Raw genomic sequence first — 56,539 nt, 5'->3', positions numbered from 1 at the left:
GCCGTATCTGCGCGTGAATTATATGCAGGGTTGGGGCGGCACCGCGAAAGCGAAAATCGGCGCGGCGAATGCTGGCGATGGTGAAACCTTCGATAGCGGCAAGTTCGGCAAAATGTGGGATATCGGCGTGGGCGGCACCGCCACGGTGAACAAGGATGTGGCGCTCTACGCCGAAGCGGATTACCGCAAAGAGATCGACGGCAACGGCGCGAAAGGCTGGCGTTACAACGCTGGCGTGCGCTGGTCATTTTAATTGAACCGGTCGCGGTTATGGCGACCGAAAATATTTCAGGTTTAAAAACCCGCGCGTTAAAAATAGAACTTTTAGGGGAGTCGCCGTGGTTTTACTGATTTTTACGATGGTCTCTGAAATGTTTTTCAAGAGAATAAATATTTGACCGCAATCCAGAGGACACCTACACCAGCAGCAAATTGCAGGATTTTGACAAACCACTTAACGTATTTCCACGATTGCCGCTCTCTTTCATCAGCGGCAGCGATGGCCGGATTCTCGTTCTTTTTATTGGTTTTTGTTTTTGAATTAAAGTTCAACCAGATTGAGATTACAATTGCTGTTGCGGTAATGAGCTTAATTATCAATTGTTTATCCATTAACGTGCATCCTTTTAATTAGCTTAACTTAATTTTTTGATTGATAATTTCATTCTTAAATTATTGAAATTTTCTTGCTTATACGACCCACTCCAAGCGTCTTCACATAGATTGTTGTTATCTACTTACGTTCCTGGCACGAGGCGGCCATTAGCTTCCTCCAATAAGATGCTGACAAATCTTATGTGCATCCCAGTTAGGTTGGGGATCTTGTTTAAATTCGCTGAACACCTGCGCTGGGGTGGTATCCGCGTTAATAGGATAATCCGCTGGGACTTCACGGACACCATAGTTCACGGCAAAGTAATAACGTTTACCTGGCTGGGAGAGGATAGGGATCCACTGCACACCTGTATAGGTTGTATAACTGGTCATCGTCAGAACGGGGTCTTTGGCATTGTAGAGCTGCTGTATAGCAATCAGTTTGCCCGGCGGTACTTTTTGCACTATGAGCTTTTTACTCATATTCCACATATTAGGGCTTAGTTGAAAGCGCTCGATGCGATCATAACATTCGCCTTTTTTCTCGTAGAACAAGATATAAAGCATCCCTCTTTGCTCTTCCCTCTGTTGTATCACCAGTGTAGCGGCATCTTTACCGCTATATGGTTTATAGTTCAGCGGCAGCAATGCTGAACAGCCTGAGAGCAAGAAGCTTGATGCCAAGACTGCTAAAGTCAGTTTGATATTCAAAGATCACACCCTGTTGATTTAATTCTTTTAAGCCCGAGTGTATTAACGGCAGCCTCCCTGAATACTTGATTTTTTAGAATGAAAGTACAGCCAGCCGATGGAACGCAGTTACGCGCGGCAGTCGTCGCGTAATTAACCATCTGATATTAAGACTTTTGGCACTTAGCGGCTCTCAGGACGTGAACGGTCTGCTTAGAACGAACAGGGGGAGTGCAATGCGCAAAAGCGCGCTCATACTTAAAGCACTTCCCTTATCGTAATGTGGTAGCCTTCAAGCAACAAACTATTTTTAGCAGGAGGAAGTATGCACGGACCAGATCCATCCAATACACATCCAATGGAGGGATTCCCACAGGTTTGCTTCATCAAAAATACGATAAAAAACCCTAACATCATCGTTGGTGATTTTACTTATTACGATGATCCAGAGGACTCGGAAAACTTCGAGCGTAACGTTCTCTATCATTTTCCTTTTATAGGAGACAAGCTGATCATCGGTAAGTTTTGCGCCATCGCTAAAGGCGTTCAATTCATAATGAATGGGGCAAATCATAAACTTTCTGGCTTCTCTACTTTCCCGTTTTATATTTTCGGGAACGGATGGGAAAACGCCATGCCACAAGCCGGTGATTTACCCTACAAAGGCGACACTGTGATTGGCAACGATGTATGGATCGGCTTTGACGCTCTGATTATGCCAGGTGTGAAAATCGGTAATGGCGCGATCATTTCATCACGTTCGGTCGTCACCTCCGATGTGCCTGCCTATACGATTGTGGGTGGCAACCCTGCAAAAATTATTAAGAAACGCTTCCCAGATGAAACTATATCGACACTGGAAAAGCTGGCGTGGTGGAACTGGCCTGTTGAAAAGATCACCAAAAATATCATGGCAATAATGTCGAATGATATTGAAAAATTGCGTAATTAACGGTCCGTCTCTGCGGGACTACTGAAGAGTCACAGTCTGACAACCTGATTGACAAGGACTCAACGTTAATGGTTGTATGATACAACTAAATTTGAGAGTGATAGCTGATGAGTCCAGAATCCATGCTTGTTGAAAATATTCGTGTAGCTTCGCGTCAGATGGTGCGGGAGTTGGGTTTCATGAACCACACTCTGGCTGGCACTCAGTATTCTCCCTCCGTTGTGCATACTTTGCTTGAAATCGAATCCCGTGGATTAATGTCAGCGGCTCAACTGGTTCAGATTTTGGAGCTTGAGAAATCCAGTGTCAGCCGCATGTTGTCCAAACTCGTGAATATTGGTGAACTTGAAGAAAAACCTTCACCTGAGGATGCCAGAACCAAGCTGCTGGGGCTGACTGAGCTGGGGCGGGAAACGGTGCGAAAAATCAATGAATTCAGCAATGAACGGGTATTGGGTGCGTTAAAGAAACTGGACCCTATTCGGCAACAAGCCGTTTCTACTGGGCTCATTTCCTATGCTGGTGCACTCAAAGCCTGCCGCGAAAACAGTAACGTTCAATCTTCGGACGGCTGCGAAATCGTTACGGGTTATCTGCCCGGAATGATTGGCCGTATCACAGAAATGCACGGCACTTATTATGCCAGAGAGCATCAGTTTACCTCTGTGTTTGAAAGTAAGGTTGCAGCTGGACTGGCCGACTTTTCAACGCGTTTGGAATTCCCATCTAACCAGATTTGGTTGGCGGTGATGAATGAACGCATTGTGGGATCGGTGGCCATCGACGGGCAAGATCTCGGGGATAATCAGGCACATCTGCGCTGGTTTATTCTGGACGAGGGTTGCCGTAGCACTGGAGTGGGCAAAAAATTAATTTCCGAAGCAATGCAGTTTTGTCATGAAAGAAAATTTTCCGCTGTTCAGCTGTGGACGTTCAACAAACTGACCGCTGCGCGACGTCTTTATGAATCATTCGGATTTGAACTAACCAAAGAGTGGCAGGGTGATCAGTGGGGCAGTCTGGTCACAGAGCAACAGTTCACATGCATGTTGTGATACTAAATTTAAAAAGTCACTCATGCTGTTCGCTTCTGCCACAACGCATATCACGCTGGCGTCCTGAAGAGATTACGACTCATCTACCGCAACTGGCTATCCTTGCTGCCACGGCGGTTATACCCGCTGTGGCTGGCTTCTTGTTTATCTAACGCACTTTGGCACTTCACGCAGTAACGCACCCCAGGCAACGCGCTGCGACGCGCTTCGGGAATCGGTTCCCCGCACTCGTCGCAATACTCTGCACTTTCGCCGTGGTTGAGGTGACTCCTGGCGCGCGCAATCGCATCATCCACGGTCGCATCAATCTGCTTTTGCACTGCACCATCTTCAGACCAGCCGCCTGCCATAACCCCTCCTGATATTCATCGACTGGTCAAAGTATAGTTCAGTAGCTATCAGGCACGATCATGCTCTCAGGCACCGGATGACGGGCATAATTTTCATGATGAATGCGGGAAGGTAATGAAATCTGCTCGCCTTCTGCGGCTTCATACGGCACCTGTTGCAGTAGGTGAGAAATGCAGTTCAGACGCGCTTTCTTCTTATCAACGCCTTGTACCACCCACCATGGCGCCTCAGAAATGTTGGTGCGCTCCAGCATCATCTCTTTGGCGGCGGTGTAATCCTCCCAGCGGCGGCGGCTTTCCAAATCCATCGGACTCAGCTTCCACTGCTTCAGCGGGTCATGGATGCGGCTAAGGAAGCGCATTTCCTGCTCTTCATCGGTGATGGAGATCCAGTATTTCACGATCTGAATGCCGCTGCGCACCAGCATGCGTTCAAACTCTGGCGTACTGTGGAAGAATTCCTCGTACTCCGCATCGCTGCAAAATCCCATCACCTTTTCGACGCCCGCGCGGTTGTACCAGCTACGGTCGAACAAGACGATCTCGCCCGCTGACGGCAGATGAGAGACGTAACGTTGAAAATACCACTGCGTGCGCTCACGTTCATTTGGCGCGGGCAGTGCCGCCACGCGGCAATAGCGCGGATTGAGTCGCTGCATGATACGTTTAATCACGCCGCCTTTGCCTGCCGCGTCGCGGCCTTCAAAAATCACCACCAGTCGATGGCCGGTGCGAATCACCCAGTTTTGCAGCTTCACCAATTCGCCCTGAAGATGCAGTAACTCCATAAAATAGCGGCGACGCCACGCCATCTCCTGCGGATCGTTATTGGCCGCCAGACCAAAATCCGCTAACTCCATCTCCAGCGATTCGTCATAGCTGTCATAGAATTCCTGTAAAAAGCGCGCATCAAACATATTGTTGTTATTCATTTCATGTGCAGACATCGTCTTATCCCTGTCGAAGCGAGCGTTACAGTGAAGTCATGATCCAGTAGAGGGCGGCAGAGAGCAGCGCGGCGGCAGGCAAGGTGAGCACCCAGGCCAAGACCATATTGCGCAGCGTACCGAACTGTAAGCCGCTGCGATTGGCGGCCATGGTGCCCGCAATCCCTGAAGAGAGCACGTGTGTGGTTGAGACCGGAAGACCAAAGGCATCCGCTGCGCCAATGGTGCCCATCGCCACCATCTGCGCACTGATGCCTTGCGCATAGTTGAGCTGGCTTTTGCCGATCTTCTCACCCAGCGTGGTGACAATGCGACGCCAGCCCACCATGGTGCCTAATCCCAAAGCCAGTGCCACCGCGACTTTGACCCAGGTCGGGATAAATTGCGTTGCACCGTTCAGTGCGGTTTTCAGCGCCTGCAGATTTTGCTGGGTGGCAGCCGGTAAAATCAGCGAGTGATCGGCTTGCAGACGTTTGATGGTTTCAGCTGCCAGATACATCTCATTACGCACGGCAGGTTTCTGATCGGCGGGGATTGTCTGCAACGCGCCATATTGCTTCAGCGTGGCGCCGATGTTGCCACTGACCTGAGCCAGCGCGGCGACCACCGTCGTATCGCGTTGGCCAGTGCGCAGATAAGTCGCTAATACATCATTAGGCTGAGCAGGAGTGGGTGTGTTGCTGAACTGCAGCAGTTGTGACTGGCTGCTTTCGGTCAGTGTGATCAGATGTGGAATATCGGACTGGGGCACGGAACGATTGAGAGAGTAGGTTACGGGCAGGGCAGCCACCAGAATCAGCATTATCAGCCCCATGCCTTTTTGGCCATCATTCGAGCCATGTGCAAAAGAGACGCCAGTGCAGGACAGCACCATCAAACCGCGAATCCACATCGGCGGCGCACCTTCATCTTTGCTGGTGGCATACAACTCAGGTTTTTTCACCACGCGCTTCATCAACACCAGCAACAGAGCAGCACAGACGAAGCCGACAATCGGTGACAGGATCAGCGCATTGCCGATGTTTAATGCCTGTCCCCAGTTTACGCCGCTCATAGCGCTGCGTCCGTGCATCACGGCATTGGCGATGCCCACGCCAATAATGGAACCAATTAAGGTGTGCGATGAGGAGGCGGGCAGGCTCAACCACCAGGTGGCGAGGTTCCAGATTATCGCCGAGAACAGCAGGGCGTAGATCATTACAAAGCTTTCGCTGCTGCCGGACTGCATAATGAGTTCAATTGGCAACAGAGAGATGATGCCGAAGGCCACTGCGCCCGAGGAGCACAACACGCCGAGGAAATTGAAAATTCCTGACCACACCACCGCCACAGTCGGGGAAAGTGAACGGGTATAGATGACGGTGGCAACGGCGTTGGCCGTGTCGTGGAAACCATTGACGAACTCGAAACCTAATGCCGCTAATAAGGCAAAACCAAGCAGCATTAATGGCAGTGCACTGCTAAACGTAACCCCGGTTTGCTGGATATCTCCGACTAATTGCGTTCCTGCAAAGAGAATACCGGCGAGTAAAACCACGCCAAACAGGAAAAGCGGTTTTTTGCTATTTTTTGCAGGGAGTTGAATCGCGGAAGACAAAGGTGTAGCAGCAACATGTAAAGTTTGAGGCGTAACGTAATCGCTCATTAGTGAAAATTTCCTATAGATCGCTAAAGCGGCACAAGCACAACGATTTGTGCGGCTAACATATAGAAAATTTATGAAAGTTTTATGACAGAACTGTCAAAATTTAGTCATATAAATGAAATTTTTGGGATGCAATAAAATCGATACTTGTTTATTTTTTCATTTAAAACAATTACTTGCTTGGTGTTTTTGCAGTGGTGGATTCGCCAGTTTGAGTTTTATTTCTGCCATAAATTTGTCACATTAGGATTTGACTGATTACTATAGATTACATTTTCAGCAGGAGACCATTACCGTGCTAATGAGATCTAAGCTTGAAGACCCTGCGTTAATGTTGGCGTTAACTTATAGAACCAGACGACTATTTGTGGCGTCTTTTTAACTCATCAAACAACCATTCTTTGCTGATGGGGCCGGAACTTAACTTCTGAATCATGGCATTATCCGCATAGTTAAGTAGCCATTCTCCGAGTTCCGCCATGCCCGCTTCATAAGAGCCGTGCACCTCAACAAACTTTTCCGACAAAATCAGTAGCTCCATGCGCAGCGCGTTACTGCGGGTCATGAACTCCAGATAGCCTTCGCGATCGGTTTCATAATCGGGGATCTTCGACAGCACAATGACCTCTTCTTCCTGAATGGTGGCCTGCCAGTGTAAACCGCTCTGTCCTTTATGTGCAGAATAATCATGCTGAACAAGTGAATATTTAATTGTTGCGGTTCGCTTATCCGATAATTTTCTTAATCGCTTTAAGAGTATTGCGGGGCATTTAATATCAAGCCCATTCCTCCATAGCATAGCGGTTATGCGGCTGGACGTATTTCTGCCGGGTATGGGCCTGTTTATGCTTCTCCCATCATTCAATGAGAGAGCGACAAATGAACACACTATTTACGCCTATTACTGCCGGACAATTACGTCTTCAGCATCGTGTCGTGATGGCACCGACAACCCGTATGCGCAGTGAAAATGGCGGCGTGCCGGGTCAGTTGATGGTTGAGTATTATCGACAGCGCACCAGTCCCGGTGGGTTGCTGATTGCGGAAGCCACCGCGATTTCGCCCCATGCGAATGCCTATGCCGATGCGCCGGGCATTTTCAATGACGCTCAACAGGCGGGATGGAAGCAGGTGGTTGATGCGGTGCATAAGCAGGGCGGTCAGATAGTGCTGCAATTGTGGCACCCAGGGCGTCAGTCATTGCCAGAACTGTCAGAAGGTTACCAGCCGGTTGCACCTTCGGCTTTGACTGCGCGAGAGACCTACGGCGTGGGCAAGAATGCCGATGGTATTTATGAAGGAAAGTTGTTCCCTGAACCACGTGAATTGCAAGAAGAAGAAATTCCACAACTTATTGAAGCGTATCGACAGGCTGCGATAAGGGCAAAGTCGGCGGGTTTTGATGGAGTTGAACTGCATGCTGCTAACGGGTATTTACCGGAACAATTTCTGCTGGATGGCAGCAATAAACGTCAGGACAGCTGGGGTGGAAGCCTGGCTAATCGGGCGCGCTTTTTACTGGAGGTGGTGGCAGCTCTGACGGAAGTGCATGGGCCGGGACGGGTTGGCGTCCGGATTTCTCCAAGTGGCATTTATGGTGATATGCATGATAGTGACCCGGCAGCGACGTTCAGCTATTTGGCCGACAAGCTCAATGATATGGCGCTGGCGTATCTGCACATTATTGAGCCGCGCATTGTCGGACCGGAAGACAGGGAAGGCGGGCATTATGAGGAACCGGTAGCCAGCCGACATCTGCGCGAGTTTTACCATGGCACCCTTATCGCGGCGGGAGGCTTTAAACCTGAGGCGGGGGAGAAAATGCTTGAAGCGGATGAGGCAGACTTGATCGCATTTGGTCGTTTGTTTACCTCGAATCCCGATTTACCTGCAAGGATCCAACATGGCTATCCGTTAGCTCACTATCAGCGTGACGCACTTTTCGGTGGAGATGCTAAAGGCTATACGGATTTTCCTGCCTATGCGCAGTAGCAACGCGAGTTAATCCTTAGAAGAGCGGCCGTCTGGCCGCTTTTGCTTCGATCAATAAACGCCCGCCTCAATCACCTTTCTCCAGGCTCTAAAATCACTATCAAGCCAGTGCGGTTCCGCACTGGCTTATACGTCTTAAATCTGAGAAACCCCTACAGAAGCACCGCCATCAACATACAGTGTTTGTCCGGTCATAAAGCCCGCGTCCTCAGATAACAGGAACTGGATAGTGGCGGCAATCTCCTCCGGTTTGCCAAAACGCTTCATGGGTACGCTATCCAGATAACGTTGTTCACCCTCACTGCCTGGTGCGTTGCTAGCTCGAAACAGTTCTGTCTCTGTCGGGCCGGGGGCAACAGCGTTTACGGTAATCCCCTGAGTCGCCAGTTCCAGCGCCCAGCTACGTGTAAAGCTGATCAAAGCTGCCTTTGCAGCAGCATAGGACGTGCGCTGCGGAACGCCGAGGACCGTCAGGCTAGCAATATTGATGACTCTTCCCCAGCCACGGGCTTGCATACCGGGTAAGGCGGTTTGCACTGCTAACAGGGCAGGATGCAAGTTGACGCGTAATACTTCATCCAGCGTTGCCGTCGAGACTTCGGGTAACCATTGCGGACGTACTAAACCGACATTGTTAATGATGCCATCTACATCGAACTCCGCATTGATTTGCTCCAGCTTCTGTTTTGTTGCGAGCGTATCTGCGAGGTCGAGTGAGACAAAATGTCCCGGGAAGCTTTGCTCAGGCTGATGTCGTGCAATACCGATCACGAGATGGCCTGCATCAGTCAGACGCTGGGATAAAGCCAGGCCAATCCCTTTGCTGGCACCGGTAATCAAAAATGTTCTTTGCGGTTGCATATTTTACTCCTGCGTTGAACGACAAAAACCGGCGCAGATGTCTGCGCCGGAGAGGATAAAACGGTTAAAGGTGATTTATGAGGCTGAAGCTGCTTGCAGAGCGACATCGGCTGCACTAATGCCTTCCAATGCCAGGCCGTACCCCGCACCTTCATCAATGATGCGCCGCAGTTTTTGCGTCAGCGCGATGCGTGTATAGCGGCTGGTGAGTGGAGGTAACGCCGCGAGCGATTCTGCCAGCTCATGAGCCCGTGTCAGCAAGGTATCGCGTGGCAGAATTTCATTCACCACACCCCAACCTTTGGCGGTTTCAGCGTCCAATTCCTGACGCGTTAACAGGAAATAGCGGCCACGAATGCTACCGATGACTTCTGGCCACAACAGGTTCACGCCATCCCCTGGGACGATGCCAAAGTCGAAATGGGGTTTGTCCTGGAAAACAGTATCGGGCGTGGCCAACACGATGTCCGCCAGCAAAGCGTATTCCGAGTGCAGACGCACCGGTCCGTTTAAAGCAGCGATGACCGGCACTTCAATATCCAGCAGATTCATCAGAACTTTTTTGCCTTCGCGGAAAATTTTGTCGTAACCGCGCGGCGTGAAGAAATCAAAACCTTCCGGACTGATGTTCTCCATAAAAGCCTCTCCAGCGCCAGTCAGAATCACCACGCGATTATCGGGATCGGAGCCAATTTGATGAAACAGTTCAACAAACTCTTCGTGGGTATGCCCATTGAACAACAGTGAGCCGCCATGAGTATGAAACATCACTTCCAATACACCGGTAGGCGAGCGGGTAAGGCGTGCGTTGTTAAAGCTGTGACGATAGTTTTCGAAGCGAGACATAGTGATTTCCTTTTGAATGATTAGTTTTCGATTAAGGCATTTAATTTGGTAATGGCACACATGACCGCAGGGCGCGCAGAGACGGCGGCATACCAGCGGCTGAGGTTGGGCAGCGTTTCAAAGCTGACGCCAGCGAACTCGCGTCGCCACATCCAGCCGAAATGCGCAATATCCGCGATGGTGTATTCATCCCCTGCTAGCCACGCCGTTTTTTCTAATTGACGTTCCAGCAGGCTGGTGACTCGATTGGCTTCAGTGCTAAAGCGCTGCTGCGCCAATGGTTGAGGTTCACTCGTCAGGCGGGTAAAAAATCCGGCTTGTCCATAAGCGGGGCTTAGCCCTGAGGCGTGGAAGAAAAGCTGCTCAAACACTCTGGCGCGAGTCAGTCCGTTTGCAGGCAACAAACTCCCGTGCTTTTCGGCCAGGTAAACCAAAATGGCAGCAGACTCACTTAGCACTGCACCGTTGTCGCTATCCACCAGCACCGGCACTTTGCCGTTCGGATTTAACTCTAAGAAATCTGCTTCCTGCTGTTCACCCTGGCGGATGTTTACGGCACGCAGGTGCCATGGTTGTGCGAGCTCTTCCAGCAAGATGGCGGGTTTAATACTGTTTGGAGTAGCAAAGGCATAAAGTTCGTACATCATCCGGCTCCTTAGTGACTGTTTAGCTGGGCAGTGACGTTTGCCCGCTGTTGTTGATAAGGAGTATCTGCTAAGGTCGGTGGGTAATGGCAGAGGGCCAAAAACCATAATTGCTATTCCCAGGAGGAATGCCATGGATCGCTTTCAGGCGATGCAGATGTATGTGCAGGTAGTTGATGCGGGGTCGTTTTCGGCAGCAGCGCGCATTTTGGATATCGGGCAACCGGCGGTATCAAAGACTATCGCCCAGTTGGAAAAGCATCTGGATGTACGTTTACTGCTGCGCACCACGCATGGACTCACGCCCACTGAAGCAGGGCTGCGATTTTATGAGCGTGTACGCATTACGCTGCAGCAGGCAGATGAAGCGGAGATGGCGGCGCGAGGTGCGGACAAAGGGCTTACCGGTATTCTGCGCGTGGCGGCAGCTCCGACTTTTGCCCGATTACATGTGATTCCACATCTTGCCCAATTTATGGAGCAGCACCCGCAACTCAAGGTGGACATTCGGCTCGACGATCGCCCCATCGATCTGATTGCCGAAGGGATCGACATTTGCCTGCGCATGGGCACATTGCAGGATTCCGGCGCGGTGGCGCGCAAAATTGCCACCTCACGACGTTCTGTATTGGCCACCACCGACTATCTGACGCGCCATGGTTATCCGCAGCATCCCCATGACCTCAGCCAGCATGAAGCGCTGATTTTTAGCCAACTCAATGATACCTGGCAGTTTAAGCGCGCAGCTGATGTCGAAAATGTTGTCCTGAACGGGCGACTTCATCTCAGTGCAGCGGAGGGGATTCGTACTGCCGTGCTGGCGCATATGGGCATCACGGTGGCATCAGATTGGATGTTTTCCCAGGAGATAGCTGACGGTAGCGTCGAGCGTCTGGTCAGCGATTGGGCTTTGCCAGATATTGACCTGTGGGCCGTTTTTCCTGGTGGACGCATGGCGACGGCAAAAGCACGTCAGTTTGCCGCATTTGTTGAACGCGTCATGACTGACTAATCCAGATTCTCCGCCGTCACAATGCGCAGCTCAACGCGGCCGTCCTGATACAGATCGGGTTCAAAGCCTTGTTCCAGATGTCTTATCAACAGGTCAGTGGCCAGTACGGCATGCTGGCGAGCATTTTGATCCAGCGTGTAGGAGAGCGCGCCACTTTGCAGCAGATCTTTCGTCACATCATACAATTCGTGGGTGATGTAGCAGCAGCGGCCCAGCAACTGGTGTTGCTGCAATACAGCACTGATATCGCTGTTGTTGTCGCCAGAGTTATACAGACCGACCACATTACTTGATTGCTGTAACGTGTGATTTAACAGCGTTCGGATTTTGTGCCGTTCATCTTCCCCCGCCAATACTTCTCGCAACTGTAGCCAGGGCGCGCGTTGGGTGATGGCATCACGAAATCCTGAAATACGTTGAATATGTGCGCTGAAATCAAAACGTCCGCTGACCATAATGATATCACCCTTGTGGGGCATGGTTTGGCTCATTAATAAGCCGGCGGTACGTCCTGCCTGATATTGATTTATTCCAACATGGCAGAATCGATGTGAATTGGGTAAGTCTGAAACCAGCGAAACCACTGGCACACCTTTATCTTTACACCAGGATAAGGCTTCATGAATAACAGGATAGTCATGCCCATAAACAATAATACCGTCGCGCAACTCACCGCTTTTTTTTATCTTTTCCGCCAGTTTTTCCGGTGGATTTTCCGTCACCAGTGTACGAAATAATTTTATTTTACGATAACCCAGTCGATCGGCAATGTTGGCAAATTCATCGGCTAACTGCTGAAAAAACCAGGTGCCATTACTGCTGAGGAAAACTTCAATCTGCCAGGGATGCTGCGTGTCATCCGGCAGTAAACGCTGCAAACCAGCCTGACGCGCGGCGCGCAGCACTTTGCGTACCGTTTCCGGACGAACCCCGCCACGCTCATTCAGCACCCGGTCAACCGTGGCGATCCCAACCCCGGCCAGTTCGGCCACTTTAATCAGGGTGAGTTTTTTCATTTGTTTCTGAGCCCCAGTAAAATTCATGTTTACTATTTCAACTACGCAGAGTGCGCATCAGGTCACAGCCTGGCGTCTATTTTCGCCGTATTATGCGCAACGTTTCGTGACTGGCAAGATGTTAAATGTTGCGAGACGAAACCACACTCTACATCGTCCAGTCCGGCTTATTAAAAACTTCAATGATGGGAAACCATCAACAAAAACCTTTCAAAGCGCAGGGGGAGTCATTACTCTTTACTGCGTTGTTAATATTTAATTAATTACGTGATTTGAATGTAAAAACTTACCTCAGTATTTATCTAATAAAAGCCCACCGGGCAGCGTCATTATTTATCCAATAAACCTTATTTATATGGCTCAATGCCAGGCACAAATACGTCTGTTATTTGACCTGGTTTGCAATGTGAAAGCAGGGAAAACATGAAACGCAGAGAATTTCTCACTTCCATCACCGCATTGGGAGTGGCTTCCACGATCCCGACATTGGCGCAGGCCGATGAGGTGAAGGGTGGCCAACCCTGGGAACCTGGCAAAATCCAAACGCCGCCCGCACCGCCGAGAAAAGGGGGGCTGCAATATCTCACTCAGCATGAATTTGACACGGTAGGTGCCATCGCTGAGCGATTTATCCCCGCCGATGAAACCAGTCTCAGTGGCAAAGAGGCAGGGTGCGCCATCTTTATCGACCGCCAACTCGCGGGTGATTACGGAAACGCAGTGGCGATCTATCGCCTTGGCAAATTCGTGAAGGGCACGCCAGAGCAGGGACCGCAATCCTCGCTCACTCCGGCGCAACGTTATCGCTTAGGGATTGCAGCACTGGATAAGGCTATCCAGCAGCAGTTCGGCAAAAACTTCCTCGCACTGAGTGGCGATCAGCAGGATCAGTTTCTGACGGCGATGGAAAATAACCGCCTCGATCTGGGGGAAGAGGTCGAAACCAAAGTGTTCTTTGAACTGTTGCTGCAGAACGTGCGTGAGGGCTTCCTGTCTGACCCGATTTATGGGGGGAACAAAGACATGACCAGCTGGAAAATGATTGGCTTCCCTGGCGCTCGCTACGACTTCCGCGATCTGCTGCCTAAAAAAGGACGGAAGCTCAACATCATTCCTACCAGCCTGATTGATAACACCCTGTAATTTTTTTGCTGAGCAATAAACTATGAATAACGTCCGTCCAAAAGCTGATGTCGCCATCGTCGGCCTGGGCTGGTGCGGCTCTTTGATCGCCGAAGAGCTGACCCGCGCAGGTCTGAATGTCGTTGCCATTGAACGTGGCCCGTGGTTTGAAACCGCGACAGATTTTCCCCCCTCGGTCGATACCGATGAACTGCGCTGGGATACGCGCCGCAGTATGCTGCTGCCGCCCGCCATCGAAACCACCACTTTCCGTAATAACAGCACGCAAACGGCCCTGCCAACTCGCGAGTGGAACCTGAATGAGCTGGGTTACAACGTGGGAGGCTCGGGCACCCACTGGGCTGGGATGGCATGGCGTTTTACGCCGTTCGATTTCGAGCCTTATAGCCAGACCGTGAAGCGTTATGGAAAACAGCAGATTGCCAAAGGGGTGATTCTGCAAGACTGGGGTGTGACTTACGACGAGCTGGAACCGTTTTACGATCGCTTTGAAAAGATCGCCGGCGTGTCAGGCAAGGCCGGTAAGCTGAACGGCGAAGTCATTGAAGGCGGCAACCCTTATGAGGGCAACCGCTCAAGCGAATACCCTTTGCCAGCGCTGGAGAGTATGCGTCTAACGGATATTTTTGCCGAAGGCGCGAAGAAGATCGGTTTGAAACCCTTCATGGTTCCCGCTGGCCAGGCGTCACGCGCTTATGTTAACCCACTGGGTGTGCGCATGGGGCCTTGCACCTATTGCGGCTACTGCCTGTATTACGGCTGCGGTAACTTCTCAAAATCCAGCCCTAACGCCTGTGTCATCCCAGCGTTAATGCAACGTGAGAACTTCACGGTGTTAACGGACTCCGCAGTGGTTCGCGTCAATAAAGCGGAAGACGGTAAAACCGCCACCGGCGTGACCTATCTCGATAAGAACAAGAAAGAGTGGGTACAGCCCGCAGACATCGTGATCTTATCCGCCTTCCAGATGCAAAACGTGCGTCTGCTGCTGCTCTCCAAAATTGGGGTGCCTTACAACCCGGTGACCAAAACCGGCGTGGTAGGGCGTGCCTACAGCTTCCAGACGGTATCGGGTGCAGCGATCCACTTCAAAGATGAAAATCTGAATCAGTATATCGGTGCCGGAGCCCTTTCTTCGCAGGTGGACGACTGGAACGGCGATAACTTTGACCATACCGGTCTGGGCTTTATTGGTGGCGCAGGGATTCTGGTCGTGGCGCGTGGCGCGCGTCCTATCGGCAACGCCGATGCACTGCCGCCGGGCTCGCCACGCTGGGGTAAAGAGTGGAAGAAGGCTTATACCCACGCGTTCCAGAACACCACCTTCATTTTCGGCCAGGGCACCAGCTTCTCGCACGAAGATTACTATCTTGACCTTGATCCTGAGTACAAGGATGACAACGGCAATGCACTGCTGCGTGTCACCTTCGACTACAACGATAACGATCGCCGTTCAGCGAAATTTATCGAAGAGAAAAGCGTCGAGATCGGTAAGGCGATGGGCGCGGAAATCGTCATCGGCACCAACTCTGCTTCGGGTGCTTACTCGCCGTATAACTTTGCCAGCGACCACACCATTGGCGGTGCGGTGATGGGCAACGATCCGAAAACGTCGGTGCTCAACCGTTATCAGCAGTGTTGGGATGCGCACAACGTGTTTGTGCTGGGGGCATCTTCCTTCCCAAACAACGCGGGTTATAACCCAACAGGCACCATTGGCGCGCTGAGTCTGTGGACGGCGAAAGCCATTATTGAACAGTACCTGAAAAACCCAGGTCCGTTGGTGAAGGTGTGAGATGAAGAAAACCAAACTCATTGCGGGCGTAGCGGTGATTGCTGCGGCTGTGGCAGCGGGCATGCTGTGGATGAACGGCGATACCTCCGCGGATGATGTCGCCAGCAACAACATACTCACCAGCCAACCGCCAACGGCGGCAGACAGTGCCGCGATTGAACGCGGACGTTATGTGGCGATTGCCAGTGACTGCACGGCTTGTCATACCATGCCAGAAAGCAAACTGCCGCTGGCCGGGGGCTACTCCATCAGCACGCCGTTTGGCGGTATTTACGCGAGCAACATCACGCCGGATAGCGAAACCGGTATTGGCAACTGGACGGAGCGTGATTTCTTCCGCGCAGTCCGTCACGGTAAGGGTAAAGAAGGGGAGCACCTTTATCCTGCGATGCCCTACAACGCTTATGTGAAGCTGACGGATCAGGACATGCACGACCTGTGGATGTACCTGCGCTCGGTTAAGCCAATTCACTATCAGGTGCCGGAAACCAACCTGGGCTTCCCGTATAACATTCGTCTGGCGATGATGGGCTGGAACCTGCTGTTTTTCCGCAATGCAGGTTTCCAGCCAGACAGCAGTAAAAGTGCTGAATGGAACCGAGGCGCTTATCTGGTGGAAGGGCCAGAACACTGTGCCGCCTGCCACACGGCTAAGAACCTGATTGGCGGTGACAGCAGTGATTATCTGCAAGGCGGTAATCTGGGTGAATGGCATGCCCCCGACATCACACCGAACCCGCACACCGGTATCGGAAGTTGGTCTGAGCAACAGGTGGTGGATTACCTCAAGCTCGGCAGTAACCATGTGGCGGTCGCGTCTGGCCCGATGGCGGAAGCTGTGACTAACTCCACACAACACTTAACCGACGCTGACTTGCGCGCGATTGCGGTGTATCTCAAGCAGGTTCCTGCCTCAACCACAACGTTGCCGCAGCCGTTGTCGATGGACAATGGGCAAATGAAGATGGGTGAAAATGTCTATTCCGCCAACTGCACGGCCTGCCATAACAGCGACGGCAAAGGAATTCCCAACCTCGCAGCGAGCCTGGCAAATAACCCTGGCCTGTTAGCGGATGATGCCTCTTCCATTATCACGACGGTGCTGCAAGGGGGGCGCGGCGCGGTTACTGCAGGTAATCCAACTAGCGGTGCCATGCCTTCGTTTGCCTGGAAGCTTTCGGATGAGCAAGTGGCAGCCGTGGCAACCTACCTGCGTAACAGCTGGGGAAATGCGGCAAGACCGGTAACGTCAGATGAGGTGGCAGACAAGCGAGCCCTGCTGCACCTGCCTCCGCAGATGGCCGCGCATTAATCAGGTCTGAATCACAGGCCGTCCGCAAGGGCGGCCTGAATCCTTTCGCCAAAACTCCTCCATAATTCTTCCCCAAAATGATGTTTTACATTCTGGGAAAATTTGCCTCTAGTTCTGGTAAAGCACGAGCGTTTTCCACCCTGTATCGGCGAGGAATTGATCAGGACTTCTTATGCCATTTATCGTCGCGGCCTTTTTCGTAGGAGTGCTTGACTGCAGACCAGGCCACTTTATGTGACACTTCCTCCTGAGAGCTGTCATCCTGACGGTCCTTTTTGTCCTTATACTCATCCCAGGCACTGTTAAATGCTGCCAGATAAATATCCTGCGCATGAGCAGGGAGGACATGCCTGACGCTGTCTGGTAGGGAATCTCGTGATTTATACGGCATTGTTGGCCTCCTTTGATTTGAGACTTAAGCCTGGTTCACTTGTGACAATTTTCAACGTTTATTTAAGTGAATGAGGTTATATAAAATTCACTTCAGAATATTGCTTAGGATTCAGATTGTTGACGCCACAATCATCATTTTTCGGCACGTTGAGAATTTATAAGTTGATTATTTCTATCCAACTCAAGTACAGGGGGTTCAGACAAGTTAGCACATGCACTAATGACACTACGGATAGAAGACTTCCGTCTGGATTAGAAATGATTAAATTTAATCGCAAGAAGATACAGATTTGTCCTGAAAAAGGACTTCGGGTTTACAGCATTGAATTTCCTGCCAGGCTGAATGATTAAACGTAAATATGAGGTTAGAAAATGAAAAACTACACGCTGTCAGCCGCAGTCTTATCCGTCATCCTTTGTGGTGTTTGTTCTTTTGGAGCTTACGCTGGAGTATTTGGATAAAGTGATGAGCCAGCGGTGTTATCTTTTCACTTGCTGGCCGAAGTAGCTGCAAATCCGTCTGTACATAAACCGAAACGAGGATTTTATTGTTTAACTACCCCTTTGAAAAGATTCCTTAACTTAAACCTTAAGGGGGATAGAACTTACTCGCTTGCCGCCATGTGATTTTAATGCACAGGGCGGCATGGGGTTTAGCGAGAGGATCTGATCATCGAAACAGTATTTTCTCACCGTAATGTGTCAGAGAGGTCGTTCACCGACCAGAACGGTAGGAGGCTGAGTACGTCTGCCAATGCGTCCGAATACAGCAGCCAGCACACCCTCAATGATCAATACGAAGAAGGTGAACCAGCTGGCTCTGGCGGTTGCAGCGGCGGCTTTCTCTGCGGCTTCACGGGCTTTCTGCTCAGCCTGCTGTTTCAGTTGCTGAAACTGTGCCACGGCTTTTTGATAACTCTCAACCGTCTGGTTAACGATTTGCTCAGCTTCCTGATCACTCTTACCTGTCCGGGCTTTGATGATGTTTTTGAGCGCATCCCGGTCGGCAGCCTGAAGGGTGTCTGAATGGCGATTAATGACGCCGCGTATCCAGTTCACGATATCGCTATCCGCATTCTGCGGATTCTGAGCCGTTTGTTTAGCCTGATCTTGTGCGCTATTTGCCTCACTGTTCATATCCTGCTGAAGCTTATCCGGCTGAAGTTCAGGCTTACCTGTCTGACGGAGGGTGGCCTGTAACTCATTCTGGAGCGAATCTAAATTAATATTATTCTCCTGAAGTTTCTCTTTGGCCATGTTCCCGACAGACTGGGCAACGGCAGAAACACCACTGCCTATTGCACTTGCTCCGGCACCCAGGATATTAAATGCGCCTCCGATAATCCCTGTTGCCAATGAAAATGCCAGCCAGAGGGTGATCAGTGTACTGACGCCAAACATCAGTAAACCGTGGAGTGCGCCCTCGCGTTGTGCCAGCCTGCCAGCGACGTAACCGCCGGCAATGATGGCGATAAGCATACTGACACCCGTCCATATCAGCGCGCCGGTCCCTATATGTTCAAGTGGATTGCTTTCCTGTTGAGGGTCAATGACAGAAGCTCCTATCGCAGTGCCGAGTAATCCTAATAAAATATGAACAATAAGCGCGGCGATAACACCCGCAAATACCGCGCTCCATGAAATACGTTTTAGCGGAAGGCCACTATAAGAATCTGTGACGATTGCACCATCATTTACCCAGGGCTCAGACATGATATTTCTCCGGTAATTTATGATAATTATCCGACATCACGAAACAGACGTTATGATTTAGCTTAGTCACTAAATAAAAAGCCCACCAAATTTATTTTGGGATTAAGCTACATTAAACGAGACGGTTAATAATCTTGTGTGGCGCATCAAACCAAAATCTCGCCGAAGCGGGATACTTAGAGCGTGAATTTCTTTTCCTTAACGACTCTTAAAATAAAAATTGAGCTCACCTTTACAAGGCGGCTCATCACAATGCTGTTTACAATTTCTGTGATGAATTTCGCCATGGATACATAAAGGGTTGTTAAATCCTGCATTAGTATCAGATGACTTTTTGGATTTAGGTGTCTGTTATTTTTCCCTCCTTCATTTTCTTTTGCTTAGCGCCAGCCGTCTGGCTTGTGTTTTATGCCATGGCGACCAGACTTGTTAGGTTAACCGGACCCCAAACGCTTAGCGTTTTTAACCGCAAGGAGAGATATATGGGTAAGAAAATAGCTGTCCTGATCACCGATGAATTCGAAGATTCAGAGTTCACCTCACCCGCTGATGCCTATGCCAAAGCCGGCCACGAAGTCGTGACCATTGAGATGCAGGCGGGGAAGGTTGTGAAAGGTAAACAGGGTAATGCGGAAGTCAAAATCGACAGGGACATCGAACACGTTACCCCTGCAGAGTTTGATGCCTTACTTTTGCCTGGCGGTCACTCACCTGACTCACTGCGCGGTGATGATCGTTTCGTGAATTTCACCAAAGAGTTTGTTGCCAGTGGCAAACCGGTGTTTGCCATCTGCCATGGTCCTCAGTTGCTTATCAGTGCAAATGGTGTGCGCGGCCGCAAGATGACCAGTGTAAAAGCCATCGCTATTGATCTGCGTAATGCAGGTGCTGACTTTTATGACAAAGAAGTCGTTGTGGATGACGATAAACTGGTCACCAGCCGTACGCCGGATGATCTACCTGCGTTCAATCGGGAAGCGCTGCGCATTTTGAATGCTGCATGAGTTATAAGCTGCTCTTGTGCGCGCGAAACGATAATCACATATGGCGGTCGTTTCGCGCTGCTTAATAGGCTTCAATATCCCATACGAATAACTTATGAGACCTTTAGCTTATACCCGGATTTCAGAGCTGTGAATCAACGTACCTTGTTGATGGCTTTCGTTCCACCCAAACTCTGAATAAGGGCATTCATTCAGGATATTTTCAATGACTTGCCTGACATAAGTAACCGTATCTTCAGGAATGTCATGAAGAGGACGCCAGACAATTTCAGCATGCTTGTCAGGATCGGCAAGATAGGGTGTCCCTCGCCACTTTGTGCAGAGAACGAACTGACCGATCCAGGAACGCCTGCTCTGGCTTAACTCGTTGCCTGCCAAATTAACGCTGAATGATGAGATTAATTAGTGCATCCCGCTGGCAGGTCCAGTCATTCATAAAGAGGATAATTAAGTAAGCAGCCTGAATGTTAGTTGATTTATATTCTAAAAATCATCATGCGGTGATGGTTTGGTGTATCGCTTATTTCACAATATTTATAACGCTGTCCTGGCCTTGATGAAAAGCATTAAACAGCTTATTTTTGAGAACGATACTCATTGATTATCCATATAAGCGTAGGTTAAGTTCATTGCCCGGAAAAAAAATAGATTCAGCGATCAGTATTCAATCAGCATCAGCATTTAGTGCGGCATAACGATGACAACCGCGCGCTGGGTATAATGTGTTATAACGAGGGCAGGGACGATGGAAACACAATGCAGGCATTGCCAGGCTCAACTCAGCAAGGATGAATATTTCTGGTTCGATGACGCCTGTCTTCATTGTGAGAGATTCATGCAGGTCACGTCAGAAGAGCGCAACCTGTCCGTCAAATCTCCGCTGTATATCTTCTATGCAATGCATTTTCACACCCGCCGCCTGCGTCATAAATTTTCTGCCTGTTTACGTAACAGCAATATACTCTGAACTGCCAGAGGCAAAGTGTGGCGGGATAATTTTGTCCACTTCAGGGCTATAGTGTTAGGGGTGATAAAGGCTATTCAGTACAGGCACTGTTTTCCCGAAAGCCGGCTTTACAGGATGGTTTCTCCTGCATGTCATTTTTGAATCAGTATCATCCAGTAAGTCTTGGTCAGTTCCTCAGTGTCTGGCGGTAACTGCCCGGATTTTAACGAGGATAAGGCTGTTGTATCCGCCTGTTCAATCACCTGTGAAATTTGCCAGCCGGCTGCCGCAAGAGTGGGGATGGTTCCCGATATAGTACTGCTACAAACAAATGAGGTGTCATCAGAAAGCGCGGCATCTTTATGTGATTGCGATATCGCCTGTGATCGGCATATGTGAGCTTCGTTTGCGAGGGCCGGGACTGATAATAGCCCCAGAAGAAACATTGAGGCAGGGGTTAGCATCTTCACTAAGTGTATTTCCTTAAAGAGGCCGCGGCCATTTGTCCTGCGCGGGTAGCGTGCGGGTTGAGTTTTAAAGAAAATCTTCGCAGTGCGTAATGAAGCATAGCCCTGAATAGCAAATTCCATGTACTCATAGATTCAAAATGCAGTGAGAAAGACACGATCATTAATGAATTTTTTTTTCCTGACGACCGTTTATCGATGCCCGTCCTGAGCAACCGGGATAGGTTCCACTGCTGCCCGTTCACAGGGAAATGTGCAAGGGGCATGATGTTCAGAGGTGACGGTGGTTTATGAGTAGTTAGTTTAAATCTCTCCCGAAACGCCGAACCAACTGGTTACAGCGTTTGAGGATGTTATGACAGATTCACACCCCGGAGACCAGACCAGCATCGTTCCGCTGAACGTGTGACTAAAACAGAAGGCTCCAGGCTAAAATTGCCCACCAGCGTCGCGACCCGATCGGTTAAGCTTCGAATGCTATCCGTACCCACATAAACGAACTCATTGGCGGGTAAGGCATACGTTCGCCCTTTTTCACATACCACGCTTCGGGAAAAACCATTCTCCAGCATGGTGTAAAACAGTTCAATCTGCTTACTGGCCGTCGGCTCTTTAAGCTCGACCCGGATTGTATAACTAGCCATAAGTGCACCTCACTTAAGTTAAAAATTAAGTTTACTTAATATTTTAAGTGGATGCCCTGGATTTGCTGCTTTAGGATAATTCCCAGGGGAGTCGAATGACATGCTGGTATTCGTAACCCCCTGAAAAAAAATTAATTTACTGATTTAAACTTAATTCACAGACACCAGTAAATTTAATCCAGAGACCAGATATACGCTTCGTTTTCAACAGGGAACAGTTCTGGAATGCATTCATAAATTCAGTTTGCTCTACTTCAGGGCAGCAAGTATTAATCGGTACATCGTTATTTCAATGTTCCGCATCTGGTTCAGGGCCATTTTATATTAAAAAAATCTACCAATCGCACTGAATAACCGCAGCGCTAATTAACATTCACAAAAACTTCATCAGGGTCAGCATGCTGCTATATAAGGGGTTAGCAGTGCTCCCGTTTATTCCGGATAGCCTGGAAGTGGATGGAAAACTTTATCTTTGCTAATATTTTAATGAGTGCAGCAATGGTGTATTCAGAAATATCGATTTTCCCTGGTGTTGGTCATAAAGTATGACGCCCGCTTCGGCGGGATTTTTTTCTTTAAACCCTGCACGTTTCATCTTCACGAATTCCCCCCCTCAGCCCCTGGCGTTTAACTTGCTGGGTGAAGTACCGACATGATGCTTGGAGCGAGAGGCGTTCTGGCTACAGTAAATACCCGATGTTTATCGGTTATGAGTGTGAGGTAAAAAATACCCGCTCTGGGCGGGCGTAATTCGTTACAGAGAGTATTCTCCCTGCTGATTCCGACAGGGATGTGTCGAAATCGTTCAGAAAAAACATTCGTAATGCTGGAGTTAGGAACAGGCTGACCAGTCCGGCAGTTTGTTGGCTGGATAATAATGAGCGAGTTACACCAGTGTTCAGTGGGCGCTGGACTTGGAAAAGACATTAATGATCAGCACGCCGATACAAATAAACGCCATGCCTATTATCGCGGGAAGATCGAGTTTCTGCCCGCTTACGAGCCATCCGACGAGACTGATAAGCACAATGCCGGCGCCGGACCAGATTGCATAGGCAACGCCAGTGGGAATGTGTGCAAGCGTTTGTGAGAGCATATAGAACGCAGCAAAGTAGCAGATCAGAGTGGCAAGGGAAGGCCACAAGCGGGTGAACCCTTCGGAATATTTCATAAATGTGGTGCCAATGACCTCGGCCACAATGGTAATTCCCAGAAACAAATACGTATTCATTTCATTCTCTTAGACAGAATATTAAATGATCAGTCTAACACACTGAATTTACGATGCGGCAAACCATGCAGAGACGCAGTCAGTGGATAAGCCGGTAATGGAACTGTGCAGATCCCTTCAGATCGTTCGGGGCTTAAACGAATATCCAGTGACTAGCGGCTCATCGTCAGCAAAAAAAAGCATGAACCAGACGTGAGTCCGGTTCATGCAGAGTGCTGACTACTCAGTTTTCTTTTTATTTGCCCGCTCTGATGCGTCGAGTCACCAGGGCGTGGGTCCCCACTGGGTTTGTACCAGAAACACAATCACCAGAACCAGTAAAGTGGTGACGGCCGGTATGATCAGGTATCGCATGTTCAATCTCCTGTCTGTCAGACCACGAGAATTTGAAACGATGAAAAACCCGCCCTTATTCATCACCGACCGTTCAATGACATCGGCGGTTTAGCGATGGATACTTACGTCGTGTAATGGCCTGCAAAGCGCCGGGCTAAGCGCTTTAAAACCAGTTCAGATATTTCGGTAAACCTATCACCAACACCGCAATGGCCACGATATTCAGTACAACAACGAATCCTGGTGAAACATCCATAAGTCACCTCAGGTAAACGAGCGGTATCAAGCAAAACACGACATCGGGCTGGTGGCCAGTTGGTCATCGCTGAAATCACCGACACTGCCGTGCTGATAATTCACCTACTGAGCACGCAGCATGTATCCCAGCGTTGCCGCACAGGCATTTTGCTCATTAAGCGTAGTGCAGGTCTTCACAGACCAAAAGCGTAGCCGTATAGGGAAGTCAGGGGTTTTTAATAGGGCACGGAAATTGACGGGCAGCCCCACAGCTAAACGCCACTCAAACGAGCAGTTGGTTTTCAACCGCGCGTTTCAGGGGAAAGGTAAGCTAAAAAAAGCCCGCTCAAGGCGGGCAAAAAAGCAGTGGCTAAGGAATGTCTCTCTCGTATGAAACGCATCCTGTGTGCTGTGCTGCCAGTCAACGACTGACCCCCATACCTTAGACCATTAATTACTGTGTGGTAGGATGTGTTAACAAAAGCGATAAAATTCCAGTAATTTCCAGTAAGTTAGATGAATTAACGATTTATAAACTAGATTTCAGAGAGTTAACCGAAGCGGCAAGGGATTGCTGCTGATTACCTCTGGTTTATGTCGGCCTGAATAATGCTCAAATCTAAAACTCCTGCGCTTATGGCAACCGGCCCGGTCAAACTGAAATGCCACGTCCATCTCAGAATAAATCCCCTTTACCACCAACGCGTTTGGTAAAAGTTTTCCTGCCTGACCTGATCTGCGCGGTAAGCCGGGAATTGGTCGAGTTAAGAGGGCGATGCTGCATTGTGGATTAACTCATGCAGCTGGTAACGGTTGCACCGTGCTCTTTAAAGTGGTGGGGATTCTGGAATGGGTAGTGACGATGTTTCATCCAAACCATATCCTGACTTAAGACGGGCTGCTGCTTGAGGATGTGACCGTTGTGGGGCTGGTGACGCATGAAGTGAGCGCTTTGAACGTGTCGGATTCTTCACCCGTTTGAACTTCATCGGGCAAAAAAAGGCCCGCATCGGCGGGCGAAATTCGTTACATGGGATAATCTCCATATAAGTTATGACGTTAGGTATATTTGAAAGTTCATATTTTCCGACTAACTTTGTACTTAAACCAAACCGGCGTTTTATTTACTTGATATGAACGACATGAATTCAAATCGCGCAGGAATGATTGGATGTGCCATCGGATCGGCTGTAGTCGAACTGGCAGCAAAAGGAGTACCGCTTAGCAGGGTGAGTATCATCATTGAACTTGAACGCATCGCTGCGGGGTCATCAGACCTGCAGGTAAAGGCGTTTGCATTAGATGCCGCAAAGTTGCTAAGGGCGGGAGGCGATGAAATTAACGCTTAGCCTTTGTCTATTGAAGCTGTAGTGAAATGAAAGCATTCCGGCCCCTGCAGAAACTTTAGCTGAGGCCCTGAACTGTCTGTTAAGGTTCGTCGATTCGGGTAACTTTAAGGTGCGCGCTTTCGCTTTTACCGTAGACTTTCCCGCTTACGCGGACCTTGTCTTCTGCACTATACGTTTTACCTTTGAATGTGCTGGCCGGAGCATCGATGTTGACCGTGCCTGAGCTGTCACGGAACTGATATGTGTCGCCTTTGATCTTTTTGACGATATAGCCCTCAAGAGTGACATAGCCCCCCTGACGAAAATCTTTGATCAGCGTAACCGGCGTCTCTCCCGTATCTTCCGACCCCTTGTACCCGGCATCCTCCTTATTCTGAGGTGGGGGCGTTTTACCGGCTTCATATCCTCCCGTTTCGGCATATGCACCGACGCTCAGAGGTAACATCACTGCAATCCAGGCGACCTTATTCATTTCATTCTCCATTGATGTGTCTTCAGGTGTAAGCCTGGCACAGTGCCTGGAAAGTAAACGGAACGGGTGTGAAATAAATCTAAACCTGAGCGTGGTGCATCTGGTTATAAGAACTCTTATCTCAAAATTTCTGGTAAGGAATGAACACAGGATCGGCGTTTTTGGCGACGATATCCCGCTAATCCAAGCGGGAGCGTTTTCTCGAAATGACTTACAGCCCCAAATCTGACAGGCCGGGATGATCGTCCGGACGACGGCCCAGCGGCCAGAAGTACTTACGCTCGCTCTCTTTGATTGGCATGTCGTTGATGCAGGCGAAGCGACGCTCCATCAGGCCATCAGCGCCAAACTCCCAGTTTTCGTTTCCGTAGGAGCGGAACCAATTGCCGGAGTCATCGTGCCATTCGTAAGCGTAGCGGACGGCGATGCGGTTACCGCCAAATGCCCATAGTTCCTTAATCAGGCGGTATTCGTGCTCTTTCTTCCATTTACGGTCGAGGAAGCTCTGCGCTTCTTCACGATTGTTGGCGAACTCGGCGCGGTTACGCCATTTGGTGTCCAGTGAGTAAGCCAGAGCCACTTTTGCAGCATCGCGACTATTCCAGCCGTCTTCAGCCAGACGGACTTTCTCGATGGCCGTTTCCAGAGTGAAAGGCGGGAGAGGTGGACGAACTTGTGAATCAGTCATGGTAAAACTCCTGTAAATTTAGTTTCAGTCTAAAGATCGTTCTCGTGACTCAGGACTCAGTGAAGGACCTGTTCCAGCAAACACTTCGCTACTTTTGATGCCTTGACCAGAAGGCTCACATCGGTGGCATCAATACCGTTCTGATCAGAAACCGTTCAACAGATTCCGGGATTCCCCTTTGGTATCGCGCGGCGTCCTGTCTGTGGCTTAAAGGTAGAACGATCGTTCTACCTCGTCAATGATTTTTTCTGAAATGAATGCCGGGAGCAGAGAACATTCGGCATTAAAATCGAAATAAGATATTGTTTTATTTGGTTTTAAATTGATTGGAATTCGCCCGTTTCAGGTCTGAATTGAGCAGGGTAAGGGAACAAAATGTCGCATTATGAATCCGCAAGGGAAGTGCCCAATAGACTCAAACGGCGATAAGAAGAAACACCATCGAGCTGTGGGTTATCCGTAGAAAATTAACTATCCCGTTGCAGAAGATGACTTTGTCTGTTGATTGCATGTGCGGCGCGAACGTCCGGGCAGGCGGTGTGGTGACATCGCTGTTGTGTATGATGATGGCTGCGGGTATGCGCACAGATTGAAGGCGAGACCGTTTATCGGTCCCGCCTGTCTGAAGGTAAATCGAATTCAAAAACGCATTTAAATCTTCATGCAGGGAAAAGCGTTCGCGATCCTCAGGGCCCGGAGGAGGCTCGTTCCAGCATGAGCTTCGCGATGTCCTGAGCGTTGTCGGCAGCACTCCCATCGCCCATGACGTATGACATGGTGATCGCGCCTTCCAGCAGGATCAGTAACTGTCGAGCCAAATCCTCCGGATGCTCAACGTTCAGCTGCTTGGCAAGCTCCAGGGTGTAATCCAGCAACTTCTGTTTATGCATCTTTGCAATCTGGCGCACAGGGTCTTCTGGATCGCCAACCTCTCCCGCCGTGTTGATAAACGCGCAACCCCGGAATCCGTCGGACTCGAACCAGCTCTTCAGAACAGTGAACATGTTCAGGATACGCTCCTGAGGGGTCTTGCCTTTGTCAGACTCTGTTCTGAACCATTGCATCCACCGTTCGTCGCGCTCTGTTAACGCGGCGGATGCCACGTCTTCCTTGTTCGCGAAATGACGGTAAAGACTCTTTCTGGCGACACCAGAGGTCTTGACCAAAAGGTCCATGCCCATAGCGTGGATACCGTTCTGGTAGATGAGCTCTTCGGCGGTTTTCAGGATTTTATCCCGTGTATCAGTTGTTTTTTTGATCATGGGTTAAAAGTAGAATTATCGTTCTACCACGTCAACGCTTTTTATCAAAGAGCCTGTAATAAAGTCATTCGATTCTTGCGATAGCTGGAAGGACCCGAAGGAAAAGACGTTGATCGGAAGGCTATGCAGATACCCGTCAGTATGAATGAGGGGGAGGGAAAGGTCTTTATAGTGAATAGCTATTTCATCCCCTCACCGACAAGAAGGTCAGTGCCCCTCCACTTTTGTAATTAAGTTAATCATCACCAACCTTAATTTTGACTAAGGTGTACAACTTGAATCTCCGTGTACAAATATGTTGGTTAATTCGTGTTTGGTTATTTATTCTGGGATCTAAATTGATCATTAATATATATAGGAAAATTTCTGGATAAGCGAAGCGGCAAATGACGCACGATTGATCAAGAAATGATCGATTTTTTGTTATTAGCGATGGGAATAACCCTCCTGACGTAGCGAATTTCGCATTTAAGCGAAGCGCTAATGCACGTCAGGAGAGTGTTGTGATAAAGGCTAGCGAACGTAACCCAGTGTTGAATTATTGATAGTATTATTTCCGGCGGCTGATCTTTCCTCCCTTCCGGCCAGCTTCAACGGCGCGGTTCGGATCGTTTTTAAAATTGCCGCCACTTACCTGACCGCCTTTGCGGCCTGCTTCAGCGGCACGCTCCTTGTCCTCGGCGAAGTTCCCTGTGCCCCCACGACGTTGCGTCTTTTTCTCTTCCTCTTCAGGATGCTTGTTAGGGTCCGTCATGCGTTCTCCTCATTATATTTGTACCAACATAAAGCAAAAATAAATGTAGCGTTGTTTTTACCATAATCAAGTCAGGATTAATCTTAAGTTTTATTATTTTGCGGACTGTTTGTTTAAGGATAAGTCGATTTTTGTTTATAAGCGGATGAAACTCACTTGAATGATGATTGTTAGCGCACTTTAGATGTTGAGTAAAGAGTATCGTGAGGGTAAATATAAGCGAAGCGGCAAGGTGGTGATATTAACCCTCCCTCTCAGTTTTGCGTCGATTGGCTTGCGCAGAAGGGCTTACTTGCTACGTTTAATTAAGATGATTGTTATTCCGTTAATTAACGCTTCGCTTATTTCCAGATAATTCCATCAGCGACAGTGTTGAATCGGTTAGCTTGCTAAGCAACTGCATACCATCCCCAAAGGTAGTTCATTAAAAGCACATCAACCAGGAGTGAATGAATGACGAGGGAATCTGTTTATCTGGATTGGCTACGTGATGCACACGCGATGGAGAAGCACGGTGAAACGTTATTAAAACAGGCGATGGAGCGTCTCGACAGTGATTCTTCCATCGGGAGTCACATCGCGCATTATCTTGCGCAATCACGCGCACAGCAGTTGCAGGTGAAAGAGGTTCTGAAATGCCATGACGATAGTTGGTCGGCATTGAAAGAGGCATTAGGCCGCCTGTCTGTGGTGGGGCAGGCAGCGAGCGATATGCTGCGTGTTGAGCAGGACGCGCGGATGGCCGTCAGCGTCTATGTCTTTTGTAGTTATAAAGTTGCGACTTACACCACGTTAATTGCCGCAGCCAGACAGGCTGATGACAGTGAAGGCGTGGACATTTTTCAGCGGATCTTGCAACAGGAAGGGAAAATGGCGGCCAGGCTGCTTGCGGACTTGCCTGACGCAGCGAATCAATCGATAGACTCGCTGGCTGAAAGTGAAGCATCAAGCGCGGTGTAGTGTTTTCTGCGGGTAGCTTGCTGGCTGCCCGCAGAGAAAATAGCCAACATTATTAATGATTGCTCGTTAACGGCAATTGCATAAACTGCAGTAAAAAGCCGCTACGTTTATCTAAACGGAGGATCAAGCGCTACAAACTCAGTTTAATAAGTAAAGCGCACTGATCACTCAGGTGACCATTATAGACAACAATTTAATATAACTGATCAAATTGTTTAATTGCGCAATTCCACAGGAAGTGAATTGTTTTGCACGAGTAAGTTATATTTAAGTAAAAGCATTAAGGTTAGTGAGCATGCTGACGATAACAGCAGGGATGCTGCCGATGAGAACGCGGAGCGTCTCCATTTCTTTGTTTTAATAACACCTGGATTTCATGACTCACTAATAAAAATCATTGAGGTTTATAAATGGACATAGTTCAAGGATTTTCACGCAATATTAAATTGCGCAGCAAACTCATTATTTCTTCGCTCATCAATATCGGTATGCTGCTTTTGGTCGCGGTACTGGGTTTAAATTCGCTGTTTATGGCACAAACCGGCGTCAACGGCATGATGAAAGATGATTACCCAACCATTGCGTTGGGCAATCAGTTAATCAATGAGATTAACACTACCATTCAGCGACAGGCTTTGTTGCTCAGCCCAATCAATGCGGAGCGCCGCAGCGCCATCATGAATGAGCTTCAGGGGGCAACCGGGCAAATTACGGAGATTTATCGTCAACTCCATGCACTGTCAACAGATGACGATTCCATTGCTTATCTCAAAATTTTGGATGATAAACGCAAAGCTTATTTAGAAGGCCGTAATGAATTTTTGCAACTCACTAGTCAGGATCCTAATAAAGCGCTGGATTATTATCTGACAGCATTGGCGAGTAAACAAAAGGATTATACGGGTGAAGTGCAGCGATTTATTGCACTGCAAGAGCAGCAGATGAATGGTTCCTACACACACTTTATGGATTCCTATCACACCACTAAAATTTCAATGGTGGTGATATTTATTGCGGCGGTTATTCTCTCTGCGTTGATTGGCTGGATTATTATCCAATCCATTACTGTGCCATTAAAAAACGTTATTGCGTTTCTTGGCCGTGTTGCTGATGGCGATCTCAGTACGAGCTTCTATGAAAAACGTAAAGACGAAATGGGCCAGTTAATAAACGCCATTCAGCAGATGCAGGATAAAATGTCGACCATTGTCAGTCATATTCGTATCAGCGCAGAGCAAATCTCAGGAGGTGCCAGCGAAATTATGTCGGGTACACATGATTTGGCCGCGCGTACTGAAGAACAAGCCAGTTCGGTTGAACAAACAGCAGCATCGGTTGAAGAATTCACCGCCACCATTAGCAACACGCGCAATAACACCCACTTTGCTGCCGATCTGTCTGAAAAGGCGGAAAGCGCCGTGGGGCAGAACGCCACCATGATGAACAACGTGTCGACCAAAATGGCTGAGATCCATGATTCAGCTGGTCGCATGGCAGACATTATCAATCTGATTGATTCGATAGCTTTCCAGACCAATATCCTGGCGCTCAATGCGGCTGTTGAGGCGGCACGAGCAGGGGAGCACGGTCGCGGTTTTGCGGTAGTCGCGCAGGAAGTGCGCGCGCTGGCGCAAAAAACCGCCACCTCATCGCATGAGATTCGCCATCTGATTGAGGAGTCTTCCACGCGCATCGTCGATGGCCGTGACATGGTAGCGGATGCCAACAAACTGATGTCGGAAATGATGAACAACGTGGTGAACATGAAGGAGGTGCTGTCGCAGATTAATCAGGCCAGCACCGAACAGGCCGATGGGATCAGTCAGATCAACACTGCTATCAGCCAAATTGACATCACGACGCAACAAAATGCCTCGCTGGTGGAGCAATCCCTGGCTGCTTCCGCCATGCTCAGCGAGCAAGCGGCAAACATGGTGAACAGCGTCAGCGTGTTTACCCTGCGTCAGAGCGCATAACCAGATGACAGGCGGCGTCAAGGCCGCCATTATTCTAAATTCTTGCTATTTAACACGGGCACCTGATCAAGCAACCATTGAAGCAATAGCTTGATGTTGGGCGCTTCCGGCCGGGTTTTCGGCCACACCAGATAATAACCGTCCCCTGTCGCCACCGGCTGGTTAAATGGCAGCACCAGTAAGCCGTTGTTGATCGCCTCCTGGCTGAGCAGCAAGTCACCAATTGAAACGCCGTGTCCACTGATCGCCGCCATCGTGCCCTGTTCCAGCGTATCGAACAGTTTGCCTTGCCACAGATTGATATCCGGTGCATCAGCTGCCCCCTGTGACCACCTCAGCCAGTCGCGGCGATCGTGTGAGGGGTGAATCAATTCACAACTTGCCAGTTGCGTTTGTGCCTGTCGTTCCAGTGCGGGAGCGCAAATCGGAATTAACCACTCCTGAAACAGCAAATGGCACTCAGTGTCTGCACCAAAATGACCGTCGCCCAACAAGATGGCGCAGTCAAAAGGTTCACGGGCAAAATCGACGTTGTCGGTGTCCATCCAAACGCTGGTAATCTGCACTTCAGGTGTTGAGTTTTGCTCGCGATAGAGTTGGAGTGCATCCAGCAGCCACCGCATGGTCAGTGTCGATGGGGCCTTGAGACGGAGTTGATGACCATGCTGCGTGAAGGCGGCGCAAGCTTGCTCTAAAGAGGCAAATCCGGCCTGTAATTGTGCCGCTAATACGCTACCGGCAGCGCTGATTTCGACCCTGGGGCCTTTACGGATAAACAGTTGGCAATCGAACCACTCTTCAAGGGTGCGGATGTGGCGGCTAATCGCCCCAGGGGTGACGTTGAGTGCCGCAGCGGCCTGGCTAAAAGACCCCAATTGCGCCGCACTGGCAAAGGCGCGCAACGCATAAAGTGGAGGAAGCGTCATAAGGTAAACTCAATATTGAGTAAAACTCACATTCAACGGCATTTTAAAGCGTTTTTCAATGTGGAAACGAAAAGCCATACTGGCGACCTTCTAATACGTTTCAGGTCGTTACCATGAACCTCTCACTGCTGCTGGCGTATATGCTGGCGATTTTATTGCTGTTAATGACGCCAGGCCCGGTGGTGGCGCTGATCACGGGCACGGCCGCGCGTCACGGTTATCGCCGCGCTTTTGCCACAGTGGTGGGCACTAACGCGGCATCACTGGTGTTGATTGCGCTGGCTGCACTGATGTTGACGGGATTGGTCTCTCTCAATCCCTTGAGTTTGCAAGTCGCCGGGTTGCTGGGTTCCCTGTTTATTGGCGTGATTGCATGGCGAGGGTTACGTGCTGCGACAAGTGCAACCGCCCATCGGCCTGCAGCACAGGGGGGATTGCTTAAAGGCTTTGTGGTGGGCATCTCTAATCCAAAAGATATTCTGTTTTTTGCCGCGCTGTTTCCACAGTTTATCGCCATCACGCCCGATCTGAGCAGCAGCCTGATCACCCTGGCGCTGGTATGGATGGCCTTCGATTTTGCGGTGCTGGCGTTTTATATCATCACTGTAAAGCGCTGGCTGCCGGGAGCACATCAGCAGCGCCTGGAGCGGATATCAATGCTGATGTTGTTGCTGACCGCGCTGGCGGGAGCGTTCTACAACCTGAGGCAATTGTTGTTATAGCGTGGTATTGAAGATTTCACCCAAAACGCCGATAACGCATAGCGAATGGCTGCATGGAGCAGCAGACTAAAGGGAAAGTAATGAAAAAAGCATTGATAGCGTTAGCAGTTTTAACTTTGGCAGGGTGCGCCAGACCTTATGGATCAGCCGATACCATCATCAATCAGCAAATGGTGACACCGGATGCCAGCAAGAAGCAGACACCGGTGACTGTTACGCGCCTCAAGCAGTTTATTGGTAGTGCCAGCGGTGGAACCTGCAAATTCGTGGTGAACGTGGATGGTCAGGATGTCGCGATGTTGCGTCAAAACCAGTTTGTCACTGCTTATCTGGAAAATGGTCTGCACAAGTTGCGCGTCAGTAATGACTGTTCAGTGATGAGTCTGGGGATGCGCAAGTCGCTGGATATTGTGGCTGACGGCACGCCACAGGAGTACGCCACAGAAGTAGGCTTCTGGGGACAGTACCGCATGTGGCGCACTAAATAAGTTACAGGTCGATCACCCGATTGACTGCGTGAGCAGCACAGCGCGATAAACTGTTCAGCGGCTGGCGCTCGTTTTTTTTGTTTCCACCATCAGGCAATCCTCTTCAAATACCCGCAGATTGAAGGCGTGCACATCTTCTACCTGGACCCGCAGCTCGACGTTGCGGGTATTCATGGTGATGTTCCTGCCATTGGCACACAAGGGCGACTGAAAGACTTCATTTTTAGCAGGACATTGTGAATAATTAGCTCTGTACAAATCCATCCGACAGAATTCAATCAAGTGTTGCTAAAAACAGTACAGGTGATGCATGAGTCCGTTTTCTCGCTTTTCCGTTTACTTTGCAGAAGTGGCTCGCAGCGGCAGCTTACGTAAAGCCGCCGAGAAACTGCACGTCTCCGCGTCCGCCATTAACCGGCAGATCCTGCAGGCGGAAGAGAGCTTTGGTACGCCGCTGTTTGAGCGTTTGCCGGATGGGCTGCGGATGACCACCGCCGGTGAGTTGTTGTACGACGATGTGATGCGCTGGCAGCGCGAGTTTCGCGTTACGTGCCAGCGTTTCGACGATATACAGGGGTTGAAGCGCGGTAACGTCAGCGCGGGTCTGGTGCAATCGCTGACTAAGGGACCGGTGGCTGATGCGATTGCGGATATTGCACGTGAACATCAGTGGCTGCGGCTGGAACTTACCGTCGACAACAGCCACGCCATCAGCCAATTGATTCGACAGTCTGCGATTGATTTTGGCTTAATCCTGGATCCGGCGGGACAGAGTGGACTGGATGTGTTGGCGTTTGCGGAACTGGATATGGGTATAGTCATGGCGCCCGATCATCCATTGAGCCAGTGCGATGCGCTATCGCTCAGTCAATTGAGCCAGGAACGGCATATCATTCCTGGTGATTCGCTGGTGGTCCATGAACGGGTCGATGCGCTATACCGCAAGCAGGGCATGGCGCCGGATAACATTATTGCCTGCAACGATATTCGCCTGATACGCAGTTTGGTTGCTCAGGGCACTGGCGTATGCGTGCTGAGTTTGTTGGATGTGATGACTGAAGTGCAGGAGCAGCAACTGTGCTTTGTGCCGCTGAAAAACAGCGTGATGCGTCCGCTGACGTTGGCACTTTGTACTGCGCCATCCCGACAGTTATCGCGGGCGGCGCAGAGGGTGATTCAGCGCATCACACAGGTTATCGATGAGATGGCGCGTTAAGCGTCTGATGCCTGTTTCGGAAATTTATTGCGCAGTTTCTGCAGTTTTGCCGGGATATTCATCATGCAGAAGGCGTTTTCTTGTCCTTCTTTCTCCCAGAAGTTTTGATGATAGTCTTCGGCTGCGTACCACTCGGCTAACGGTTCCAGCTTTGTCACCAGCGGCTTGCTGAGTTCGGCAGCGGCACGCGCTATCCCTTGTTCAGCGGCAACGCGCTGTGCATCGCTGGTCGGAAACAGTGCGGAACGATAACGTGAACGCACCACGCCGTCTTTGATGTTTTCCTGCGTGGCATCATGTGTCGCGAAGTGGATGTCGAGCAAATCGTCGTAACTGACGAGATCAGGATCGAACTCGATTTTCACCGCTTCGGCGTGACCGGTGGTGTCGCTGTAAACTTGATCGTAAGTGGGTGACGAGACATGGCCGCCGATATAACCACTTTCCACGCTCAATACACCATGGATGGATTGGAAAATCGCTTCAGTACACCAAAAGCAGCCGCCGGCAAAAATGGCTTGTTCACGCATCAGTCTAAGTTCCGGATAAAAAAAGTGACGTTACCTTACACGGCGGTGAAAAGTAACGCCACTGCATTGGCGCATCCTGAATGCCTGTCAGCGCGCTAAGCCGCACTCAGCCTTCTATTGCTGCGTAATCGCCTGTGCCTTCAGGCCATGGCGTAAGCAAATCGAAGCCGGTCTCGGTCACAGCAAGAGTGTGTTCCCACTGCGCCGACAGCGAGCGATCTTTTGTCACCACCGTCCAGCCATCAGATAAAACACTGGTGCCTGCTTTGCCGGCATTGATCATTGGCTCGATGGTAAAGATCATGCCTGCCTGCAGCTCAATCCCTGTGCCAGGCGTACCGTAGTGCAGAATCTGAGGCTCGTCGTGATAAATCTCACCAACACCGTGACCGCAATATTCACGCACCACTGAAAATCCAGCTTTCTCCGCCACCTGTTGGATCGCGGCGCCGATATCACCCAATGTCGCACCGGGTTTGACGACTTTAATGCCCGCCACCATCGATTCGTAGGTGATATCGACCAGACGTTTAGCGCGCACCGATGGCTCACCCACGTAATACATGCGGCTGGTATCACCGTACCAGCCATCTTTGATGATGCCGACGTCGATGTTGACGATATCGCCATTCTTGAGCTTCTTCTCACCTGGAATGCCATGGCACACCACGTGATTTACCGAGGTACAGGTGGTGCGTGTATAGCCGTGATAACCAATATTCGCGGGAACAACCTTCAGTTCATTGACAATATAGTCATGGCAAATGGCGTCCAGTTCATCTGTGCTCACGCCGGGTTTGACGTAAGGGGTGATGATTTCCAGCACTTTTGCCGCGGCGTGTCCGGCAGCGCGTGCCAGTTCGATTTCTTCAGCAGAATGTAGTTTGATGGTCATTGCGCGATTCCCTGCGAGGTTAATGTAGGCTGGTCAAGCAGCTGCGCTAAATCTGCGCCGCCGTCACGTTCGACACGCATCAACAGGCGCGTCAGTTCCTGAAGGTTGAGGTCAGGATAAAGCTCAGCCAGCATGCCAATCTTCATCCAGTGTTCTGCCTGCGCATTGATGGAACGGCTTAACGCCGTGCTCGCGATACGCAGATTCTCATGCATCAGATCAGAAATTTTTACGATACCCATTATGCGATCCGTATATGAAACATAGTCGTTTTGCATATAGGTTACGCTGCGTCCGGATAAGGTGGAAGGGGAAATGTTGGGAACTTTGCCGTGACCCTGTACAGCATCTCCACTTCTTAGCCGTTTAAGCCTGCTACGGCGTGACAGGGTGGTGTGATGTGTGGAGGAAAAGATAGACTAATGAAAAAATACCCTGCGCAGCGGCTTAATATTCGTTGCAGAGTAATATCTCTGGATTTCCCCAGAGCAGGGTGTTGAAAATTCGGGATTTGAAACCTTAGCTAAAATAAAATAATCCCATTATTGAGAGATTAAGCTAATAAGCGAGACGCATCATTAAGAGAAAACCTGGACCGACTTAGCGATATGACAGGAATATATATGCCGTAATGCATCGCTTATTTGATGCTTTTCTGTGCTTGTTGAGTTTCGGACAACAGACTGAATTTTATGCGGTAATTATTAAATCCTATTAATGCGTGCGCTATTGATAAGATCTCTGGGCAGCCGTAATCCTTGTTATCAATTTACGCCTCGCTTGAATGGGATGAAGGATACCTTTACTCAGTTTTCATGTAAGATTTTTGTAAAGATATTTCAGCATGACAAACCGTGATGGCGAGCATAATATGGTGATATTGACCGGTTAATAATGAGCAAAATAGACGCAAAATGGCGGATATTCTCCTTAATGATAATGAAGTTATTCTTTTGAGTTTAGCATTGCTATCCGTGCCAATGGAATGGGCGAGTGCAAATGAGCATAACTAACGAATTGAAGCCAGGCTGCATCACGCTCCAGGCACTTCGGAATCCGGATATCTGCCGTGACGATGTACTGAGCAAATTCACTGATTTGGTCAGTAAAACGCTGGATGTTCCCAGCAGTTTCATCTCTGTCCTTGACGATGATTTCCAATACATCAAAGCTGCGCACAACTTTAACGTCGGTGAAACATTGCGTGCCGATTCATTGTGTCAGTACGTGGTCGAGGGGGATCAACCGCTGGTGGTGCCCGATACCCAACTGGACGCCTGTTTTTCCGTCAATCCTTTCGTTATAGGTGAACCTTTTGTTCGCTTTTATGCGGGCGTGCCACTAAAGAGCCAGGAAGGGCTGGTTTTAGGCACGCTGTGCGTGGTGGATAGCAAACCACATACCTTTAGCGCTGAAAAACTGGCGACGATGACGTTGCTATCCCAGCTGGTGATTTCCTTTCTTGAAGCCTGGCATTCTGTGGGTTTTACCGATTTGGTTACAGGATTGCCTAACCGACAGCAACTGATTAGAGACCTGCAAGCCCTGCGTAATGCGGGTGATAACACGCGGTATCGACTGGTGTTGATCGACTGCATCGATATGCCGCGAGCCTATGAGCTGGCGCGTTCGTTGGGCATGGCACCTGTCGAAGGGCTCCTCAAAGATATGGCAACGTTACTGCCGCTACGTCTGCGTCCCGGCAAAAATGAACTGCTCTATACCGTGGCAACCGGGCGGTTTGCGCTATTAACTCAACAAGAAAGTCCATTGTGCGCCGAGTGGGTTGCGCGACGCATGGAAGGCGTACGCGCCGAGATTGGCGAAGGTTTATCGGTCGATTTGGCGACTCATACCGGTGAAACCCTCTTTTCGCCGTCAGAAATTTCCGCTCAGGAAGCGCTGCGTCGAGCCGTTAGTGCCTTGCATGAAGCCATTTGTCGCGGGATCCCGTGTATGAACTTCAGTGAGGAAAACGATGAGCGGCGTACGGATGACTTTACTCTCGTCAACGACCTGGCCACTGCTGTACGGCACAATCATGGCTTGTATCTGGTGTTCCAGCCGAAAATCTGTCTGAGCAGCGGTTCACCGATTGGGCTTGAAGCGCTGATCCGATGGCGCCATCCCACCCGAGGTGAACTTTCTCCTTCAGTTTTCATCCCGCTCGCGGAACAAACCACGCTGCTGCAAGAGATCACCGAATGGGTCATTGATAAAACCATTGAGCGGTTGAAACGGCTCAACGGGCAAGGTATCCAGTTGCCTGTCACGGTGAACGTTAGCGTGCGCGACTTTAGCCAGGAAAGTTTTGCTGACAGGCTCGAGAATAAGATGATCAAGGCACGTCTGCCGACGAATCTGCTCGGCATTGAGTGCCTGGAAACTGAGCGCATCATCGAAAGCGCGGCGGCCATTAAGGGACTGGAAATGTTGAAATTGCGCGGTTTTGGTATTGCGCTGGATGATTTCGGCACCGGTTACAGCAATATCAGTTATCTGCGAAAAATGCCTCTGGATGTGGTCAAACTCGACCGTTCGATTGTCGGCGGACTTGCCACGGATACCGCGTCTCGCATCATCACCCGCAGCATTATCGCTATGCTCAAAGAACTGGATTATGTGGTGTTAGCGGAAGGCGTGGAAAATATTGAGACGCTCGAAGCGTTAAAAGAGTTCGGTTGCGATCAGGCGCAGGGGTTCTTTCATTCCCGCCCATTACCTGAAAGCGAACTGGATAATTGGTTACGCTGGAAGTTAGGGTGATGCGTCTGTCCTGACTTCATCGGTTCCTGCTTCGCCCATTGCCAGAGCACTGGCGCTGGCGGGATCAAATAGCGACAGACTCTCGATTTGTTCCACCATAATCACTTTACGAAACGCTAAAGCAGTTTTGGGTTTCGACATGAAATCAATCCGGTGCTGATGATACCAACGGCTGTAATTGTGCTCAACGGCGAGATTTAGCGTACGTGAATCGCGATAACCGCTGAGCATCGGTATTAATACAATATTAGCCGTGCTGGCATATTCGAAGGTGGCAGCATGAATCATGCCGATGTAGATGCGTCGGGATTTTAGCGTTATCCAGGCTAACTCACCTTCTTCCATACACTGCAACAACATCTGTTCAATACCGTTCGAACGTGACAACCGCTGATAGAGGTCGCGGCGGCTGCTGGCGGTTAATCGCGCGCTGCCAGCCCAATTTGAGCGATACACACAAAACAGCACGGCAAAGGCGAGCATAATCACGACCGGTGCCTGAATACCCAGAAAGCTCCAGGTCATAAAATCCACATGCCAACGAGCATGCACCAGGCGGGTAAGTGCAAAAGTATTATTGATCGCGGAAGCGGCGAGTAATATCAGCCAGACAATCCCGGTGGCAAACACGCCCTGTAAGACAAAAATACAACCATAAAGGGCAATTAAAAAGTAAACATCCCAGCCAAAGGAACGCTTTATTTTTAAGCGACTCGACATGTCCCGGCTGGTGTACCAATAGCCACACACCATCAGCACCATAAATATTGCCGTTCCCATTTAGATATCCTTCAAGGTTTTGACATGATGGGCAAAATCGCGCTGAACTTTGGGACTTAACGGATTAACCGAAGCGTTGCCATCTTCATCAATAATGATCCTGTCACCCTCCTGAATGGATTCTTTCATATCTTGCTGGCTCATCACTTGTAGCAATGACTCAGGGCTCTTGAAGAGGGCGATAACAAAGTGAAACATGTTATTTTCCAATTAATTTGGGTACCGAGAGTATGGCACACTATCCGATGTGAATTTGGGTTAGTGACTTGAATAATAGGCGTGTTTTCGAACTTACGGATTAATCTGTCTAAAAATCTGAAGTAAGCGAAACCGTAGGTGAACGGAAAAATTTACCAGTTTTAATAATGACTGGCTTAAACGTTCAGCATTCATTTCCTGTCGTTAAAATTAGACTACAATAAGAAAGACATTAAATATGAGGTTAATTATGAAAGATCATCATACGAATGAACAACGTAATAAAGAAGGGGATGTGCATAAGGGACTTCCCGAAGCCGCCCCCAATGTCGGCAATGCGTATGAAGAGGATGACCATCCAGCAAAAGACAACCCTGAAGATCATGGAGAGATTCCGCGCACGCGCGATGATAGTAAAGATCACAAGCAGGATCCTTATCAGGATAAATAGTCCCACTGAGAATTAATCGCCCCCGACATTGAATAAACATCTCGTTAATTTTAGAGTGTGTTTAATCAATTGAAATTGTTGATTAATTACCCTGTAATTTCGAAATAAACGAAGCATGTAGTTTATAAAGTAAGCTTTTCTAGTGGTTAAAATAATTTATAAAATATCCTACGCTTGATTCACAAAATCGGGTATTTTCTACACCGTATCAATCATCACCCCACTAAACTACTTATACCCAATCAGGGTGAATGGAGGTATATATGTCAGAACGTCCAGATCCAGATGATGTTAAGCCGCTGCCTGGCGACGATTTACCCTTACCCGATGAAGAGGATGATGAGACTGACGATCGTGATTTACCTGATGATCAAAAACCGATGATCTGATTCTCAATTCAGAGCCGCGGAAGCGGCTCTTTTGCCTGATTTGCAAGGGTATTATTGCGGTACAGCATTTCAATCATTGGATAATGCATCATCTTTAATGTATTGCCGTATCGCTTCATGCATGGCTCGGTTACGGTCAACTTCCAGTCCGCGCTCTTCATACTCTTTAGCCATGTTAATAATGACTTCATCATATTTCCCTTTGAAGGTGATGTTATTCACCGCGACCTGTTTAATCATCAGTTCACGCAACACCTCAGTTTCGATTTTTAAACGCTGAACCGTTTCTTCAAGTTCCTTTATTCTTTCTTCGGTGGACATTATCACTCCCTATTAAGTTGTAGATTAAGCAAGCCACATTATTGAAAAGAATATGGCATTGAAAAGCCTATAACTCAAGCCTCACCATTCGCATCATATTAAGCGAGCCGTAAAGCACAGATAGGAGAGCGATAACCTAACATTTGGTTTATATTGACGGCGCAAATTAACGAGCCGCAATGATTGATGCGAATGAATAACGCGGCAGCGCTGGAACCCTCTTATGATGAACATCTTCGCCCTTATACTGGCCATTGCTGTGGTTTTTAGCGGCCTGAGTTGGACATACAGGCTTTGGGCTTTGACGCGCATCACCGTTGAGAAAAACCAGGCAGAATCTTCGCTCATACAGCAGGGTAAAACTCAGCGCCTCCCGAGTTGGCTGGATACGCCCGCATCGCTCTTTCCGTTACTGGTCATCGTGTTACTGGTTCGGGCCTTTGGCTGGGAGCCTTTTCGCATTCCTTCTGGATCCATGATGCCAACTCTACTCACCGGCGACTGGGTGCTGGCAGATAAATATTCATACGGGCTTCGAAATCCATTCAATCAGAAAACGTTGCTTGCCACCGGACACCCTAAACGTGGTGATATTGCGATATTTACGTTTCCTCAGGACGAAATGCAGTTGTTCATTAAAAGAGTTATCGGTTTGCCCGGTGACAAAGTCATATTCAATCCAGCCTCACAACAGCTCACTGTTTTCCCTTTTTGCCAGGACCATCAATCTTGTTCACCAGCGCTAGCCATTCATTACAGTGCGCTCAAAGCGGGCGAGTTCGTCGAGACTGCCGGAATGCATCCGGGCTTTTATGCCAGACCGATTGGCGAGGAAAAGCCTTCTGAACAGCGTTTACTGATGGGCACTGAAACGCTGGCGGGGGTGACGCATCGCATTTTGCAGAAGCCTGAATTGACTGTTTCAGCATCGGCGTTTTTCCATCAACCAGGTCAGCAGCCTGGAGAGTGGGTGGTGCCGGCGGCTAGCTATTTTATGATGGGTGATAATCGTAACAACAGCTATGACAGCCGCTATTGGGGTTTTGTCCCTGAGCGTAATCTGGTGGGCAAAGCGGTGGCGATTGGATTTAGCATGGAAAAACAGGAAGGGCAGTGGCCGACAGGCTTGAGGCCAGGTCGCATCGGGTGGATCCATTAAGAGAAGATGCCAGTCCCTGGCAGAACAAATCCTAAAGCGCTTTACTCAGACTTTGTTGGAGGACGGCGACTTATCTTGCCTCCTTTCCGACCCGCTTCAACGGCGCGTTCAGGATCGTTTCTGAAGTTGCCTCCACTGGCTTTGCCTCCCGCTTTGCCAGCTTCTCTTGCGCGTGCCGGATCGTTAGCAAAATTCCCTGCACCGCCTCTGTAGCTCTGTTGTTTCATAGGAAGACCTCATATCAATGTTCCGTGAGAGATAAGGACTAGCTAGTCACTCCATAATTTTAGTGTGCGATTGCGGCTTCGCCAGCGCGGGATAATTAATATTTTGTAGTCTTTATCGCACAAAAAAAGAAATGTTGTCCGATTTAAAATAGCCACTAATCACGATTAAATGGTTTTTTAATTGTTTAAGTAATAAACATGAAAATATTAAATGTTGAAGCCAATTTCTGGGCCGCGCTTGGCTTAGAAAAGATATTAATATCTGCAGGTTACCAATTCTTATCCTGCTCATCTTTAAGTGATGCAAAAAAAATATTAATCGATCAATCTATCGAAGTAATGATTATTGAGTTAAAAACCGAAGCGGATGATATTGAATCTTCCTATGCGTTTTTACGCCTGTTGCAGGCACTTTATCCTTGTATCCGCGTGTTGGTGCTGACCGACATTAATGATGCTGCGCTGCTTAATTTTCTTGCCCATGAATTTCACTCGGTTTTATTTCTGACAAAAAAATCCTCATTAGCCAGCATTGTTCAAAACGTCAATACACTTGCTGAGAAGAGACCGCATACATCAACACGCAGCCGTGTTCCTTCGCTCTCGCTGCAAGAATTTCACATGCTGAAATGGCTTGCCCGATACAGCAGTCAGCAGGACATAGCCTTGCGTGTCAGACTGAATAACAAAACCATCAGTCACTATAAGCGATCGATTTACGCGAAACTGAATTGTGAGAATAATGTTCAGTTTCATCATCGGCTTACGCAATACGGGTTTAATCGAACCCATGTCGATTAATACCTACACTGACTGTATCCCTCGCTCATAACTCCCTGTTATGCCCGGTCAGTAAAGGGTGCCTTTTGCCTGAGGCTTGAGAATTCCGGCCCGCAGGAGGAAGATATTCCCCTTTGCCAGGGCCGGGAATAGCCATGCTGATCACCTCCGAAAACACGCGCACTTTTAATACGGATACCCGACTCGCCTGCACGCTGGCGGCTGTGGCGGGCGCGCTGAATACGGCTGCATTTGAAACCGTCGGTTTTTTCTCTGCCAACATGACGGGCAACGTCTCGTCACTTTCCGATCATCTGGCGAAAGCAAATCTGCATGTCGGATTGTTCTTCCTGCTCATCGTGCTGCTCTTTATAGCGGGTTCTTCTGTCTCAACCCTGATTATCAACTCCGGACGCAGGCGACAAATTCGCGGGATTTATGCCATCAACATCCTGCTGGAAGGCGTGGCATTATTCGCGCTGGGCGTCATTGAGAGTTGGTTCAGCTTTAGTGAATCGGGCGTATTGCTGGTGCTCAGTTTGAGTTTTTTGATGGGATTACAAAACGCCGTGGTGACCCGGATTTCCAACGCACGCGTGCGCACCACCCATGTCTCCGGTACCGCTACCGACATTGGCATTGAGTTGGCCATGTTGTTTGATGTGCTACGCCGTAAAGAATCCCCGAAAGATGCGCCGCTCTATATCGAGAGTTTAAAACTGCACTTCTTCACGGTGATGGCATTCCTGTTCGGCGGCGTGCTGGGTATTCTGCTGCTGAACGCGCTGAGCTATAAACTGTTAATTTTGATTGGTGTGATGCTATCTGCCCTCGCTTTGTCAGCATTACAACGTGCCGGGCATGCGCTGCACTCCTGAACTATAATTGACGCGCTTCACACATTTCAGCGCGATTTTTGAAAACTGCTTGCTACTTTTTGGCAATGCTCAGCAAGATAGCCGTCATTAAGGATTGTTACTGTTCGGCAGGCAAAACCTGAGGCGCGCCCTTTCTCGATAGCAGAGGGCGCGCCTCAGGTTTTTTTTTGCGCGAAATTCGAGGCGTTTTGCAGGAGAAAGGAAGATGCAATATCAGGAACTGGCAGATGACATTGTGGCTGGCGTGGGGGGAAAAGATAACATTATCAGCGTGATGCACTGCGCAACGCGCCTGCGCTTCAAATTAAAAGAGAGCCAAAAAGCGCATACCGCCGAGTTGAAAGATAATACTGGCGTGATCATGGTGGTGGAGAGCGGGGGACAGTATCAGGTGGTGATCGGCAACCAGGTTGCGGAGGTCTACCGCGCGTTAACGGCACGCTATGCCCTCGACCATGCCGATAACGTGGAGGACACTACGCCACAAAACCTGTTTGCCCGTTTTATCGATCTGGTTTCCGGCATTTTTACACCCTTTATTGGTGTGATGATTGCGACAGGCATCATCAAGGGACTGCTGGCGTTGGCGCTGGTGCTCGGTGTGATGGACGCGAGCAGCGGCAGCTACAAAGTGCTGTTTGTTGCCAGTGATGGACTCTTTTACTTCCTGCCGATTCTGCTCGGCTACAGCGCCGGGAAAAAATTTGGCGGTAACCCCTTTGTCAGCATGGCGATTGCCGCAGCGCTGGTGCATCCGTTGATACTTGAAGCGATGCAACAGCAGCAGGCAGGAAAGCCACTGACCTTTGTCGGTATCCCGCTGGAAATACTCAATTACAGCTCCTCGGTGATCCCGATTATCTTTGCTGCATGGGTCTCAAGCCTGATTGAGCGTTGGGTACATCCGCGTTCACCCGGTGCGGTGCGTAACTTCACTACGCCGCTGGTGTGCTTGCTAATCACCGTGCCGCTCACTTTTCTGGCGATTGGCCCGGCAGCCACCTGGCTCAGCCGCTTGCTGGCGGAGGGCTATCTGTGGATTTACAGCCTCAGCCCCATGGTTGCAGGAGCGGTGATGGGGGCGATCTGGCAAATCTGTGTGATATTCGGTCTGCACTGGGGTCTGGTGCCGATCATGCTCAACAATCTGGCCAACTTCGGTCACGACACCCTACTGCCATTACTGATGCCGGCGGTATTAGGACAGGCGGGCGCGACATTGGGGATCTTCCTGCGCACGCGTGATATCAAACTCAAAGCGATGGCCGGATCGGCATTCACTGCCAGCATTTTTGGTATCACTGAACCCGCAGTGTATGGCGTCACGCTGCCACGTCGACGTCCTTTCATCTTCGGCTGTATTGGTGGCGCATTGGGTGCCGCCATTCTGGGTTTCTGGCACACCACCATTTACTCCTTTGGCTTCCCCAGTATTTTCACGTTTATTCAGGTCGTGCCAAGCACGGGTATTGATGCCAGCGTGCTGGCGTCCTTTGCCGGTGCAGCGGTCGCGCTAGTTTTCGCCTGTGCCATGACCTATGTGTTTGGTTTACGAGAGTCAGCGCCACAACCCGCTGTGGCTGAACCCGTCGCCGTTCCCGCGCTTGCGACATTAACGCGCCGTGAAAGCGTGGTGAGTCCGATTGCGGGTGACGTATTGCCGCTGGATAAAGTCAAAGATGAAACTTTCGCCAGCGGTTTACTCGGCAAGGGCGCGGCCATTCTGCCGCACGTGGGCCGCGTAGTATCGCCGGTCAATGGCGTAGTTTCCTCCATGTTCCGCACCGGACATGCGATTGGCCTGACGTCAGATCAAGGCGCGGAAGTGCTGATTCATGTTGGACTCGATACCGTCAAACTCGACGGGCAATATTTCCATCCTCAGGTACAAAACGATCAGCCAGTAAAAGTGGGCGATGTGCTATTGGAGTTTGATATCGAGGCGATCAAAAACGCTGGATTCGACCTCACCACACCGGTGCTGGTGAGCAACAGCGATGAATTTATTGATGTATTAACCCTGAATAACAGCGCAGTGAGTGAAGGCTCGCCGCTGCTGGCCGTGCTGAAATAACCAAGGAGCAAGTAAATGACTACACGTTTCCCGGATGCATTTTTATGGGGTGGCGCCGTGGCTGCCAATCAGGTGGAAGGTGCCTGGCAGGAGGGCGGTAAAGGGCTATCGACCTCGGATCTGCAACCCAAAGGTATTTTTGGCGCGCGCGTTGAACGCAGCGGCAATGATTTTGGCATCAAAGACACGGCGATTGATTTCTATCATCGCTTCCCGGAAGACATCAAGCTGTTCGCAGAGATGGGCTTTACCGTTCTGCGTACCTCGATTGCCTGGACGCGTATTTTCCCGCAGGGCGATGAAGCTCAGCCAAACGAGGAGGGGTTGGCCTTTTACGATCGTTTGTTTGATGAGATGGCAAAGTACAACATCACTCCGCTAGTGACGTTGTCACATTACGAAATGCCATACGGTTTGATCAAAAAATACGGCGGCTGGGGCAATCGCATCACTATTGATTGTTTTGAACGCTATGCGCGCGCGGTATTCACTCGCTTCCAGCATAAAGTGAAGCTGTGGCTGACGTTCAATGAAATCAACATGTCATTGCATGCGCCCTTTACTGGCGTTGGATTACCGGAAGAGAGCAATCAACAGGCGATCTATCAGGCGATTCATCATCAGCTGGTGGCGAGCGGCCGCGCCGTACAAGCCTGCCATGAGATTGTTAAGGAAGGTAAGATCGGCAACATGCTGCTGGGTGCGTTGCTCTATCCGCTCAGCTGCCGTCCTGCCGATGTGTTGGAAACGTTGCAGCAGAATCGCGAGTGGTTATTCTTTGGTGATGTGCAGGTGCGCGGTGCTTATCCGGCTTACATGAAACGCTTCTTCGCCGATCGCGGAATCACCGTCAGCATCACGGATGAGGACAAACGCGACCTGCGCAACACTGTGGATTACATCTCCTTCAGTTATTACATGACCGGTTGCGTCACCACCAATGAAGAAGAGAACCAAAAAGCGCAGGGCAATATCTTGTCGATGGTGCCGAATCCGCATCTCGCCAGCTCAGAGTGGGGATGGCAGATTGATCCGGAAGGTCTGCGTATACTGCTTAACATCTTGTACGACCGTTATCAGAAGCCGCTATTTATTGTGGAAAATGGCCTGGGTGCCAAAGATGTGGTTGAGGCCGATGGCAGCATCAATGACGATTACCGCATCCAGTATCTCAATGATCACTTAGTGCAGGTGCGGGAAGCGATTGAAGATGGTGTGGACGTGATGGGCTACACCTGCTGGGGACCGATTGACCTGGTCAGCGCCTCTAAAGCCGAGTTCTCGAAGCGTTACGGTTTCATCCACGTTGATCGCGATGATGCGGGCAACGGCACGCTGGAACGCTCGCGTAAAAAGAGCTTCTTCTGGTATCAGGATGTGATCCGTAGCCACGGCGCGGCATTGAAATAAATCCGCTAACGGGCGCGCTGGCGCCCGTTTTTACGCCTCGTCGGCGTCTTCCTGCAATGCTAAAGTCTCTTTGCGAACTCGCTCAATATGGATGGTGAGAAACATGCGCTCTTCCGCCGAGAGGGCATAGAGATATTTTTGTTGGATATGGCTGTCGATCTTCACCGCGCATTGATATGCAATGGGATATTTGTCGCGCACCACATCATGCAACGACTCATCTTCGCTGCACACGCCGCGTTTTCCCAGCATGCGCTGGGCAAAAAACTTCAAATGGTTAACGAAGCGGTTATAGCTCAGGCTGTCGGTGCGGTAATCCAGCTGCAACCGATACTTCACGATATGCAAAATCTCCTGCATAAATTGCGTCACATGAGAGACATCGGCAAAGTCGCTGCCCAGTTGCGCGTTGACTAAGTGCAGGGCGATAAAGCCTGCTTCATCGTCAGGCAACGCCACACCGAGGCGTTTGTTGATCAGTGCCAGTGCTTCCATGCCAATCGCGAACTCTTTGGGGTAGAGCGTTTTGATCTCCCACTTCAATACATTACGAATCGGAATGCCTTGCTGATGGCGTTCAATCGCGAAATGGCAGTGATCGCACAGCGCAATCGAGAGGCTCTCATGCAGCGGCTGACCCAACTGTTGACGTGCGCTGGCGATGATTAACTCGCTGGTGGTGATGACTTCCAACGGGATATCAGAAAGCAACTCGCTTAGCCTTCCTGTCAGGGTGTCACTCTGCAGTGCGAAGACTTTTTCAATCTGCTGCGCATCCAGCGCATCGCCCACACGCTTTTGAAAAGCCAGCCCGCGACCCATAACGACCTGTTCTTTGCCGTTCTCGCCCAGTACGACCACGACGTTGTTATTGAGGATCTTCGCGATTTTCATTTTTATCAGCCCTGAAAAAGAAAAAACCTGACCCACCGGGAGGGCGGCGTGTCAGGTTTTGCCTGCGTTTGCGCGCAGTAACAATCTGGCGAGATCATAAGCCGCTCTGTGATTCCGACAAGCATACTGACCGTTAAATGTGAGACATGTCATGTTTTATTGCGTAGCGAAGCGATGGAGGAAAAACAGGGCAATGGCCCCTGGGGCCGCGTCTGCACTGATGTTGTGCAAACCGTAAGGTTATTCGTAAAGATATAGTAAAGAAATGATCAGGTTTTCTTAAAGGTTTGCGTTAAGTCGCCGATAGTACCGTAACGTCAAAATAACAGGAGTTACGTACATGGCCGGGATTTCAACTTTAGGTGTGGGTTCAGGACTGGGTTTAAGTACCATTTTGGATAAACTGACCGCCGCTGAAAAACAGTCACTGACACCGATTTCCAAACAGCAGTCTGCCGCCACGGCGAAGCTTTCTGCTTACGGCACACTTAAAACCGCGATTCAGGCTTTTCAGACGGCTAACACCAAATTAAAGGATGCGAGTCTCTATACCGCGACCAGTTCCACTTCCAGTTCGAGTGCATTTAGCGCGGATACCAATGGCAGCGCGCTGGCAGGAAAATACACCATCAGTGTGGATCACCTGGCGCAATCGCAAACGCTGACCAGCTTGCCAAAGGCGGATGTCAAAGCAGCGATGGGTGATGGCAGCGATTCGCGCATCTTGAAATTTGTTACAGCGGACGGCAAAGAGAATAGCATCACGCTGACCAAAGATCAGACCTCGTTGTCGGCGCTACGTGACACCATCAACAAATCCAATGTAGGTATCAGCGCTAGCCTGATTAAGGTATCCAGCACCGAATTTCGTTTGTCATTAACGTCATCAGCCACAGGTACTGATCACGCGGTCAAGTCACTAAGCGTGATCGGCGATGATACGTTGCATGGTTTTATTGGTTTTGATGCGGCTGACACCGCTAACAGCGGCATGACGCAAAGCGTGGAAGCGCAGAATGCCAGCTTAACCGTCAATAATGTACCGATTGAAAGCAGCAGCAATACCATTTCCGATGCGGTGGAAGGCATTACGCTGAAGCTGAATGATAAAACCACCGGTAATCAGACATTGTCGGTGAGTACTGACACCAGCAAGGCGAAAAACGCCATCACCGATTGGGTGAATTCTTACAACTCATTGCAAGACACCATCGGCAATCTGACCAAATACACGGCGGTGGATGCGGGTAAAGATCAAGACAGTAAAAATGGCGCGCTGCTAGGAGATGGCACGCTGCGTAACATTCAGACGCAGCTGAAGAGCATTCTGGCGAACTCCTCAGGGTCTACGGTATATAAAACCTTGAGCCAGGCGGGCATCACCACCGATCCTACAGATGGAAAACTCAAGCTGGATGCCGACAAACTGACCACTGCGCTACAGGTCAGACCGGATGCGGTGCGTGACATGTTTTCCGGTGATGGCAAGAAAACCGGTGTGACCACTGTGCTCGACACGACGTTTACCGCCTATCTGAGCAGTAAAGGCATTTTGCAGGGTGCCACTGACAGCATCAGTAAGAAATTAAATCAGCTGACCGATCAGTACAACACCACCAGTAAACGCATTGATGACAAGATTGCGCGTTACAAAACGCAGTTCACCAATCTGGATAAGATGGTCAGCGTGTTGAACAACACCAGTACTTATCTCACCCAGCAATTCGAGAGCACCAATAGCAGCAAGAAATAACTCTCCCGCCAGATTTTGAGATTCAGGGCACTTGGTCTGTGCCCTGAAGATGACGCAAGTATTTCCAACTCATTTTCGATGGCAAGTGCTCGCTCAATAGATAAGTAACTGCTAATGTGTGTGGGTCCCTATCCTATTTGCGGAGTGATCCCATGCGCTACCACGATACCGAATCTTCTCAGCAACCTTCTGCTGCGCCACTTAACCCATCGCTGATGGAACATCTGATCAACGCACGCAAGATTTTCATTACCGGCACCGTGGATGAAAAAATGGCCAAAGAGGTGGTTCAGCATCTGCACATCCTCGCCGCCATCAGCGATCGACCGATCACGATCTTCATCAACTCTCCCGGTGGTCATGCTGAATCGGGCGATATGATTTTTGATGCCATACGCTTTATCACTCCCGAAGTGATCATGATTGGTTCTGGTTGTGTGGCCAGCGCAGGTGCGTTGATTTATGTCGCCGCCAACAAAGCAAATCGCTATGCGTTGCCCAACACCCGCTTCCTTCTGCATCAGCCTTCCGGCGGCATGCAAGGCCCCGCCAGCAATATGCAGATTTACAGCAATGAAATCGTGCGCATGAAAAATCGCCTTAATCATATTTTCGCGGATGCCACCGGGCAGGCGATTGAGAGGATTGAGCAAGATACTCAGCGTGATTTCTGGTTGAGTGCGGAGCAGGCGGTGGAATACGGTTTGGTGTCGAAAGTGATCGTCACCGAGCAAGAGATCGCCGCGCATTATCTTGCCGCTTAAATAAGCCAGTGCTAATGTCATCAACATGATTGAAAATGCGATATTCAAAGCACTGGCGGATCCGACCCGCCGTGCCATATTTGAAAAGCTGTCGGTGGGGCGCATGAATGCCACGGCGTTGCGCGACGGGATGGAGATCAGCCAATCGGCGATGTCTCAACATCTCGCGGTGTTACGGGGTGCGGGGCTGGTGCGTGAAGAGCGGCAAGGGCGCTTTGTGAACTATGAAGTTGACCCGGTGGGCATGACGTTTCTGGTCAACTGGCTAGCCAAATATCGCGCGTTTTGGCCGACACGCATTGATGCCCTGAAAAGTTTGCTGAAGGATATGGACCAATGAGTGAAGCCGAAAAATCCAACGAACTGGTACAAGAGTATCAACTGGATGCGACAACGGAGAAAGTGTGGCGCGCTATCAGTATTGCGGAGTACCGGGAAGCCTGGCTACCCAACGCCGTATTAGCGGAGGCTGAACCTGTTGACTGCGAACCTGGAAAATCGATCCGTTACCGGTTACGTGATGACGCACCACCTTACCTGAAGAGTGACGTGACGTTTCTAATCGCGCCCGATGACGCGGGTGGCACCCGATTGACTATCGTCCATCGCCTTGCTGATCTGCACTTGCAGGCCGCAAATGATGAAAATGGTCCATTGATGCTGGCGGCATAGCCTCGGGCTAATTTTTTTAGCGCGCCTTATTCCCAAAACGTACATTTCTGGCGGCCCGAAGGCCGCCAGCTTTACACTGGTTGATCAGCCTTATTCGCATCACGAGATCCTGCCGCGTCCGCACAAACTAACGCCAGTAGCACCATCACCAGCACCGGCAGCATCGCCATGCGCAGACCCGCGTGCTCGCCAATAAAGCCCAATCCCGGCGGCCCCACTAAAAACGCCAGATAGCCGAGCGTAGCTGCGATGGTTACGCGAATCGCGCTGTTTTTGCCATCGCCAGCTGCCGACACGGTCAACGGGAAACCCAGCGAAGCGCCAATCCCCCAGAACAACACTGCCGCCGCCGCCAGCCACTGGTTGTTGGAGAAAATCACCATCGCCAGACCCAATGCGGCTGAGAATGCGCTGGCGCGTAATACCAGCACACGGCCCAGGCGATCCACCACATATCCGCCAAGGAAACGTCCCACGGTCATGCCCGCAGTGAAACCCGCGTACACCAGCGTGCTTTGCGTGTGATTAAGATTATGACCATCGATCATCAGTAACGGTAGCCAGTCATTGGCAGAGCCTTCTGCCAGCGCCATCGCCAAAATCACCACCCCAAGGATCAGCAGTTGGCGATCGCGCAGCTCGCGTCCGACCTGAGCGAGGAAGCCGCCGCTGTGCGCCTGTTCATGTCGTTCGCTGTCGCTGGTGGCGGGTAAATGACGCAGGGCTGCGGAGACAATCAGCAGGTTCACCAGCACCACGAAGGCAAAGTGCCAGGTGATGCTGACATCCGCGGCTGTCATAGCAAGACCCGACAGAGCACCAATCAGCGTGCCAAAGCTAAAGAAGCCGTGAATGTTGGTCATGATCGATTTGCCAATCAGACGCTCAAACGCTGCGCCTTCAACGTTTATCACGACATCGATTAACGCTGTCCCTCCGCCCAGTAACACCAGGCTGGCGAAGACACCGTACGCGCTGTGCAGTAGAAGGGCAGCTAACATGACTGCGACGCCACTCAACAGCAGCACAAAGCCATAACGCATGACACGGCTAGTGCCAAAGTGGGTGATGAGTTTGCCTGCCAGCAGAACGCATAACATTGAGCCACAGGAAAAGCCGAACAGGATCATGCCCATCATTTCCGTGGAAGCATGCAGAATATCGCGCATGTAAGGTGTACGACTCACCCACGAAGCCCAGGTGAAACCCGGCAAAAACATCAGGCCGTAGATCGCCCATTTACCGCGTAGCTGTTGCTGTAAATCCATATTCATCCCCATCCATAAATTAGCGGAAAGGGTAACAGAAAGGCTCCCCGCGTGCGCGACGCGGGGAGAAACAGTGATTAAAAACTCTGCCAGTCGGCGTCATTAACCACCGCTAAACGCTGCGGCTTGGGTAGCGATGGCGTACGGATGATGGTTTGTGGAACGTCAATGACATCGCTGACATGGAATTTACCGACCAACTGATTCAGGTTACCCGCCTGCTCTTGCAGCGATTGCGAAGCGGCCGCGGCTTGTTCCACTAAGGCGGCGTTCTGCTGGGTAACATCATCCATCTGATTAACCGCTTGCTGCACCTGAACGATGCCCTGGCTCTGCTCCACGGCAGCCGCAGCGATCTCACTCACCAACTGACTCACCTGGTGAATGGCATCATTCATCACGTCCATATTGCGGCCCACATCACTGGCTTGCGTGGCACCCGATTCGGTTAAACGATGAGATTCCTCAATCAGCACTTTGATCTCGCGTGCTGCGTTGCTTGAGCGCTGAGACAGGCTGCGCACTTCACCGGCAACCACCGCAAAGCCTTTGCCGTGTTCACCGGCGCGCGCTGCTTCAACCGCCGCGTTCAAGGCCAGAATGTTGGTCTGGAAAGCGATACCTTCTATGATCGAGACAATCTCAGTCACTTTGCGCGAGCTGCCACGAATCTCGTCCATGGTCGACAGCATGGTGGTGAGCGAGGTTCCATTTTTCTCTGACAGCGCGCTGGCATTGGCTGCCAGCTGGCTCGCCTGCCGGGTGTTGTCCGCCGTTTGGCGCACCGTCTCACTGAGTTCCGTCATGCTGGCAGCCGTTTGCTCCAGCGATGCCGCTTGCTGTTCGGTGCGTGAAGAGAGATCTTCATTGCCCGCTGAAATCTGCACTGAAGCGCTGCTCACGGACTGAGACGCTTTACGCACTGAAGAGAGGGCTTCAGAGACGCGCTGCATCAAAATATTGAAGGAGTGTGCCATATTGCCCACTTCATCTCGCCGGCTTTCATCGGCGCTTAAAGTCAGATCGAGGTTCTCGCTGGCCGCCAGCATGACCTTACCTACCGCGCCCAAACTGCGGCGAATACGCATCACGGTAAACAGCGAGAACAGACCGAAGATCACCACTGTCGCCGCAACACCTGCAACGGTGGCCCAAAAGACAAAATGGAAGGTGCTTTGATTGGTGGCGCGCAATGCGTCGCCCGCAGTAATGTTGAGTGCCTGTTGAGTTTGATAATCAGCGATCATCTGACGAATGGCGGCACCCACACCACTATCTCCTTCCAGCAAACTCAGGCTCACTTCATTCTGGTGATCACGTGACGCTGTAAGAAATGCAGGTAACTGCGATGCAACGCGCTGGATGTTATCAAAAGCGACGTTAGTCAGGCGTTTGTCTTCCTCATTCGAAATATCGTTTGCCATGTAGTAATCGGTCAGCGCTTTCAGTCCATTGATTTGCTCATCGATCTGTTTTTCTACGGCAGGCATGTTGCTGTCGTGAATCTGGCTCTGGTGTTTGTACAGCGTAATGGCCAGCTGGTTACTTTGATCGATCAGTTTGCCGATGTCCTTAATCGAAGGAATGGCGTTAGTTTGCACAAATTCAAAACGGTCCTGAAATCCTGACAGTAGCGAGAGCGCAAGAATCGCCTGCAGGATGATGGCGCCAAACAACATGGAAAGGGTCAGCAAGAGACGCTGGGAGATGTTCATCGAATTATCCTTAATCTAAAAGCACCCCTGGTTCAGGAAAATCAGGGAATAGGGCAGATTAATAACCATCGGCAGAATGCGAGATTTAGTTAATTATTTTTTATTGCACGGTGATGGAGATCAAATCATACGTAGCGAAGGCGCAACATTTTAGCCATTCTCACGATCTTAAATAGATCCAGTGAAATATGTTGTGCGACAGATTCAGAAATCCTAACAAGCCGATATTGTCGCGAGGTCGTAATCGTTATTATAATAATCATTACGGGTAGAGGTTAAGGGCTAAGGAATGGCGATTTATGTACATAAACGTTTTGATCGGAATTTCAAAAAGGCCAGTCTTCATGATGCTGACCTTTGCCATGCTGCTGCGGAAGTCAAAAGGGGCGAGTTTGAAGCTGACCTGGGGGGAGGCGTGATTAAAAAGCGTATAGCACTGAGTAAGGGGAAAAGTGGTGGTGCCCGGTCGGTGATTTTCTTCAAAAGAGGAAACACACTATTTTTTTATGATGGCTGGACTAAAGGCGAGTTGCATAAGAAAAATGCCAAAGAGATCGAGGATGACGTGTTGGCAACGTATAAAATCCTTGCGAAAGGCTACTTACAAGCGAGTGCGGCAGACCTGCTACAGCTTAAAAATCGTGGGACATTCAGAGAGGTAAACTGCGATGAAAACTACACCAGCAACATTGGATGAGATGATTGAAGATGCGGAAGAGTTGCGAGGATTAGGCCTACTTTCTGATGAAGATGTCTCTCAGATTGCCACGCGAATCTCTGCAAGTGAGTATCGCAAGCGTGTTGCAGCTGTACATGATATGACCGGTCTGGAAATTAAACTCATGCGTAAACAGTATGGCCTGAGTCAGGCATTACTGGCTTATACCTTAGGTATGACAGTGGATAGCGTTTCAAAGTGGGAGCGAGGAGAAATCAAGCCGAGTGGCCCGGCACTGCGTATCTTAAATACACTGGCTGCTAAAGGCCCTGATGCATTTGTTGTTTAAAGGGGAAACTGGACTCCAGTTTCCCCTTTAAAATTATGGCCTTCTAAACAGCGCCATGCTGCGGCCTTCCAGTTCAAAATCCTTCTCTTTGGTAATCACCAGCCCTTTTTTAGCGGTATCGGAGGTGGTGAGTTCCAGCACCCAGCCGCCTTCGCCAAATTGTGGGATGCGGAAGGGCACGTTGCCTTCAAACGGATTGAACAGCATCAACACATCGTGCCAGATGCCTTCTTCGGTTTGCAGATCCGGACGGCCAATGTAGACGCCAAGCGTGCTGCCCTCATCCCATTGGTCTTCCTGCTGGAAGCCGCCGCCAGCGTTAAACCATTTTATGTCCATACCGTCGCGCCAGTTTTCACGGCGCAGCAACGGCTGTTTCGCCCTTAACGCCAGTAAATGACGGGTGAATTCGCGTAAGGCATCCGCGGACTCCGGCAAGTTTTCCCAATGCAGCCAGGAGATTTCACTGTCCTGACAATAACCGTTGTTGTTGCCCATCTGACTGCGGCCAAACTCGTCACCCGCCAGCAGCATCGGCGTGCCGTGTGAGAACAGCAGCGTCGCGAGGAAGTTTCGCTTTTGCCGCTCACGCACCGCGTTGATGCCTTCGTCATCGGTCGGGCCTTCCGCGCCGTAATTGTACGAACGATTATCGTTATGACCGTCATTGTTATCTTCACCGTTCGCGTCGTTATGTTTCTCGTTGTAAGACACCAAATCGTTGAGCGTGAAGCCATCGTGTGCGGTAAGGAAGTTGATGCTGGCCCAGGGCCGACGGCCGCGTTGATCGTAGAGATCGCCTGAGCCGAGCAGACGTGCAGCAAAGTCGGTAGAGACGTTGTCGCCTTTCCAGTACTCACGCACCGTGTCGCGATATTTATCGTTCCATTCAGCCCAGCCTGGCGGGAAGCCTCCGACCTGATAGCCGCCGGGGCCAATATCCCAGGGTTCGCCAATCAGTTTTAATTTC

The 56,539-nt window shown here is 50.0% G+C and carries 59 protein-coding genes and 1 pseudogene (2 of these 60 only partly in view); 28 read left to right on the top strand and 32 right to left on the bottom strand.

Translation table 11 applies throughout. The features are described from left to right. Positions 1–253: the final stretch of an autotransporter outer membrane beta-barrel domain-containing protein gene (locus tag FD744_RS25480; protein ID WP_237449303.1), read on the top strand. Its footprint begins 3,377 nt before the window's first position; the window shows 253 of its 3,630 coding nt (coding positions 3,378–3,630); its start codon lies off the left edge, out of view; it ends in the stop codon at positions 251–253. A 125-nt stretch (positions 254–378) separates the two neighbouring features. On the opposite strand, the gene FD744_RS00540 is transcribed toward FD744_RS25480, so the two are convergent. Then, positions 379–612 (bottom strand): hypothetical protein, encoded by a 234-nt coding sequence (locus FD744_RS00540; protein ID WP_160866880.1) that lies wholly within the window; start codon positions 610–612, stop codon positions 379–381. 150 nt (positions 613–762) lie between these two features. Further along, the gene (locus FD744_RS00535; RefSeq protein ID WP_160866879.1) at positions 763–1,305 is read right to left on the bottom strand and encodes a hypothetical protein; all 543 of its coding nucleotides are present in this window, start codon (positions 1,303–1,305) and stop codon (positions 763–765) included. A gap of 304 nt (positions 1,306–1,609) precedes the next feature. Here FD744_RS00535 and FD744_RS00530 point away from each other — a divergent pair, with 304 nt between their 5' ends. Further along, a complete protein-coding gene (locus FD744_RS00530) occupies positions 1,610–2,236 on the top strand; it encodes a Vat family streptogramin A O-acetyltransferase (protein WP_160866878.1) in 627 nt (208 codons plus the stop codon). A gap of 107 nt (positions 2,237–2,343) precedes the next feature. Next, a complete protein-coding gene (locus tag FD744_RS00525; protein ID WP_160866877.1) occupies positions 2,344–3,291 on the top strand; it encodes a helix-turn-helix domain-containing GNAT family N-acetyltransferase in 948 nt (315 codons plus the stop codon). A gap of 83 nt (positions 3,292–3,374) precedes the next feature. Here FD744_RS00525 and FD744_RS00520 read toward each other — a convergent pair whose 3' ends face one another. The 4 genes from FD744_RS00520 to FD744_RS00505 all read right to left on the bottom strand — a co-directional run bounded on the left by FD744_RS00520 (position 3,375) and on the right by FD744_RS00505 (position 7,032). Continuing rightward, complete coding sequence (locus FD744_RS00520) at positions 3,375–3,641, bottom strand: DksA/TraR family C4-type zinc finger protein (protein ID WP_160866876.1); 267 nt, start codon at positions 3,639–3,641, stop codon at positions 3,375–3,377. Between the two features lie 38 nt (positions 3,642–3,679). Continuing rightward, a complete protein-coding gene (ppk2, locus tag FD744_RS00515) occupies positions 3,680–4,588 on the bottom strand; it encodes a polyphosphate kinase 2 (protein WP_034822586.1) in 909 nt (302 codons plus the stop codon). Positions 4,589–4,613: 25 nt separating this feature from the next. Next, complete coding sequence (locus tag FD744_RS00510) at positions 4,614–6,233, bottom strand: inorganic phosphate transporter (protein WP_160866875.1); 1,620 nt, start codon at positions 6,231–6,233, stop codon at positions 4,614–4,616. A 361-nt stretch (positions 6,234–6,594) separates the two neighbouring features. Beyond that, positions 6,595–7,032 (bottom strand): hypothetical protein, encoded by a 438-nt coding sequence (locus tag FD744_RS00505; RefSeq protein ID WP_160866874.1) that lies wholly within the window; start codon positions 7,030–7,032, stop codon positions 6,595–6,597. A gap of 80 nt (positions 7,033–7,112) precedes the next feature. Between FD744_RS00505 and FD744_RS00500 the strand changes: the two genes are divergently transcribed. Then, complete coding sequence (locus FD744_RS00500) at positions 7,113–8,225, top strand: alkene reductase (protein ID WP_160866873.1); 1,113 nt, start codon at positions 7,113–7,115, stop codon at positions 8,223–8,225. Between the two features lie 135 nt (positions 8,226–8,360). Here the strand turns inward: FD744_RS00500 and FD744_RS00495 are convergent, their stop codons facing one another. The 3 genes from FD744_RS00495 to FD744_RS00485 form a co-directional block, all read right to left on the bottom strand. Further along, positions 8,361–9,086 (bottom strand): SDR family oxidoreductase, encoded by a 726-nt coding sequence (locus tag FD744_RS00495; RefSeq protein WP_160866872.1) that lies wholly within the window; start codon positions 9,084–9,086, stop codon positions 8,361–8,363. 75 nt (positions 9,087–9,161) lie between these two features. Continuing rightward, entirely contained in the window at positions 9,162–9,932 is a 771-nt protein-coding gene (locus FD744_RS00490; protein ID WP_160866871.1) for an enoyl-CoA hydratase/isomerase family protein, read from the bottom strand. A 20-nt stretch (positions 9,933–9,952) separates the two neighbouring features. After that, positions 9,953–10,579 (bottom strand): glutathione S-transferase family protein, encoded by a 627-nt coding sequence (locus tag FD744_RS00485; RefSeq protein WP_236699742.1) that lies wholly within the window; start codon positions 10,577–10,579, stop codon positions 9,953–9,955. Positions 10,580–10,709: 130 nt separating this feature from the next. On the opposite strand from FD744_RS00485, the gene FD744_RS00480 reads away from it, so the two are divergent. Then, positions 10,710–11,588 carry a LysR family transcriptional regulator gene (locus tag FD744_RS00480; protein WP_160866870.1) on the top strand — a complete coding sequence of 293 codons (879 nt, stop codon included), beginning with the start codon at positions 10,710–10,712 and terminating at the stop codon, positions 11,586–11,588. On the opposite strand, the gene FD744_RS00475 is transcribed toward FD744_RS00480, so the two are convergent. Then, entirely contained in the window at positions 11,585–12,604 is a 1,020-nt protein-coding gene (locus FD744_RS00475; RefSeq protein WP_160866869.1) for a LacI family DNA-binding transcriptional regulator, read from the bottom strand. The genes FD744_RS00480 and FD744_RS00475 overlap by 4 nt on opposite strands. Before the next feature lie 423 nt (positions 12,605–13,027). Between FD744_RS00475 and FD744_RS00470 the strand changes: the two genes are divergently transcribed. From FD744_RS00470 to FD744_RS00460, 3 genes are read left to right on the top strand one after another with little or no spacing between them, the layout of a single operon-like run. Beyond that, positions 13,028–13,747 carry a gluconate 2-dehydrogenase subunit 3 family protein gene (locus FD744_RS00470; RefSeq protein WP_160866868.1) on the top strand — a complete coding sequence of 240 codons (720 nt, stop codon included), beginning with the start codon at positions 13,028–13,030 and terminating at the stop codon, positions 13,745–13,747. Positions 13,748–13,769: 22 nt separating this feature from the next. Further along, complete coding sequence (locus FD744_RS00465) at positions 13,770–15,542, top strand: GMC family oxidoreductase (RefSeq protein WP_160866867.1); 1,773 nt, start codon at positions 13,770–13,772, stop codon at positions 15,540–15,542. A 1-nt stretch (position 15,543) separates the two neighbouring features. Then, positions 15,544–16,854, top strand: a complete 1,311-nt coding sequence (locus FD744_RS00460; RefSeq protein WP_160866866.1) for a cytochrome c — start codon at positions 15,544–15,546, stop codon at positions 16,852–16,854. Between the two features lie 160 nt (positions 16,855–17,014). Here FD744_RS00460 and chaB read toward each other — a convergent pair whose 3' ends face one another. Then, positions 17,015–17,245, bottom strand: a complete 231-nt coding sequence (gene chaB / locus FD744_RS00455) for a putative cation transport regulator ChaB (protein ID WP_160866865.1) — start codon at positions 17,243–17,245, stop codon at positions 17,015–17,017. Between the two features lie 704 nt (positions 17,246–17,949). Continuing rightward, the gene (locus FD744_RS00450) at positions 17,950–18,960 is read right to left on the bottom strand and encodes a TIGR04086 family membrane protein (RefSeq protein WP_160866864.1); all 1,011 of its coding nucleotides are present in this window, start codon (positions 18,958–18,960) and stop codon (positions 17,950–17,952) included. Between the two features lie 482 nt (positions 18,961–19,442). On the opposite strand from FD744_RS00450, the gene FD744_RS00445 reads away from it, so the two are divergent. Further along, positions 19,443–19,964: a type 1 glutamine amidotransferase domain-containing protein gene (locus FD744_RS00445; protein WP_160866863.1), complete on the top strand. Its 522-nt coding sequence runs from the start codon at positions 19,443–19,445 to the stop codon at positions 19,962–19,964. Between the two features lie 1,098 nt (positions 19,965–21,062). Here the strand turns inward: FD744_RS00445 and FD744_RS25290 are convergent. From FD744_RS25290 to FD744_RS00410, 7 genes are all read right to left on the bottom strand, one after another. Next, positions 21,063–21,500, bottom strand: a complete 438-nt coding sequence (locus tag FD744_RS25290; RefSeq protein WP_202403351.1) for a hypothetical protein — start codon at positions 21,498–21,500, stop codon at positions 21,063–21,065. Between the two features lie 230 nt (positions 21,501–21,730). Further along, the gene (locus FD744_RS00435; RefSeq protein ID WP_160866862.1) at positions 21,731–22,021 is read right to left on the bottom strand and encodes a hypothetical protein; all 291 of its coding nucleotides are present in this window, start codon (positions 22,019–22,021) and stop codon (positions 21,731–21,733) included. Positions 22,022–22,919: 898 nt separating this feature from the next. Further along, a complete protein-coding gene (locus FD744_RS00430; protein ID WP_160866861.1) occupies positions 22,920–23,252 on the bottom strand; it encodes an EmrE family multidrug efflux SMR transporter in 333 nt (110 codons plus the stop codon). Positions 23,253–25,253: 2,001 nt separating this feature from the next. Then, entirely contained in the window at positions 25,254–25,646 is a 393-nt protein-coding gene (locus FD744_RS00425) for a YgiW/YdeI family stress tolerance OB fold protein (RefSeq protein WP_160866860.1), read from the bottom strand. A gap of 211 nt (positions 25,647–25,857) precedes the next feature. Continuing rightward, a complete protein-coding gene (locus FD744_RS00420; protein ID WP_034822635.1) occupies positions 25,858–26,334 on the bottom strand; it encodes a DUF1348 family protein in 477 nt (158 codons plus the stop codon). A gap of 686 nt (positions 26,335–27,020) precedes the next feature. Then, positions 27,021–27,596, bottom strand: a complete 576-nt coding sequence (locus FD744_RS00415; protein WP_160866859.1) for a TetR/AcrR family transcriptional regulator — start codon at positions 27,594–27,596, stop codon at positions 27,021–27,023. A gap of 550 nt (positions 27,597–28,146) precedes the next feature. Continuing rightward, on the bottom strand, positions 28,147–28,350 hold the full coding sequence (locus FD744_RS00410) for a general stress protein (protein WP_034822638.1): 204 nt from the start codon (positions 28,348–28,350) through the stop codon (positions 28,147–28,149). Positions 28,351–28,803: 453 nt separating this feature from the next. Here FD744_RS00410 and FD744_RS00405 point away from each other — a divergent pair, with 453 nt between their 5' ends. Both FD744_RS00405 and FD744_RS00400 read left to right on the top strand, forming a co-directional pair. Beyond that, positions 28,804–29,310: a ferritin-like domain-containing protein gene (locus FD744_RS00405; RefSeq protein WP_160866858.1), complete on the top strand. Its 507-nt coding sequence runs from the start codon at positions 28,804–28,806 to the stop codon at positions 29,308–29,310. Positions 29,311–29,720: 410 nt separating this feature from the next. Continuing rightward, the gene (locus FD744_RS00400; protein WP_160866857.1) at positions 29,721–31,286 is read left to right on the top strand and encodes a methyl-accepting chemotaxis protein; all 1,566 of its coding nucleotides are present in this window, start codon (positions 29,721–29,723) and stop codon (positions 31,284–31,286) included. 29 nt (positions 31,287–31,315) lie between these two features. Here the strand turns inward: FD744_RS00400 and FD744_RS00395 are convergent, their stop codons facing one another. Continuing rightward, positions 31,316–32,212, bottom strand: coding sequence for a LysR substrate-binding domain-containing protein (locus FD744_RS00395; RefSeq protein WP_160866856.1), 897 nt, complete (start codon positions 32,210–32,212; stop codon positions 31,316–31,318). A 113-nt stretch (positions 32,213–32,325) separates the two neighbouring features. Here FD744_RS00395 and FD744_RS00390 point away from each other — a divergent pair, with 113 nt between their 5' ends. Both FD744_RS00390 and FD744_RS00385 read left to right on the top strand, forming a co-directional pair. After that, positions 32,326–32,934 (top strand): LysE family translocator, encoded by a 609-nt coding sequence (locus FD744_RS00390; RefSeq protein ID WP_160866855.1) that lies wholly within the window; start codon positions 32,326–32,328, stop codon positions 32,932–32,934. An 80-nt stretch (positions 32,935–33,014) separates the two neighbouring features. Then, positions 33,015–33,422: a hypothetical protein gene (locus FD744_RS00385; RefSeq protein ID WP_034822646.1), complete on the top strand. Its 408-nt coding sequence runs from the start codon at positions 33,015–33,017 to the stop codon at positions 33,420–33,422. A 72-nt stretch (positions 33,423–33,494) separates the two neighbouring features. On the opposite strand, the pseudogene FD744_RS25475 reads toward FD744_RS00385, so the two are convergent. Continuing rightward, positions 33,495–33,587: pseudogene (locus FD744_RS25475) on the bottom strand (hypothetical protein); the annotation flags it as partial. A 145-nt stretch (positions 33,588–33,732) separates the two neighbouring features. Here FD744_RS25475 and FD744_RS00380 point away from each other — a divergent pair. Further along, entirely contained in the window at positions 33,733–34,638 is a 906-nt protein-coding gene (locus tag FD744_RS00380) for a LysR family transcriptional regulator (protein ID WP_034822648.1), read from the top strand. On the opposite strand, the gene msrA is transcribed toward FD744_RS00380, so the two are convergent. From msrA to FD744_RS00365, 3 genes are all read right to left on the bottom strand, one after another. Beyond that, positions 34,635–35,171 carry a peptide-methionine (S)-S-oxide reductase MsrA gene (gene msrA, locus FD744_RS00375; protein WP_160867177.1) on the bottom strand — a complete coding sequence of 179 codons (537 nt, stop codon included), beginning with the start codon at positions 35,169–35,171 and terminating at the stop codon, positions 34,635–34,637. The two genes, FD744_RS00380 and msrA, sit on opposite strands and share 4 nt — an antisense overlap. Positions 35,172–35,274: 103 nt before the next feature. Next, positions 35,275–36,063, bottom strand: a complete 789-nt coding sequence (gene map, locus FD744_RS00370) for a type I methionyl aminopeptidase (RefSeq protein WP_160866854.1) — start codon at positions 36,061–36,063, stop codon at positions 35,275–35,277. Beyond that, positions 36,060–36,305: a ParD-like family protein gene (locus FD744_RS00365; RefSeq protein ID WP_034822655.1), complete on the bottom strand. Its 246-nt coding sequence runs from the start codon at positions 36,303–36,305 to the stop codon at positions 36,060–36,062. The genes map and FD744_RS00365 overlap by 4 nt, the downstream gene beginning before the upstream one ends. Positions 36,306–37,062: 757 nt before the next feature. Here FD744_RS00365 and FD744_RS00360 point away from each other — a divergent pair. After that, positions 37,063–38,829 carry a sensor domain-containing phosphodiesterase gene (locus FD744_RS00360; RefSeq protein WP_160866853.1) on the top strand — a complete coding sequence of 589 codons (1,767 nt, stop codon included), beginning with the start codon at positions 37,063–37,065 and terminating at the stop codon, positions 38,827–38,829. Here FD744_RS00360 and FD744_RS00355 read toward each other — a convergent pair. Both FD744_RS00355 and FD744_RS00350 read right to left on the bottom strand, forming a co-directional pair. After that, on the bottom strand, positions 38,821–39,609 hold the full coding sequence (locus tag FD744_RS00355; protein ID WP_160866852.1) for a hypothetical protein: 789 nt from the start codon (positions 39,607–39,609) through the stop codon (positions 38,821–38,823). The two genes, FD744_RS00360 and FD744_RS00355, sit on opposite strands and share 9 nt — an antisense overlap. Continuing rightward, complete coding sequence (locus tag FD744_RS00350; protein WP_034822666.1) at positions 39,610–39,807, bottom strand: hypothetical protein; 198 nt, start codon at positions 39,805–39,807, stop codon at positions 39,610–39,612. It lies immediately after the preceding gene. Positions 39,808–40,057: 250 nt separating this feature from the next. Here FD744_RS00350 and FD744_RS00345 point away from each other — a divergent pair, with 250 nt between their 5' ends. Further along, positions 40,058–40,258, top strand: a complete 201-nt coding sequence (locus FD744_RS00345; protein ID WP_160866851.1) for a hypothetical protein — start codon at positions 40,058–40,060, stop codon at positions 40,256–40,258. Between the two features lie 263 nt (positions 40,259–40,521). Continuing rightward, on the top strand, positions 40,522–40,647 hold the full coding sequence (locus tag FD744_RS25810) for a hypothetical protein (protein ID WP_255492405.1): 126 nt from the start codon (positions 40,522–40,524) through the stop codon (positions 40,645–40,647). A 69-nt stretch (positions 40,648–40,716) separates the two neighbouring features. Here the strand turns inward: FD744_RS25810 and FD744_RS00340 are convergent, their stop codons facing one another. Beyond that, complete coding sequence (locus FD744_RS00340) at positions 40,717–40,968, bottom strand: hypothetical protein (protein ID WP_160866850.1); 252 nt, start codon at positions 40,966–40,968, stop codon at positions 40,717–40,719. Between the two features lie 223 nt (positions 40,969–41,191). On the opposite strand from FD744_RS00340, the gene lepB reads away from it, so the two are divergent. Then, positions 41,192–42,127, top strand: a complete 936-nt coding sequence (gene lepB, locus FD744_RS00335) for a signal peptidase I (RefSeq protein WP_160866849.1) — start codon at positions 41,192–41,194, stop codon at positions 42,125–42,127. A gap of 41 nt (positions 42,128–42,168) precedes the next feature. On the opposite strand, the gene FD744_RS00330 is transcribed toward lepB, so the two are convergent. Beyond that, positions 42,169–42,354, bottom strand: coding sequence for a general stress protein (locus FD744_RS00330; protein ID WP_072016973.1), 186 nt, complete (start codon positions 42,352–42,354; stop codon positions 42,169–42,171). Between the two features lie 198 nt (positions 42,355–42,552). On the opposite strand from FD744_RS00330, the gene FD744_RS00325 reads away from it, so the two are divergent. The 4 genes from FD744_RS00325 to FD744_RS00310 all read left to right on the top strand — a co-directional run bounded on the left by FD744_RS00325 (position 42,553) and on the right by FD744_RS00310 (position 47,496). Continuing rightward, entirely contained in the window at positions 42,553–43,155 is a 603-nt protein-coding gene (locus tag FD744_RS00325; RefSeq protein WP_160866848.1) for a LuxR C-terminal-related transcriptional regulator, read from the top strand. A 134-nt stretch (positions 43,156–43,289) separates the two neighbouring features. Continuing rightward, complete coding sequence (locus FD744_RS00320; protein WP_160866847.1) at positions 43,290–44,012, top strand: YoaK family protein; 723 nt, start codon at positions 43,290–43,292, stop codon at positions 44,010–44,012. A gap of 205 nt (positions 44,013–44,217) precedes the next feature. After that, positions 44,218–46,086, top strand: coding sequence for a PTS beta-glucoside transporter subunit IIABC (gene bglF / locus FD744_RS00315; protein WP_160866846.1), 1,869 nt, complete (start codon positions 44,218–44,220; stop codon positions 46,084–46,086). Between the two features lie 15 nt (positions 46,087–46,101). After that, complete coding sequence (locus FD744_RS00310; RefSeq protein WP_160866845.1) at positions 46,102–47,496, top strand: glycoside hydrolase family 1 protein; 1,395 nt, start codon at positions 46,102–46,104, stop codon at positions 47,494–47,496. 30 nt (positions 47,497–47,526) lie between these two features. Here FD744_RS00310 and licT read toward each other — a convergent pair whose 3' ends face one another. Next, on the bottom strand, positions 47,527–48,390 hold the full coding sequence (gene licT, locus FD744_RS00305; protein WP_160866844.1) for a BglG family transcription antiterminator LicT: 864 nt from the start codon (positions 48,388–48,390) through the stop codon (positions 47,527–47,529). Positions 48,391–48,730: 340 nt separating this feature from the next. On the opposite strand from licT, the gene fliD reads away from it, so the two are divergent. The 4 genes from fliD to FD744_RS00285 all read left to right on the top strand — a co-directional run bounded on the left by fliD (position 48,731) and on the right by FD744_RS00285 (position 51,579). Then, positions 48,731–50,143: a flagellar filament capping protein FliD gene (fliD, locus tag FD744_RS00300; RefSeq protein WP_160866843.1), complete on the top strand. Its 1,413-nt coding sequence runs from the start codon at positions 48,731–48,733 to the stop codon at positions 50,141–50,143. A gap of 152 nt (positions 50,144–50,295) precedes the next feature. Further along, on the top strand, positions 50,296–50,907 hold the full coding sequence (locus tag FD744_RS00295) for an ATP-dependent Clp protease proteolytic subunit (RefSeq protein ID WP_160866842.1): 612 nt from the start codon (positions 50,296–50,298) through the stop codon (positions 50,905–50,907). Between the two features lie 25 nt (positions 50,908–50,932). After that, positions 50,933–51,247 carry a helix-turn-helix transcriptional regulator gene (locus FD744_RS00290; RefSeq protein WP_034822684.1) on the top strand — a complete coding sequence of 105 codons (315 nt, stop codon included), beginning with the start codon at positions 50,933–50,935 and terminating at the stop codon, positions 51,245–51,247. Then, entirely contained in the window at positions 51,244–51,579 is a 336-nt protein-coding gene (locus FD744_RS00285) for an SRPBCC domain-containing protein (RefSeq protein ID WP_160866841.1), read from the top strand. The genes FD744_RS00290 and FD744_RS00285 overlap by 4 nt, the downstream gene beginning before the upstream one ends. A gap of 71 nt (positions 51,580–51,650) precedes the next feature. Here FD744_RS00285 and FD744_RS00280 read toward each other — a convergent pair whose 3' ends face one another. Continuing rightward, positions 51,651–52,853: an MFS transporter gene (locus FD744_RS00280; protein ID WP_237449302.1), complete on the bottom strand. Its 1,203-nt coding sequence runs from the start codon at positions 52,851–52,853 to the stop codon at positions 51,651–51,653. Between the two features lie 71 nt (positions 52,854–52,924). Beyond that, positions 52,925–54,562: a methyl-accepting chemotaxis protein gene (locus FD744_RS00275; protein ID WP_160866840.1), complete on the bottom strand. Its 1,638-nt coding sequence runs from the start codon at positions 54,560–54,562 to the stop codon at positions 52,925–52,927. Positions 54,563–54,851: 289 nt separating this feature from the next. Here FD744_RS00275 and FD744_RS00270 point away from each other — a divergent pair, with 289 nt between their 5' ends. Both FD744_RS00270 and FD744_RS00265 read left to right on the top strand, forming a co-directional pair. Further along, positions 54,852–55,259: a type II toxin-antitoxin system RelE/ParE family toxin gene (locus FD744_RS00270; protein WP_097117762.1), complete on the top strand. Its 408-nt coding sequence runs from the start codon at positions 54,852–54,854 to the stop codon at positions 55,257–55,259. After that, a complete protein-coding gene (locus FD744_RS00265) occupies positions 55,231–55,569 on the top strand; it encodes a DNA-binding transcriptional regulator (protein ID WP_034822694.1) in 339 nt (112 codons plus the stop codon). The genes FD744_RS00270 and FD744_RS00265 overlap by 29 nt, the downstream gene beginning before the upstream one ends. Positions 55,570–55,602: 33 nt before the next feature. Here FD744_RS00265 and glgX read toward each other — a convergent pair whose 3' ends face one another. Next, positions 55,603–56,539 carry the 3' portion of a glycogen debranching protein GlgX gene (glgX, locus tag FD744_RS00260; RefSeq protein WP_160866839.1) on the bottom strand. 1,139 nt of this gene lie beyond the right edge of the window, so the window shows 937 of its 2,076 coding nt (coding positions 1,140–2,076); its start codon lies beyond the right edge, outside the window — the gene reads right to left on this strand; its stop codon occupies positions 55,603–55,605.

Origin of the sequence: Pantoea sp. Taur (assembly GCF_009830025.1) — a bacterium.
Lineage (GTDB): Bacteria > Pseudomonadota > Gammaproteobacteria > Enterobacterales > Enterobacteriaceae > Pantoea > Pantoea communis.
Note: the sequence above shows the minus strand (reverse complement) of the source record. Positions and strands in the feature narration are given on the sequence as shown.

Coding starts and splice junctions, on each gene's coding strand:
- FD744_RS00345 (WP_160866851.1), top strand. CDS start 40,058: ATGAAAGATCATCATACGAATGAACAACGTAATAAAGAAGGGGATGTG.
- ppk2 (WP_034822586.1), bottom strand. CDS start 4,588: ATGTCTGCACATGAAATGAATAACAACAATATGTTTGATGCGCGCTTT.
- FD744_RS00415 (WP_160866859.1), bottom strand. CDS start 27,596: ATGATCAAAAAAACAACTGATACACGGGATAAAATCCTGAAAACCGCC.
- FD744_RS00410 (WP_034822638.1), bottom strand. CDS start 28,350: ATGACGGACCCTAACAAGCATCCTGAAGAGGAAGAGAAAAAGACGCAA.
- FD744_RS00285 (WP_160866841.1), top strand. CDS start 51,244: ATGAGTGAAGCCGAAAAATCCAACGAACTGGTACAAGAGTATCAACTG.
- FD744_RS25290 (WP_202403351.1), bottom strand. CDS start 21,500: ATGGAATTTGCTATTCAGGGCTATGCTTCATTACGCACTGCGAAGATT.
- FD744_RS00360 (WP_160866853.1), top strand. CDS start 37,063: ATGAGCATAACTAACGAATTGAAGCCAGGCTGCATCACGCTCCAGGCA.
- FD744_RS00390 (WP_160866855.1), top strand. CDS start 32,326: ATGAACCTCTCACTGCTGCTGGCGTATATGCTGGCGATTTTATTGCTG.
- FD744_RS00505 (WP_160866874.1), bottom strand. CDS start 7,032: ATGCTATGGAGGAATGGGCTTGATATTAAATGCCCCGCAATACTCTTA.
- fliD (WP_160866843.1), top strand. CDS start 48,731: ATGGCCGGGATTTCAACTTTAGGTGTGGGTTCAGGACTGGGTTTAAGT.
- FD744_RS00510 (WP_160866875.1), bottom strand. CDS start 6,233: ATGAGCGATTACGTTACGCCTCAAACTTTACATGTTGCTGCTACACCT.
- FD744_RS00480 (WP_160866870.1), top strand. CDS start 10,710: ATGGATCGCTTTCAGGCGATGCAGATGTATGTGCAGGTAGTTGATGCG.
- FD744_RS00400 (WP_160866857.1), top strand. CDS start 29,721: ATGGACATAGTTCAAGGATTTTCACGCAATATTAAATTGCGCAGCAAA.
- FD744_RS00470 (WP_160866868.1), top strand. CDS start 13,028: ATGAAACGCAGAGAATTTCTCACTTCCATCACCGCATTGGGAGTGGCT.
- FD744_RS00275 (WP_160866840.1), bottom strand. CDS start 54,562: ATGAACATCTCCCAGCGTCTCTTGCTGACCCTTTCCATGTTGTTTGGC.
- FD744_RS00450 (WP_160866864.1), bottom strand. CDS start 18,960: ATGTCTGAGCCCTGGGTAAATGATGGTGCAATCGTCACAGATTCTTAT.
- FD744_RS00380 (WP_034822648.1), top strand. CDS start 33,733: ATGAGTCCGTTTTCTCGCTTTTCCGTTTACTTTGCAGAAGTGGCTCGC.
- map (WP_160866854.1), bottom strand. CDS start 36,063: ATGACCATCAAACTACATTCTGCTGAAGAAATCGAACTGGCACGCGCT.
- FD744_RS00540 (WP_160866880.1), bottom strand. CDS start 612: ATGGATAAACAATTGATAATTAAGCTCATTACCGCAACAGCAATTGTA.
- FD744_RS00465 (WP_160866867.1), top strand. CDS start 13,770: ATGAATAACGTCCGTCCAAAAGCTGATGTCGCCATCGTCGGCCTGGGC.
- FD744_RS00475 (WP_160866869.1), bottom strand. CDS start 12,604: ATGAAAAAACTCACCCTGATTAAAGTGGCCGAACTGGCCGGGGTTGGG.
- FD744_RS00500 (WP_160866873.1), top strand. CDS start 7,113: ATGAACACACTATTTACGCCTATTACTGCCGGACAATTACGTCTTCAG.
- FD744_RS00340 (WP_160866850.1), bottom strand. CDS start 40,968: ATGTCCACCGAAGAAAGAATAAAGGAACTTGAAGAAACGGTTCAGCGT.
- FD744_RS00270 (WP_097117762.1), top strand. CDS start 54,852: ATGGCGATTTATGTACATAAACGTTTTGATCGGAATTTCAAAAAGGCC.
- FD744_RS00430 (WP_160866861.1), bottom strand. CDS start 23,252: ATGAATACGTATTTGTTTCTGGGAATTACCATTGTGGCCGAGGTCATT.
- FD744_RS00405 (WP_160866858.1), top strand. CDS start 28,804: ATGACGAGGGAATCTGTTTATCTGGATTGGCTACGTGATGCACACGCG.
- FD744_RS00420 (WP_034822635.1), bottom strand. CDS start 26,334: ATGACTGATTCACAAGTTCGTCCACCTCTCCCGCCTTTCACTCTGGAA.
- FD744_RS00350 (WP_034822666.1), bottom strand. CDS start 39,807: ATGTTTCACTTTGTTATCGCCCTCTTCAAGAGCCCTGAGTCATTGCTA.
- FD744_RS00530 (WP_160866878.1), top strand. CDS start 1,610: ATGCACGGACCAGATCCATCCAATACACATCCAATGGAGGGATTCCCA.
- FD744_RS00490 (WP_160866871.1), bottom strand. CDS start 9,932: ATGTCTCGCTTCGAAAACTATCGTCACAGCTTTAACAACGCACGCCTT.
- FD744_RS00290 (WP_034822684.1), top strand. CDS start 50,933: ATGATTGAAAATGCGATATTCAAAGCACTGGCGGATCCGACCCGCCGT.
- FD744_RS00485 (WP_236699742.1), bottom strand. CDS start 10,579: ATGATGTACGAACTTTATGCCTTTGCTACTCCAAACAGTATTAAACCC.
- FD744_RS00495 (WP_160866872.1), bottom strand. CDS start 9,086: ATGCAACCGCAAAGAACATTTTTGATTACCGGTGCCAGCAAAGGGATT.
- FD744_RS00445 (WP_160866863.1), top strand. CDS start 19,443: ATGGGTAAGAAAATAGCTGTCCTGATCACCGATGAATTCGAAGATTCA.
- FD744_RS00280 (WP_237449302.1), bottom strand. CDS start 52,853: ATGAATATGGATTTACAGCAACAGCTACGCGGTAAATGGGCGATCTAC.
- FD744_RS00520 (WP_160866876.1), bottom strand. CDS start 3,641: ATGGCAGGCGGCTGGTCTGAAGATGGTGCAGTGCAAAAGCAGATTGAT.
- FD744_RS25810 (WP_255492405.1), top strand. CDS start 40,522: ATGTCAGAACGTCCAGATCCAGATGATGTTAAGCCGCTGCCTGGCGAC.
- FD744_RS00395 (WP_160866856.1), bottom strand. CDS start 32,212: ATGACGCTTCCTCCACTTTATGCGTTGCGCGCCTTTGCCAGTGCGGCG.
- FD744_RS00460 (WP_160866866.1), top strand. CDS start 15,544: ATGAAGAAAACCAAACTCATTGCGGGCGTAGCGGTGATTGCTGCGGCT.
- FD744_RS00365 (WP_034822655.1), bottom strand. CDS start 36,305: ATGGGTATCGTAAAAATTTCTGATCTGATGCATGAGAATCTGCGTATC.
- bglF (WP_160866846.1), top strand. CDS start 44,218: ATGCAATATCAGGAACTGGCAGATGACATTGTGGCTGGCGTGGGGGGA.
- FD744_RS00355 (WP_160866852.1), bottom strand. CDS start 39,609: ATGGGAACGGCAATATTTATGGTGCTGATGGTGTGTGGCTATTGGTAC.
- FD744_RS00435 (WP_160866862.1), bottom strand. CDS start 22,021: ATGGCTAGTTATACAATCCGGGTCGAGCTTAAAGAGCCGACGGCCAGT.
- FD744_RS00425 (WP_160866860.1), bottom strand. CDS start 25,646: ATGAATAAGGTCGCCTGGATTGCAGTGATGTTACCTCTGAGCGTCGGT.
- FD744_RS00295 (WP_160866842.1), top strand. CDS start 50,296: ATGCGCTACCACGATACCGAATCTTCTCAGCAACCTTCTGCTGCGCCA.
- lepB (WP_160866849.1), top strand. CDS start 41,192: ATGATGAACATCTTCGCCCTTATACTGGCCATTGCTGTGGTTTTTAGC.
- FD744_RS00320 (WP_160866847.1), top strand. CDS start 43,290: ATGCTGATCACCTCCGAAAACACGCGCACTTTTAATACGGATACCCGA.
- FD744_RS00385 (WP_034822646.1), top strand. CDS start 33,015: ATGAAAAAAGCATTGATAGCGTTAGCAGTTTTAACTTTGGCAGGGTGC.
- FD744_RS00525 (WP_160866877.1), top strand. CDS start 2,344: ATGAGTCCAGAATCCATGCTTGTTGAAAATATTCGTGTAGCTTCGCGT.
- FD744_RS00325 (WP_160866848.1), top strand. CDS start 42,553: ATGAAAATATTAAATGTTGAAGCCAATTTCTGGGCCGCGCTTGGCTTA.
- FD744_RS00310 (WP_160866845.1), top strand. CDS start 46,102: ATGACTACACGTTTCCCGGATGCATTTTTATGGGGTGGCGCCGTGGCT.
- FD744_RS00330 (WP_072016973.1), bottom strand. CDS start 42,354: ATGAAACAACAGAGCTACAGAGGCGGTGCAGGGAATTTTGCTAACGAT.
- licT (WP_160866844.1), bottom strand. CDS start 48,390: ATGAAAATCGCGAAGATCCTCAATAACAACGTCGTGGTCGTACTGGGC.
- chaB (WP_160866865.1), bottom strand. CDS start 17,245: ATGCCGTATAAATCACGAGATTCCCTACCAGACAGCGTCAGGCATGTC.
- FD744_RS00265 (WP_034822694.1), top strand. CDS start 55,231: ATGAAAACTACACCAGCAACATTGGATGAGATGATTGAAGATGCGGAA.